At 73.7% G+C, this 56,596-nt stretch carries 51 protein-coding genes and 1 rRNA gene (1 of these 52 cut by a window edge); 17 read left to right on the top strand and 35 right to left on the bottom strand.

The window, feature by feature from the left end; all coding sequences use genetic code 11:
- On the bottom strand, positions 1–623 hold the beginning of the coding sequence (locus ABD774_RS03620) for an ABC transporter ATP-binding protein (protein ID WP_345037779.1). Its footprint begins 1,327 nt before the window's first position; 623 of the gene's 1,950 nt are visible here — the first part of the coding sequence; its start codon is at positions 621–623; the stop codon falls past the left edge of the window.
- Positions 620–2,368, bottom strand: coding sequence for an ABC transporter ATP-binding protein (locus tag ABD774_RS03615; protein WP_345037777.1), 1,749 nt, complete (start codon positions 2,366–2,368; stop codon positions 620–622). Before ABD774_RS03615 ends, ABD774_RS03620 begins: the two co-directional genes overlap by 4 nt.
- 288 nt (positions 2,369–2,656) lie before the next feature.
- On the opposite strand from ABD774_RS03615, the gene ABD774_RS03610 reads away from it, so the two are divergent.
- The 6 genes from ABD774_RS03610 to ABD774_RS03585 all read left to right on the top strand — a co-directional run bounded on the left by ABD774_RS03610 (position 2,657) and on the right by ABD774_RS03585 (position 13,704).
- A complete protein-coding gene (locus tag ABD774_RS03610; protein WP_345037775.1) occupies positions 2,657–3,112 on the top strand; it encodes a hypothetical protein in 456 nt (151 codons plus the stop codon).
- 100 nt (positions 3,113–3,212) lie between these two features.
- Positions 3,213–6,929, top strand: a complete 3,717-nt coding sequence (locus ABD774_RS03605) for a DUF4132 domain-containing protein (protein WP_345037773.1) — start codon at positions 3,213–3,215, stop codon at positions 6,927–6,929.
- A 2-nt stretch (positions 6,930–6,931) separates the two neighbouring features.
- Entirely contained in the window at positions 6,932–8,026 is a 1,095-nt protein-coding gene (locus tag ABD774_RS03600; protein WP_486327266.1) for an ATP-binding protein, read from the top strand.
- Between the two features lie 4 nt (positions 8,027–8,030).
- The gene (locus ABD774_RS03595) at positions 8,031–10,436 is read left to right on the top strand and encodes a DUF5682 family protein (protein ID WP_345037768.1); all 2,406 of its coding nucleotides are present in this window, start codon (positions 8,031–8,033) and stop codon (positions 10,434–10,436) included.
- Positions 10,433–11,566, top strand: a complete 1,134-nt coding sequence (locus ABD774_RS03590; protein WP_345037765.1) for a VWA domain-containing protein — start codon at positions 10,433–10,435, stop codon at positions 11,564–11,566. The genes ABD774_RS03595 and ABD774_RS03590 overlap by 4 nt, the downstream gene beginning before the upstream one ends.
- Positions 11,563–13,704: a hypothetical protein gene (locus ABD774_RS03585; RefSeq protein ID WP_345037763.1), complete on the top strand. Its 2,142-nt coding sequence runs from the start codon at positions 11,563–11,565 to the stop codon at positions 13,702–13,704. The genes ABD774_RS03590 and ABD774_RS03585 overlap by 4 nt, the downstream gene beginning before the upstream one ends.
- A gap of 2 nt (positions 13,705–13,706) precedes the next feature.
- On the opposite strand, the gene ABD774_RS03580 is transcribed toward ABD774_RS03585, so the two are convergent.
- The 3 genes from ABD774_RS03580 to ABD774_RS03570 all read right to left on the bottom strand — a co-directional run bounded on the left by ABD774_RS03580 (position 13,707) and on the right by ABD774_RS03570 (position 16,615).
- The gene (locus tag ABD774_RS03580) at positions 13,707–15,083 is read right to left on the bottom strand and encodes an SPFH domain-containing protein (protein WP_345037761.1); all 1,377 of its coding nucleotides are present in this window, start codon (positions 15,081–15,083) and stop codon (positions 13,707–13,709) included.
- A 33-nt stretch (positions 15,084–15,116) separates the two neighbouring features.
- Positions 15,117–15,569, bottom strand: a complete 453-nt coding sequence (locus ABD774_RS03575) for an NfeD family protein (RefSeq protein ID WP_345037759.1) — start codon at positions 15,567–15,569, stop codon at positions 15,117–15,119.
- 251 nt (positions 15,570–15,820) lie between these two features.
- Positions 15,821–16,615 (bottom strand): ABC transporter ATP-binding protein, encoded by a 795-nt coding sequence (locus ABD774_RS03570; protein WP_345037757.1) that lies wholly within the window; start codon positions 16,613–16,615, stop codon positions 15,821–15,823.
- A 103-nt stretch (positions 16,616–16,718) separates the two neighbouring features.
- On the opposite strand from ABD774_RS03570, the gene ABD774_RS03565 reads away from it, so the two are divergent.
- Positions 16,719–17,525, top strand: a complete 807-nt coding sequence (locus ABD774_RS03565) for a hypothetical protein (RefSeq protein WP_345037754.1) — start codon at positions 16,719–16,721, stop codon at positions 17,523–17,525.
- A gap of 179 nt (positions 17,526–17,704) precedes the next feature.
- Here ABD774_RS03565 and glgA read toward each other — a convergent pair whose 3' ends face one another.
- A complete protein-coding gene (gene glgA / locus ABD774_RS03560; protein ID WP_345037752.1) occupies positions 17,705–18,940 on the bottom strand; it encodes a glycogen synthase in 1,236 nt (411 codons plus the stop codon).
- Positions 18,941–19,092: 152 nt separating this feature from the next.
- On the opposite strand from glgA, the gene glgC reads away from it, so the two are divergent.
- Complete coding sequence (gene glgC / locus ABD774_RS03555) at positions 19,093–20,334, top strand: glucose-1-phosphate adenylyltransferase (protein ID WP_345037750.1); 1,242 nt, start codon at positions 19,093–19,095, stop codon at positions 20,332–20,334.
- Positions 20,335–20,363: 29 nt separating this feature from the next.
- Positions 20,364–21,266 carry a phosphoserine phosphatase SerB gene (gene serB / locus ABD774_RS03550; protein ID WP_345037748.1) on the top strand — a complete coding sequence of 301 codons (903 nt, stop codon included), beginning with the start codon at positions 20,364–20,366 and terminating at the stop codon, positions 21,264–21,266.
- 152 nt (positions 21,267–21,418) lie between these two features.
- Here the strand turns inward: serB and ABD774_RS03545 are convergent, their stop codons facing one another.
- The 5 genes from ABD774_RS03545 to fabG form a co-directional block, all read right to left on the bottom strand.
- A complete protein-coding gene (locus tag ABD774_RS03545; protein WP_345037746.1) occupies positions 21,419–21,607 on the bottom strand; it encodes a hypothetical protein in 189 nt (62 codons plus the stop codon).
- A gap of 86 nt (positions 21,608–21,693) precedes the next feature.
- Positions 21,694–22,299 carry a dihydrofolate reductase family protein gene (locus ABD774_RS03540; protein ID WP_345037743.1) on the bottom strand — a complete coding sequence of 202 codons (606 nt, stop codon included), beginning with the start codon at positions 22,297–22,299 and terminating at the stop codon, positions 21,694–21,696.
- A 138-nt stretch (positions 22,300–22,437) separates the two neighbouring features.
- On the bottom strand, positions 22,438–22,938 hold the full coding sequence (locus tag ABD774_RS03535; RefSeq protein ID WP_345037741.1) for a SixA phosphatase family protein: 501 nt from the start codon (positions 22,936–22,938) through the stop codon (positions 22,438–22,440).
- Positions 22,938–23,705 carry an enoyl-ACP reductase FabI gene (gene fabI, locus ABD774_RS03530; RefSeq protein ID WP_345037739.1) on the bottom strand — a complete coding sequence of 256 codons (768 nt, stop codon included), beginning with the start codon at positions 23,703–23,705 and terminating at the stop codon, positions 22,938–22,940. The genes ABD774_RS03535 and fabI overlap by 1 nt, the downstream gene beginning before the upstream one ends.
- Positions 23,706–23,778: 73 nt before the next feature.
- Positions 23,779–24,501 carry a beta-ketoacyl-ACP reductase gene (fabG, locus tag ABD774_RS03525; protein ID WP_345037737.1) on the bottom strand — a complete coding sequence of 241 codons (723 nt, stop codon included), beginning with the start codon at positions 24,499–24,501 and terminating at the stop codon, positions 23,779–23,781.
- Between the two features lie 163 nt (positions 24,502–24,664).
- Between fabG and ABD774_RS03520 the strand changes: the two genes are divergently transcribed.
- From ABD774_RS03520 to ABD774_RS03510, 3 genes are read left to right on the top strand one after another with little or no spacing between them, the layout of a single operon-like run.
- A complete protein-coding gene (locus tag ABD774_RS03520) occupies positions 24,665–24,988 on the top strand; it encodes a DUF3099 domain-containing protein (RefSeq protein WP_345038256.1) in 324 nt (107 codons plus the stop codon).
- Entirely contained in the window at positions 24,985–25,200 is a 216-nt protein-coding gene (locus tag ABD774_RS03515; protein WP_345037734.1) for a hypothetical protein, read from the top strand. The genes ABD774_RS03520 and ABD774_RS03515 overlap by 4 nt, the downstream gene beginning before the upstream one ends.
- The gene (locus tag ABD774_RS03510; protein ID WP_345037732.1) at positions 25,197–26,273 is read left to right on the top strand and encodes an SURF1 family cytochrome oxidase biogenesis protein; all 1,077 of its coding nucleotides are present in this window, start codon (positions 25,197–25,199) and stop codon (positions 26,271–26,273) included. The genes ABD774_RS03515 and ABD774_RS03510 overlap by 4 nt, the downstream gene beginning before the upstream one ends.
- Before the next feature lie 123 nt (positions 26,274–26,396).
- On the opposite strand, the gene ABD774_RS03505 is transcribed toward ABD774_RS03510, so the two are convergent.
- A complete protein-coding gene (locus ABD774_RS03505; RefSeq protein WP_345037729.1) occupies positions 26,397–28,010 on the bottom strand; it encodes an ABC-F family ATP-binding cassette domain-containing protein in 1,614 nt (537 codons plus the stop codon).
- 157 nt (positions 28,011–28,167) lie between these two features.
- Between ABD774_RS03505 and ypfJ the strand changes: the two genes are divergently transcribed.
- Positions 28,168–29,049: a KPN_02809 family neutral zinc metallopeptidase gene (gene ypfJ / locus ABD774_RS03500; RefSeq protein WP_345037727.1), complete on the top strand. Its 882-nt coding sequence runs from the start codon at positions 28,168–28,170 to the stop codon at positions 29,047–29,049.
- A gap of 137 nt (positions 29,050–29,186) precedes the next feature.
- On the opposite strand, the gene ABD774_RS03495 is transcribed toward ypfJ, so the two are convergent.
- The 9 genes from ABD774_RS03495 to ABD774_RS03455 all read right to left on the bottom strand — a co-directional run bounded on the left by ABD774_RS03495 (position 29,187) and on the right by ABD774_RS03455 (position 37,635).
- Positions 29,187–30,641: a nucleobase:cation symporter-2 family protein gene (locus ABD774_RS03495; RefSeq protein ID WP_345037724.1), complete on the bottom strand. Its 1,455-nt coding sequence runs from the start codon at positions 30,639–30,641 to the stop codon at positions 29,187–29,189.
- Between the two features lie 191 nt (positions 30,642–30,832).
- On the bottom strand, positions 30,833–31,183 hold the full coding sequence (locus ABD774_RS03490) for a metal-sulfur cluster assembly factor (RefSeq protein WP_248258870.1): 351 nt from the start codon (positions 31,181–31,183) through the stop codon (positions 30,833–30,835).
- On the bottom strand, positions 31,180–31,665 hold the full coding sequence (gene sufU, locus ABD774_RS03485; RefSeq protein ID WP_345037719.1) for a Fe-S cluster assembly sulfur transfer protein SufU: 486 nt from the start codon (positions 31,663–31,665) through the stop codon (positions 31,180–31,182). The genes ABD774_RS03490 and sufU overlap by 4 nt, the downstream gene beginning before the upstream one ends.
- Complete coding sequence (locus ABD774_RS03480) at positions 31,658–33,001, bottom strand: SufS family cysteine desulfurase (protein ID WP_345037717.1); 1,344 nt, start codon at positions 32,999–33,001, stop codon at positions 31,658–31,660. Before ABD774_RS03480 ends, sufU begins: the two co-directional genes overlap by 8 nt.
- 11 nt (positions 33,002–33,012) lie before the next feature.
- A complete protein-coding gene (sufC, locus tag ABD774_RS03475; RefSeq protein ID WP_345037715.1) occupies positions 33,013–33,771 on the bottom strand; it encodes a Fe-S cluster assembly ATPase SufC in 759 nt (252 codons plus the stop codon).
- A gap of 45 nt (positions 33,772–33,816) precedes the next feature.
- Entirely contained in the window at positions 33,817–34,164 is a 348-nt protein-coding gene (locus ABD774_RS03470) for a non-heme iron oxygenase ferredoxin subunit (protein ID WP_345037712.1), read from the bottom strand.
- Positions 34,164–35,393: a Fe-S cluster assembly protein SufD gene (gene sufD / locus ABD774_RS03465; RefSeq protein WP_345037710.1), complete on the bottom strand. Its 1,230-nt coding sequence runs from the start codon at positions 35,391–35,393 to the stop codon at positions 34,164–34,166. Before sufD ends, ABD774_RS03470 begins: the two co-directional genes overlap by 1 nt.
- A complete protein-coding gene (gene sufB / locus ABD774_RS03460; protein ID WP_425554466.1) occupies positions 35,393–36,799 on the bottom strand; it encodes a Fe-S cluster assembly protein SufB in 1,407 nt (468 codons plus the stop codon). Before sufB ends, sufD begins: the two co-directional genes overlap by 1 nt.
- Positions 36,800–36,843: 44 nt before the next feature.
- Complete coding sequence (locus ABD774_RS03455) at positions 36,844–37,635, bottom strand: helix-turn-helix transcriptional regulator (protein WP_345037706.1); 792 nt, start codon at positions 37,633–37,635, stop codon at positions 36,844–36,846.
- A 211-nt stretch (positions 37,636–37,846) separates the two neighbouring features.
- Here ABD774_RS03455 and ABD774_RS03450 point away from each other — a divergent pair, with 211 nt between their 5' ends.
- From ABD774_RS03450 to ABD774_RS03440, 3 genes are all read left to right on the top strand, one after another.
- Positions 37,847–38,902: an ABC transporter ATP-binding protein gene (locus ABD774_RS03450; RefSeq protein WP_345037704.1), complete on the top strand. Its 1,056-nt coding sequence runs from the start codon at positions 37,847–37,849 to the stop codon at positions 38,900–38,902.
- Positions 38,899–39,711 (top strand): ABC transporter permease, encoded by an 813-nt coding sequence (locus ABD774_RS03445; protein ID WP_345037702.1) that lies wholly within the window; start codon positions 38,899–38,901, stop codon positions 39,709–39,711. Before ABD774_RS03450 ends, ABD774_RS03445 begins: the two co-directional genes overlap by 4 nt.
- A 67-nt stretch (positions 39,712–39,778) precedes the next feature.
- The gene (locus ABD774_RS03440) at positions 39,779–40,849 is read left to right on the top strand and encodes a COX15/CtaA family protein (protein ID WP_345037700.1); all 1,071 of its coding nucleotides are present in this window, start codon (positions 39,779–39,781) and stop codon (positions 40,847–40,849) included.
- Between the two features lie 134 nt (positions 40,850–40,983).
- Here ABD774_RS03440 and ABD774_RS03435 read toward each other — a convergent pair whose 3' ends face one another.
- The 13 genes from ABD774_RS03435 to ABD774_RS03375 form a co-directional block, all read right to left on the bottom strand.
- Positions 40,984–41,634, bottom strand: coding sequence for an NUDIX domain-containing protein (locus ABD774_RS03435; RefSeq protein ID WP_345037698.1), 651 nt, complete (start codon positions 41,632–41,634; stop codon positions 40,984–40,986).
- On the bottom strand, positions 41,631–43,418 hold the full coding sequence (gene pyrG / locus ABD774_RS03430; RefSeq protein ID WP_345037696.1) for a CTP synthase: 1,788 nt from the start codon (positions 43,416–43,418) through the stop codon (positions 41,631–41,633). The genes ABD774_RS03435 and pyrG overlap by 4 nt, the downstream gene beginning before the upstream one ends.
- Before the next feature lie 87 nt (positions 43,419–43,505).
- Complete coding sequence (locus tag ABD774_RS03425) at positions 43,506–44,669, bottom strand: glycosyltransferase family 4 protein (protein ID WP_345037694.1); 1,164 nt, start codon at positions 44,667–44,669, stop codon at positions 43,506–43,508.
- 91 nt (positions 44,670–44,760) lie between these two features.
- A complete protein-coding gene (murJ, locus tag ABD774_RS03420; protein WP_345037692.1) occupies positions 44,761–46,368 on the bottom strand; it encodes a murein biosynthesis integral membrane protein MurJ in 1,608 nt (535 codons plus the stop codon).
- Between the two features lie 4 nt (positions 46,369–46,372).
- Entirely contained in the window at positions 46,373–47,236 is an 864-nt protein-coding gene (locus ABD774_RS03415) for a hypothetical protein (RefSeq protein WP_345037690.1), read from the bottom strand.
- Positions 47,233–48,267 (bottom strand): copper transporter, encoded by a 1,035-nt coding sequence (locus ABD774_RS03410; RefSeq protein WP_345037688.1) that lies wholly within the window; start codon positions 48,265–48,267, stop codon positions 47,233–47,235. Before ABD774_RS03410 ends, ABD774_RS03415 begins: the two co-directional genes overlap by 4 nt.
- A gap of 22 nt (positions 48,268–48,289) precedes the next feature.
- Positions 48,290–49,495 carry a putative cytokinetic ring protein SteA gene (steA, locus tag ABD774_RS03405; protein ID WP_345037686.1) on the bottom strand — a complete coding sequence of 402 codons (1,206 nt, stop codon included), beginning with the start codon at positions 49,493–49,495 and terminating at the stop codon, positions 48,290–48,292.
- Positions 49,496–49,499: 4 nt separating this feature from the next.
- Positions 49,500–51,221 carry a DNA repair protein RecN gene (gene recN / locus ABD774_RS03400; RefSeq protein WP_345037684.1) on the bottom strand — a complete coding sequence of 574 codons (1,722 nt, stop codon included), beginning with the start codon at positions 51,219–51,221 and terminating at the stop codon, positions 49,500–49,502.
- Positions 51,218–52,057: an NAD kinase gene (locus tag ABD774_RS03395; protein ID WP_345037682.1), complete on the bottom strand. Its 840-nt coding sequence runs from the start codon at positions 52,055–52,057 to the stop codon at positions 51,218–51,220. The genes recN and ABD774_RS03395 overlap by 4 nt, the downstream gene beginning before the upstream one ends.
- On the bottom strand, positions 52,054–52,902 hold the full coding sequence (locus ABD774_RS03390) for a TlyA family RNA methyltransferase (RefSeq protein ID WP_345037679.1): 849 nt from the start codon (positions 52,900–52,902) through the stop codon (positions 52,054–52,056). Before ABD774_RS03390 ends, ABD774_RS03395 begins: the two co-directional genes overlap by 4 nt.
- Positions 52,902–53,045 carry a hypothetical protein gene (locus tag ABD774_RS03385; protein WP_345037677.1) on the bottom strand — a complete coding sequence of 48 codons (144 nt, stop codon included), beginning with the start codon at positions 53,043–53,045 and terminating at the stop codon, positions 52,902–52,904. Before ABD774_RS03385 ends, ABD774_RS03390 begins: the two co-directional genes overlap by 1 nt.
- A gap of 40 nt (positions 53,046–53,085) precedes the next feature.
- Complete coding sequence (locus ABD774_RS03380; RefSeq protein WP_486327265.1) at positions 53,086–54,153, bottom strand: HAD-IIA family hydrolase; 1,068 nt, start codon at positions 54,151–54,153, stop codon at positions 53,086–53,088.
- Positions 54,154–54,158: 5 nt separating this feature from the next.
- Positions 54,159–55,097, bottom strand: coding sequence for a hypothetical protein (locus ABD774_RS03375; protein WP_345037672.1), 939 nt, complete (start codon positions 55,095–55,097; stop codon positions 54,159–54,161).
- Positions 55,098–55,160: 63 nt separating this feature from the next.
- Here ABD774_RS03375 and ABD774_RS03370 point away from each other — a divergent pair, with 63 nt between their 5' ends.
- Positions 55,161–56,312 (top strand): hypothetical protein, encoded by a 1,152-nt coding sequence (locus tag ABD774_RS03370; protein WP_345037670.1) that lies wholly within the window; start codon positions 55,161–55,163, stop codon positions 56,310–56,312.
- Positions 56,313–56,476: 164 nt separating this feature from the next.
- On the opposite strand, the gene rrf is transcribed toward ABD774_RS03370, so the two are convergent.
- Positions 56,477–56,593 (bottom strand): 5S ribosomal RNA (gene rrf, locus ABD774_RS03365).
- Positions 56,594–56,596: the final 3 nt, after the last annotated feature.

Genomic DNA, 56,596 nt, shown 5'->3' with positions numbered 1-56,596 from the left:
GAGACGATCAGCTGGGAGAGCGTCTGCTGCAACGACTGGGTCACGTTGTCGATGTCGTTCGTGACCCGCGAGAGCGTGTCCCCGCGCGCCTGGGAGTCCAGGTGCGAGAGGGAGAGCCGGTCGATCTTCGTCTGGACGTCGCGGCGCAGCCGGTACCCGGTGCGCTGGACGACGTGGGCGAGGATGAAACCCTGGCCCCAGCCGAGCACGGCGGCGACCGCGTAGACGGCCAGCACCACGAGGACGGTGCGGCCGAGCGCGTCGAAGTCGATCCCCTGCCCTGGGACGACGTTCATGCCGGAGACCATCTCGGCCACCTGGTCCTGGCCCGCCGCCCGCAGGCCCGCGATCGCCTGCTCCTTGCTCACCCCGGCCGGCAGCATCTTGCCGACGACGCCGTCGAAGACGATGTTGGTGGCGTCGCCGAGCAGCTTGGGCCCGAGGACCTGGAGGAACACCGACCCGGCCCCGAGGACCACGGTCAGGACCAGCCAGGCCCGCTCGGGCCGCAGCTCACCGATCAGCCGGCGCAGCGAGGCACCGAAGTGCTGCGACTTCTGCACGGGCGCCATCCCGGGCCCCATGCCCGGCCCGCGGCCAGGCCCCGGACCGTGCCCGCTCATGCCGCCTCCTCCACGCTCAGCTGGGACAGCACGATCTCGCGGTACGTCTGCGAGGTCTCCATGAGCTCGTGGTGCCGCCCGACGCCGACCACGCGTCCGTCGTCGAGCACGACGATCTGGTCCGCGTCGCGGATGGAGGCGACCCGCTGGCCGACGACGAGCACGGTCGCCCCGCCGGTCGCCGACGGCAGGGCGGCGCGCAGCCGCGCGTCGGTGGCGAAGTCCAGGGCGGAGAAGGAGTCGTCGAAGAGGTAGATGTCCGCCCGGCGCACCAGGGCGCGGGCGATCGCCAGCCGCTGGCGCTGCCCGCCGGAGAAGTTGGCGCCGCCCTGCTCGACCGGCGCGTCGAGGCCCTCTGGCAGCGCCTCGACGAAGTCGCGCGCCTGGGCGGCCTCGAGGGCCCGCCACAGCTCCGCGTCCGTGGCCGACGGACGCCCGTGCCGCAGGGTGGAGGCGATCGTCCCGGAGAACAGGTAGGCCTTCTGCGGCACCAGGGAGACCCGCTCGCGCAGCGCGCCCGGGTCCAGGTCGCGCACGTCCACGCCGGCCACGCGCACCGCGCCGGCGGTCACGTCCACCAGCCGCGGGATGAGGTTCACCAGCGAGGTCTTGCCCGAGCCGGTCGAGCCGATCACCGCCGTCGTCCGTCCCGGCTCCAGGCGCAGGTCGACCTCGCACAGCACGGGCGACTCGGCCCCGGCGTAGCCGAAGCTCGCGCCGTCGAGCTCGACGACGAGGCCGCGTCCGCCGTCGGGCGGCACGGGGAGCGGGACCGGCGCGGCCGGGACGACGATCTCCGGCTCGACGTCGAGGACCTCCTTGATGCGCTCGGAGCTCACCTCGGCGCGCGGCACCATCACGAACATCATGACCGCCATGAGCACGGACATGAGGATCTGCATGAGGTAGTTGAGGAACGCGACGAGCGAGCCGACCTCCATCGCGCCGGCGTCGATGCGGGCGGCACCGAACCAGATGACCCCGACCGACGACGCACCGATGATCAGCTGCACCGCCGGGAAGACGAGGGCCATGATCTTGCCGACGCCGAGCGCGGTGGCCATCAGCTCCGTGCTGGCGCCGTCGAAGCGGGCGCGCTCGGTGGGCTGGCGGTTGAACGCCCGCACCACGCGCACGCCCGAGATCTGCTCGCGCAGGACCAGGTTGATGCGGTCGATCCGCTTCTGCATCACCTTGAAGAGCGGGGCCATCCGCCAGATGGCCAGTCCCATCACCGCCCCGAGGACCGGGACGACGACGAGGAGCAGCGCGGAGAGCCCGACGTCCTGCCGCATGGCCATGAACACGCCGCCGACCATCATGATCGGCGCCATCACCATGATGGTGAACGTCAGCACCGTGACCATCTGGATCTGCTGGACGTCGTTGGTGCTGCGGGTGATGAGGCTCGGCGCGCCGAACCGGCCCATCTCGGCGGCCGAGAAGCGCTGGACGCGGTGGAAGACGGCGGCGCGCATGTCCCGGCCCGCGGCCATGGCCGTCCGTGCGCCGAGGCGGACGGCGGCGACGGCGCAGATCACCTGCACCGCGCTGATGCCGAGCATCAGCCCGCCGATGCGGAGGATGTACGCGGTGTCGCCCCGGACCACGCCGTCGTTGATGATGTCGGCGTTGAGGGTGGGCAGGGACAGCGCCGCGACGGTCTGCACGACCTGCAGCACCACGATGACAGCGACGTCACGCCGGTACGGGCGCAGGAAGCGCCGGAGGACTCTCAGCAGCATCGGACCTCTTGTCGGACTTCTCGGATGCCGCGCCGCGCTCGGTGGGGCGCGGCCCAGCCTACGTCCGGACGGCCGGACGCTCGGCGCTCCTCGGCCGTGGGCGAACGGACAGCCGCGGTCGGCCCCGCGGGTGTGCGGGGCCTGCGGGGACGGTAGGCCGGACGGCGCTTGCCGACAACCGCTTTTCCACGGTTCTGAAGCTTTCCACGGTTCTGCCGACCGCTCACCGACCTGACGAACCTGCCCAGCTGCCTGCCTCTGGGGACCCCGTGGCTCTAGGTTGGGTGCATGTCGACCGGCCTGCGCGGTGCCGCTGCTGTCCTGGTGCTGGTCCTGTCCGGCTGCAGCGCGGCGTGGCTGTCCGGGGACGATCCCGAGGCACCCGTCATCGAGGTGATCAACGGCGGGTCCCGCTTCGAGCTCGACGCTTGGTCGGGGTGCATCTCGGGGTCTTCCAGCGGTCTCTGCTGGGACGGCACGCCGCCGGAGGACCCCGTCGACGTCGGTGTGGTGACGGGTGAGGTCGAGATCGTCACCGAGCTCACCGGCTGGCACTGGCAGGCCCTCGCGCGCACGCCGTCCTCGAGCCCGGGCACCGGCGACGAGCTGACCGCGGAGCATTCCGACGACGGGCGCCAGCTCCGCCTCGCCGTCCCGCCGGGAGGGCCGTTCGCGGTGGACCTCACGGGCCGGGGCGAGGAGGGCGACGCCTCCTACACCTTCGTCGCCACCGGCCAGGAGTGAGGATCAGGCAGCAAAACCGTCCCCCGCCGTCCGGTCCTCCGTTAGTTTCGGCTCGGCGGGCGCGCACCCGGGCGGCGACCGCACGAAAAAGGGGTGCGACATGGCGCTGTGGCAGATGCTGACCGGTCGGCGCGACCCGGTCGCCACAGTCCCCCGCCGGTGGCGCTCCGCCCTGGAACGCGTGCTCGCGCCGTTCGCCACCGACTACCCCGGCCTCCCCGGCGAGCTACGCGACTACGTCCTCACGGGCGGTCCGGCGAGCGTGCTGACGCACCCGGTGCTGCGGACGAACACGGGTCGCGTCACTCTCGGGGCCGGGAGCGTGGGCTTCGGCGGCGACCGTGACGCGATGCAGGAGCTCTGCGTCGGCCTCGGCGACGTCCCCCCGGAGGTCGTCCTGCGGTGGGCGCGTGTCCTGGAGGTGTCCGCGGGGTCGTGGCCGGTGAGGCTCGACCCGGTGGCGGGCGGCCACTGGGCCGAGGCCCTCGTGGTCCACCTGACCGACTTCCTGGGGGACCGCCGACGCGGCTCCATGACCGTCCCGGTGGAGATCGCCGTGGTCGAGGACGCCCTGGTGGCAGCGGGCGCCGAGCGTCACGACCTCATGGCGGCCGCGTTCCGCGACTCGGGGAAGCCTGACCACTACGGCGGACCCCGGCGGGGTCTTCGCGCCCTGGGCGGCTACGCCGCGGCCGTCGCCCGCGACGCCGACGTGCTCCGTCCTGTTCTAGCAGGCCAGGGCGCGCGCGGCCAGCTCGTCGCTCTCGAGATGCTGGTGCCCCTGCGCGACGACGGCCTTCGTCTCTTCGCGCCGGAGATCGCGAGCATGCTCGCCTCCCCCGGCAAGCAGGTGCGAACCGCGGTGGCCCCGCTCGCGGCCCGCTGCGGGGCCCTGCTGGTGGACCCGCTCAAGGAGCTGGCGGTCTCGGGCACGCCGGAGACCCGTCTGCACGCCCTGCGGGCACTCGGCGCGGCGGACGACGGCGCACGCGCCTGGGCGCTCGAGCGCGCCTCGGCCGACCGGGCGGCGAGCGTCCGGGCGCTCGCCGCGGAGTGGACGGCCGACCTTGCCGACCCGGCCGCCCCGGCGGGGAGCGAGCCCGCGCCCCCCGCCCTGCCCGTCGTCGACTGGCGGGTCCCGGTCACGGCCGAGCTGCGCTCGCAGCTCGAGAACCTCTGGGCTGCGACCGACCGGGAGATCGAGCGCTCGAACCGCCTGGCCGAGGAGGCCGCCGCCCGGATGCGGGCGCAGAACCCCGGCTACGGGGTGCCCGCGTTCCGCACGCCGCCGCTGGACCGCGAGTCCCTCAGGCGGCTGCTCGCCTCGCTCGAGCGCGGCACTCCCCCCGCGACCCCGAACGTCGACGCGCCGCACCACGTGCTGCATCTGTTCGAGCGCCACGCGCACGCCATGCGGCTGGGGCCGGCCGGCATCGTCTCCCTCCTCCATCACCTCGGTCACCTCGTCGAGCACGGCGGCGCGCTCTCGCGTCCCGCGGCGAACCTCCTCGAGATCGAGCACGCCCGCACCGGACGCCCCACGCTGCTCGAGGTCGCCACCATGCTCGACGAGCTCGGCCTCGACGGCGGCCGCTCGGTCTACCGGCGCTTCGCCGCCCCCTGGGGGCCGCACCTCGGCGGCGGGTGGCCGGACGAGCACGTGGCCCCGTTCGTCCTGACCCATCTCGACCTCGTCGTGCGGACCCTGTCCAGCACGGACCGCGACTGGTCGATGGCCGCCGAGGCCCCCTACCGGGCGCTGGCAACCCTGCCGACGCTGCCCCGCCGAGCCGTCGACGCGCTCTTCGACACGGCACTGTCCGGGAACCGGGTGGACCGGCGCCCCGCCCAGGACGCCCTCGACCAGCTTCCGGCCACCCCGGCCCGCGTCGTCGCCGCGCTGCAGGACGGGAAGTACGACGTGCGCACCGAGGCGGCCGGCTGGCTGCGCCGCCTGCGCGCCGAGTCCGCCGTGCCGGCCCTGGAGACGGCCGTCGGCAGGGAGAAGCACGACCTCGCGAAGGGCGCGATGCTCGACGCGCTGGAGGCGATGGGCCGTCCGGTCGAGCGGTACGTCGACCGGGCCGACCTGCGGAGGAAGGCAGTCGCCGCCGTCGCCAAGGGTCTGCCCAAGGAACTGGCGTGGTTCCCCTGGGCGGGCCTGTCCGAGGTGCGCTGGGCCGACACCGGCGAGCCGGTCGGCACCGAGACGCTGCAGTGGCTGCTCGCCCAGGCCGTGCGGGCGAAGAGCCCGGAGCCGGGCGCGATGCTGCGCAAGTACTGCGCCATGATCGCCCCGGAGGACCGGGAAAGACTCGGGCAGTTCGTCCTCGAGACCTGGCTGGCGGAGGACACCCGGCCGATCGACGCCGACGAGGCCCAACGGCGGGCCGCCCAGGAGGCCGGCTGGACGCACCAGTCCATGACCCGGTACCCGCAGGGATACCAGAACAACCCGCTCCTGGGCTCCTCCGTCGAGGAGATCACCGCCGCGTACCTGCCCCGGTTCCTGCGCGAACCGGTCGGCTCGGCCGCCGCGTCCAAGGGGCTGCTCGCCGTCGTCGCCGCCTGCGCGGGCGAGCGTGCCGCCGCGCCCGTCGCCCGGTACCTCAAGGACTGGTACGGCAAGCGCGCCTCCCAGTCTAAGGCGCTCGTGGCCATGCTGGGCTGGATCGAGCACCCGTCCGCCACCCAGCTCATGCTCTCGGTGGGCTCCCGGTTCCGCACGAAGAGCATCCAGGAGGAGGCCACCCGGCAGGCCCTGGCGCTGGCGGAGCGCAAGGGGTGGACCGTGGACGAGCTCGCCGACCGCACCGTCCCCACGGCTGGTCTGGACGGGTCCGGCCGCCTCGAGCTCAGCTACGGCGACCGCTCGTTCTCCGCCGTGCTGCGGCCGGACCTGACCCTCGAGCTGCGCTCGCCGGAGGACACCAAGATCGCCTCGCTGCCGGCCCCGCGCCGCACCGACGACCCGGACCGCGCGGCGGAGGCCAGGAAGGCGCTCGCAGCGGCTCGCAAGGAGCTCAAGGCCGTGGTCCAGCTGCAGACCCAGCGGCTCTACGAGGCGCTCTGCACGGAGCGCACCTGGCCGTCCGAGGACTGGCACCGCTACCTCGCGGGGCACCCGGTGATGCGGCACCTGGTGCGCCGGCTCGTCTGGACCGCGACCACCCCGGAGGGCTCCGTCGTCGTCTTCCGTCCGCTCGAGGACGGCTCGCTGACCGACGTCGACGACGAGCCCGTCACCCTCTCGCCCGGCGCCCGGGTCAGCCTGGCGCACGACACCAACCTCGACCCCCAGACCGCCGCGAGGTGGATCGAGCACCTGGTGGACTACGAGGTCGTCCCGCTCTTCGTCCAGCTCGGGAAGGGCACCTACGTCCTTCCCGACGTCGGCGCCAGCCAGGCGGAGATCACCGACTTCCGCGGGCACGTGCTCGAGGCGTTCGCCCTGCGCGGCCGGGCGGGAAAGCTCGGCTACACCCGTGGCCAGACCGGGGACGGTGGGTGGTTCTACACCTACGAGAAGCGGTTCCCCACGGTGGGCGTGACCAGCGTGGTCGAGTTCTCCGGGAACGGCCTCCCGGAGGAGAACACCACGGTGGCGCTCACGGTCCTGCGGTTCGTGCGGCAGGCGGACGGCGGGAGTCCCGGTACCGGTGGCGGTGGCGGTGGTGAGTGGGGGCACGAGGCGACCAGGCTCCTTCTCGGTGACGTCCCCGCCGTTCTACTCTCGGAGGCCTACGGCGACATGCGCCTCATGGCCGCCGACGGCACCGGGTTCGACCCCGACTGGGAGAAGGTGGTGGGCCGGTGAGCGTGCCCCCGTCCGCGATCCTCCGCGCCCCGGCCGAGCAGGTCCACGCGGCCGAGCTCGCCGCGCTCGCCCGGGCGGACACCGGCCCCCGCCCGGCCGGCTGGCGGCTCTCCCCGCGCGCGGTGCGCGCATTCGTGGTCGGTGACGCGGCGCTCGGCGTCAGCCGGAAGTTCTACGGCGACGACGCCCTGATCGACCGGTGCATCGTCACGCTCATGAGCAACCGCGGGCTCCTGCTGGTCGGCGAGCCGGGCACCGCGAAGTCCATGCTCTCCGAGCTGCTCGCGTCCGCGATCTCCGGGGACTCCACCTGCACCGTGCAGGGCACCTCGGGCACCACCGGCGACCAGATCACCTACTCGTGGAACTACGCCCTGCTGCTCGCCGAGGGGCCCAGCGAGCGGGCCCTCGTCCGGGGCCCGATGTACCAGGCGATGGAGCGCGGTGCGCTGTGCCGGTTCGAGGAGGTCACGCGCGTCCAGCCGGAGATCCAGGACGTGCTCATCGGGCTGCTCTCGGACAAGGTGCTCCACGTCCCCGAGCTCGACGGCGGAGCGGCGACGGTCTTCGCCCGGCCGGGTTTCAACGTCATCGCCACCGCCAACCTGCGCGACCGGGGCGTCCACGAGATGTCCAGCGCGCTGAAGCGCCGGTTCAACTTCGAGACCGTCCGCCCCATCGGCGACCGGCGCCTCGAGGCGCGCCTGGTGCGCGAGCAGACCGACGCCCTGCTGCGGCAGGCGGACGTCTCCACCCGGATCAGCGAGGACGTGGTCGACCTGCTCGTCACCGCCTTCCACGACCTGCGCGACGGCGTGACGGCAGAGGGGACCGTGGTCGAGCGACCCACCGCGGTGATGTCCTCCGCCGAGGCCGTCGCGGTCGGCTACGCCGCAGGCCTCGACGCCCACTACTTCGGCGACGGCGAGGTCGGCGGGGAGCACGTGGTCCGCCAGCTCATCGGCACCGTGCTCAAGGACGAGCCGCAGGACGGCACCAAGCTGCGGCACTACTTCGACGTCGTCGTCAAGGAGCGGGCCCGGCGGGACCGGCGGTGGCGGCGCGCCCTCGACGCGCGGCGCGAGCTGGACCGGTGAGCGGATGCTCAGTACCGCCGGCGTGCGCGAGCTCGCGGCCTCCCTCGTCAGCGACGCGCTGGTGGTCGTGCCGGTCCGGCACCACAGCCCGGCGTGCGCGTGGCAGGTGCGCCGGGCCGTCGAGGAGCACCGCCCGTCGGTGGTCCTGGTGGAGGGCCCGCGCTCGCTGACTCCGCTCGTCCCGCTGCTCACGCACGCCGAGGCACGCATGCCCCTGTCGGTCTACACCTGGGCGGTGCGCGGGAAGGGCGCCGCCGTCGAGCGGTGGAGCGCGCACCTGCCCTTCTGCGACTACTCCCCCGAGCTCGTCGCCCTGCGGGAGGCCGCGTCGCGCGGCATCCCGGCACGATTCATCGACCTCGACCTCGCCGAGCAGTCCCTCGTCGGCACCCGCGAGTTCGCCCCGGACGCCGAAGAGGCGCTGCAGGACGAGCACCACTACCGCACCAGCGCCCGTCTGCAGGCGCTGGCCGAGAAGGTGGGCTGCCGTGACCCCGAGGACCTGTGGGAGCGCCTGATCGAGGCCGACGGGGCCGAGGTCACGTCCGCCGAGCACACGGCCCGCGTCGCGGCGTGGTGCCAGCTCTCCCGGCAGGACCACCCGCGGGCCGAGCTCGACCGGGACGGCACCACCGCGCGCGAGGCGGAGATGGCCTGGCACGTGACCCAGGCCCTGGCGGGACGGGACCCGGACGACGGGCCGGTGCTCGCCGTCGTCGGCGGCTTCCACGCGGTGGCGCTCCCCGCATTGCTCGCCGAGCCGCCCGCCCGGCCCGAGATCCGTCTCGACGGGGTGAGCGACGGGGCCGCGATCGTGCGCTACACCTTCGAGCGGCTGGAGCGCCTGAACGGCTACGCCGCCGGGATGACCTCGCCGGCGTGGCACCAGCGCCTCTGGGAGCTCATGAGCGAGGAAGCCGACGCCCCGCGGGCCCTCGCGGCCCTGTCCGCGATCCTCGACGTCGCCGACGAGCTCCGCCGGCGCCACCAGGCCCCCGTCCCGATGCCCGCCGTCTCCGCCGCGTTCGAGCAGGCGCTGCGCCTGGCGGCGCTGCGGGACCGGCCGGCGCCGCTGCGCAGCGACCTGGTCGACGCGGTCACGAGCTGCTTCGTCAAGGGCGACGCCGACGTCGAGGGAGCCCTGGTCGGCGCGGTCACCCGGCACGTCCTGACGGGCACGGCCGTGGGCACCGTCCCGCCCGGCGCGGGCACACCGCCCCTGGTCGCCGACACCCTCGAGCGGCTCCGCCGCCAGAAGCTGCACGTGGACGGCGAGCCCAGGACGGCCGCCCTCGACCTGTACCGCCGGCCCGCCCACCGCGAGACCAGCCGCCTGCTGCACGGCCTCGCCCTGCTCGGCGTCCCCTTCGCGGCCCGCACGGCCGGGCCCGACTTCGTCCACGGCCACGGCCTGGGCCGGCTGCAGGAGCGCTGGGAGTACCGGTGGAGCCCCGCGACCGAGGGCGCGCTCGCCGAGGTCTCCGTCCACGGGGAGACCCTGCCGTCCGCCGTCGCCACCCGCTTCGGGGCGCTGCTCGACGCCGAACGGGCCGAGGGTGCCCGCAGCGCCCCGGTGGCGACCTCGCTGCTCGTCCGGGCCTGCGTGCTCGGGCTCCACCACCACTCGGCGGAGGCGCTGGGACTTGTCCGGGAGGCCCTCGGCGCCGACGTCGCCTTCGACGCGCTGGCCGCGGCGACGGCGCAGCTGGCGCTGCTGCAGGAGGCGCGCGAGCCGCTGGAGGCCCGCACGCTGGAGCCGCTGCCCGCCCTGCTCCGCACGGCGTACGAGCGCGCGATCTTCCTCGGCCGCGAGCTGTCCGGGCAGGAGTGCGCCCCGGGCGACGCGGTCGCCGCCCTCGTGCAGCTGCGCGAGGTCCTGGTCGGCGAGAGCGGGAGCGGCCTCGACGCCGACCTCTACTGGGAGATGGTCGACCGTCTCGCCGCCACGCACGAGGCGCCGCTGGTGCGTGGCGGCGCCACGGGTCTGCAGTACTCCGCCGGCCGGCTGCAGGCCGAGGGGGTCGCGCGGGCGATCGCCGGGCACCTGTCCGGCACCGTGAGCGCCGGGGACGGCGTCGGCTTCGTCGGCGGGCTGCTCGGGACGGCCCGGGAGGCCGCCTGGCAGGAGCCCGCGCTGCTCGCCGCGCTCGACGGGCGCCTGCGCGCGTGGGAGCGAGAGACCTTCGTCGAGCACCTGCCCGAGCTGCGCCTCGCGTTCGCCCGGATGACGCCCCGGGAGACCGACCGGATCGCCGAGGCCGTCGCCGGGCTGCACGGCGCGACGGACCTCGGGGGGCTCCGGCGGCCGGAGGTGGACGAGGGCGCGGTCCGCCGGCACCTGGAGGTCTCCCGGGTCACCGCCGGGCTGCTCGCGCGGGACGGCCTGGCCGCGTGGGGAGACCGGGCATGAGCGGCGACGCGCTGGAACGGTGGCGGCTCGTCCTCGGCCGGTACGCCTCCAGCTCCCTCGGCGGGTGCAGCGGGACCTCGGCCCGCCTCGACGCCGCGCTCGACTTTCTCTACGGGCGCGAGTACCACGGGCGTGACCTGCGGCCCGAGGAACGGCCCGCGGCGGAGACGGCCCCCGGGTCCCTGGAGGAGTCCGCCCCGGGCCTCGTGACCTGGCTCGGCGAGGTCCGTGAGCTGTTTCCCCGCGAGACGGCCGAGGTGGTGGAGGGGCACGCGCTCGAGCGCTACGGGCTCACCGCGCTCGTCACCGACCCCCGAACCCTCGAACGGCTCGAGCCGAGCGAGCAGCTGCTCCGGACGCTCCTCGCCCTCAAGGGACACCTCGGCCAGGAGGCCCTCGTCGTGGCGCGCCGGATCATCCGCCAGGTGGTCGAGGAGCTGACCCGCCGGCTCCGGACGGACGTCCGCCGCGCCATGACCGGCAGGCTCAGCCGCGACCGCCACTCCCCCGTGCAGATCGCCGCCAACTTCGACGCGGCCGGGACGATCCGGCGCAACCTTAAGCACTTCGACCCCGCCCGTGGCCAGCTCGTGCTGCAGGAGGTGCTCTTCTTCGAGCGCAACACGCGCCGGCTGCCGTGGGACGTCATCGTGTGCGTCGACCAGAGCGGCTCCATGGTGGGCTCGGTCATCCACAGCGCCGTCATGGCGGGGATCCTCTCCGGGCTGCCAGCGTTCCGCGTGCGGCTGGTGGTCTTCGACACCGCCGTCGTCGACCTCACGGACCAGGTGGAGGACCCGGTCGAGGTCCTCATGCGGGTCCAGCTCGGTGGCGGGACCGACATCGCCCAGGCGGTCCGCTACTGCACCCAGCTGGTGGAGAACCCGCAGCGCACCGTGCTCGTGCTGGTCACCGACTTCTGCGAGGGCGGTCCGCCGGGCGACCTCGTCCGTGCGGTGCGGGGGCTGGCGGAGTCGCGCGTGACGCTCATCGGCCTGGCCGCCCTCGACGGCGAGGCCCACCCGCACTACGACCGGGACATCGCCCGGCGTCTCGCCGACTGCGGGATGAGCATCGCCGCGCTGACACCGGGCAAGCTCGCCGAGTGGCTGGTCCAGGTGACCTCGTGAGCGTGCGTGCCGCCGTCGTCGCCCAGCTCGAGCGGTACGACGACGACGCCTGGGCGGCGCTCGCCAGCCGCGGGCTGCTGCGCCGGGCCCGGAAGGATCTCGCGGGTGCCGAGGTCGGCGTCGTCGCCGACGAGGGCCAGGTGCTGCGTCTGCGGGTCGGGCAGCACGAGGTGACCTTCGACGCGCGTGGTCCCGCCCACGCGGCATGCTCCTGCCCGAGCGGGACGACGTGCCAGCACGTGGTCGCCGCCGGGCTCTGGCTGGTGCAGGTCGCATCCGGTGCCGGCCATGGTCCGGCCCCCACCTCTGGACTCGACCTCGGCCCGGCGCAGCGCGGCGGCTCGGCGCCCGACGTGCTGCACCGGGAGCTCATGGACCTCGACACCGGCGCGCTCCTCGCCCACGCGGGCCGGCCCGGCTACCGCTGGGCACGGCAGCTGGTCGACGATCTCGAGCCCGCCGACGTGCGGATCGAGGCCGGCCGGAACGTGGCGGTGACGTTCTCCCACCCGTTCCTGACCTTCCGGTACATGGGCGGCGGGGCGGCCGGCCTCGTCCCCGACACACGACTCTCCGCCGTCGAGAAGTACCAGGTCGCGGCGGTGCTGGCGTACCAGCGCGCGCACGGCGCCGACCTCCCCGGCGTCCAGCCGCGTCGACCCGGGAGGACCGGCGACGACGTCGACGAGACCCGTGCGCGCCTGCGGGCGGCCACCGCCCGCCTGCTCACCGACACCGTGGCGCTCGGCCTGTCCCACCTCTCACCCGGCGTCCACCAGCGGTACGAGACGGTGGCGGTGTGGGCGCAGGGGGCGGAGTACCACCGCCTGGCGCTGCTGCTGCGCCGTCTCGCCGACCACGTGGAGCTGTTGCTCGAGCGGTCCGCCCGGGCCGACGAGCACCGGCTCCTCGACGAGGCCGCGATCGCCTACGCGCTCGTGTCCGCACTCGATGCTGCGGCCGCCTCCGGGAGCGCCCCGGCCCGGCTGGTCGGGCGGGCCAGGAACCGCTACGACACGGCGGGCACGATGGAGCTCGTCGGGCTCGGCGCCGTGCCCTGGCGCGCGGCCTCCGGCTACCGGGGGCTGACCACGCTCTTCTGGTGGCCGGGGCAGGCCCGGTTCGTCTCCCTCACCGACGCTCGGCCCGAGACGCTGGCCTTCGACCCCCGCGCGCGCTACACCACTAGTGGCCCGTGGAGCGGGCTGTCGTCCCCCTCCGCCACGACCGGGGCCCGGGTGGTGCTCACCGAGGCGCAGCTGAGCGCCGGGGGCCGCCTCTCCGGCGTCGACCGGACCCGGGCGGCTGTGCAGCCGCTCCCGGGGGGAGAGCTCGCCGATCTGCTGCCCGTCGTCGACTCGTGGGACGCGCTCCGCCGCGACGCCGCCGGCCTGCTGGACGAGCCGGACCCGCTGCGCGACTGGGCCGTGCTCCGCCCCGCACGGTACGGGCCGGCCTTCTTCGACCCGACGTCCCAGAACCTGACCTGGGTGGCGCTCGACCGCGCCGGCACACCGCTGCCGCTCGTGGTGGCCTACACCCCCGAGGCGGCGCACCTCGTCGAGAGGGTGGAGGTGATCGCGCGGGACGGTTCGGCCGAGGGCGCGCTGCTCGTCTGCCGCCTGCGCACCGGGTCAGCCGGGGTCACCGGCGAGCCGCTCAGCCTCGTGCGTCCCGACCGACCGGCCGGGGAGGCCGTCGAGGCGCTGCACTTCGCGAGCGCCGGGGCGCCCGCACCGCGCCGCCGCGTCCGGGGCGGCGAGGACGCCACCGGGGGCAGCGTCGGCGGGACGGCAGGCCACGGTCGAGGCCGCGACGTCGCGCCCGACAGCGGCCGTCTCGCCGGCGTGCCTGCCGCGCTGCTCGACCTGCGCGCCTGGGTCGTCCGCCAGGCCGAGCGGGGCACCGGCGCCGCCTCGGAGGCCGCCCTGACAGGGCAGCTTCTCGAGCACCACCGCCGCGTCCGCGGCATCGGCCTCGACGTCTTTCCGGCCAAGCTCCCGCCGGACGGGGGAGCCGCGCAGCTGCTGCGCTCGCACTTCGTCGTCCTGCAGACCACCGCCCTGCTGACCGGGGAGACGGGCGAGAGCAGCGACGTCGGCGGGCCGCTCGAGCTCGCCGACGCCGGTGGCCAGTAGCCTCAGCGCTGCCCGGGCTCGCCGCCCTGGTCGTCCTGCGGCCGCGGCGGCGGGGCGAAGCGGGAGGTGTCGTCCTGCTGAGCCTCGTCCCACTCCTGGGGGCCCGGCCCGGCAGGACTGGTCCGCGTGCGCTCGCTGAGCTCCTCGGCCTGGCGCTGAGCCTCGCGGCGGGCACGGTCACCGCCGGCCTCCAGCGCCTCCTCGATGCGCGCCTCGGAGGCCGCCCGGCGCTGGGCGCGGGTCTGCGTCGACTCGGCGGGCTGCTGCCCGGCCTCGGCGGCCCGGGAGAACGGCATGCCCGAGCCCTCACCCGCGTACGACGCCTCCGACGTCGCCCGCTGGGCCTCCCCGCGGGCCTGGGCGAGCGCCTCGTCCGGGTCCTGCAGCGTGGTCTCCTGGAGGTTCTTGGACAGACCCTGGCCGTAGTCGCCGAAGTCGACCTGGGGGTGCTCGCCCGCGTCGAGGTCCGGCCCACCGCCGTCGCCCGAGGCCCCGAGACCGCCGAAGCCCTTGGAGATGCCGTTGAGGGCGGTGGTGAACTCCGTGGGGATCACCCAGAGCTTGGAGGAGCTGCCGTTCGCGATCTCCGGCAGCATCTGCAGGTACTGGTACGCGAGCAGGCGGCTGTCGGGCTTGCCGCGGTGGATGGCGTCGAAGACCTGCAGGATCGCGCGGGACTCACCCTGGGCCTTGAGGATCGCGGACTGCGCCTGGCCCTCCGCGCGCAGGATGGCGGCCTGCTTCTCACCCTCGGCCGTGAGGATCTGCGACTGCTTGACACCCTCGGCCGTCAGGATCGCGGCGCGACGGTCACGCTCGGCGCGCATCTGCTGCTCCATGGAGCCCTGCACCGAGGCCGGCGGGTCGATCGCCTTGAGCTCGACGCGGTTGACGCGGATGCCCCAGCGGCCGGTGGCCTCGTCGAGCACGCCGCGCAGCTGGCCGTTGATCTGGTCGCGGCTGGTCAGCGTCTGCTCGAGGTCCATCGAGCCGATGACGTTGCGCAGCGTGGTGACGGTGAGCTGCTCGATGCCGGTGATGTAGTTGGCGATCTCGTAGGTCGCGGACTTCGGGTCGGTCACCTGGAAGTAGATGACGGTGTCGATGCTGACCACGAGGTTGTCCGAGGTGATGACCGGCTGCGGCGGGAAGGAGACCACCTGCTCGCGCAGGTCGACGCCGGCACGCACCTTGTCCACGAACGGGATGAGGAAGTGCAGCCCGGCGTACATGGTGGTCTGGTACTTGCCCAGGCGCTCCACGATCAGGGCGACGGCCTGGGGGACGATCCGCACCGCGCGCGTGATCGCGACGACGACGAAGATGCCGACCAGGATCAGGACGATGATCAGGATGATGCCGCCGACGCTCTCGGCCATGCTGCTCCTCGGGTTGTGTTGCGCTGCGGTGGTTCAGAACTGGTACAGCTGGTCGTCGGCGGTGGCGTCGACGACGGCGGTCGCGCCGTCGATGCGCACCACGCGCACGGTGGTGCCGGTGGGCAGCACGCTGCCGTGCCGGGCGGCGCGGGCGGTCCAGACCTCGCCCGCGAGCTTGACCCGGCCGGCGTGCTCGGTGACGTCGATGAGCACGGTCGCCTCACGCCCGACGTGCGCCGCGATGTTCGTGGCGGTGTCCGGCGTCGAGCGGTCGAGGAACCTCTTGGCCCACGGCCGCACCACGAAGAGCAGGGCGGCAGAGACGATCGCGAAGACGAGGATCTGCACCCAGAACGGGGCACCCACCAGCGCGACGAGCATGGCCGCGAGCGCGCCGCCGGCGAACATGAGGAAGATCAGGTCCACGGTGAGCATCTCGACGACACCCAGGACGAGCGCCGCCCCCAGCCACCAGAGCCAGCCCATGTCCCCTCGTTCCCCAGGCTGACGCGCACCCTCGCGCGGCTGACCTGCGTCGATGATGCCGTCGTGTGAGGGAGATCCTATCGGGAGCCACCGACACCGCGGCCCACCAACGCGCGGGGCCGTTCCGACGCAGGCGCGGCCGGCGAGGATGGGCGCCACGCGCGCCACGCGCGCCACGAGCTCCACGCGCGCCGCGAGCGCCGCGGGCGCCGCGGGCGTCAGCGCGACATGCAGTCAGCCCGCCACGCGCGTCAGCGCGCGGTGCCGGCCGCCCGGGCGCTGTAGCGGTCCCGGTGCCGCTCCACCTCGAGCTCGAGCCCGAACGCGGCCGAGAGGTGCTGAGGGGTCAGGACGTCCTCGATCGGGCCAGCGGCCTCGACGACGCCCTCGCGCAGCAGGAGGGCGTGGGTGAAGCCGGACGGGATCTCCTCCACATGGTGCGTGACCAGCACCATGACCGGGGAACGGCCGTCACCGGCGAGCTCCGACAGGGCCGCCAGGAGCTCCTCGCGCCCGCCCAGGTCGAGACCGGCCGCCGGCTCGTCGAGGAGAAGCACCTCCGGGTCGGGCATGAGGGCGCGGGCGATCTGGACGCGCTTGCGCTCGCCCGAGCTGAGCGTGCCGTAGGTGCGCTCCGCGAGGTGGCCGACCCCGAAGACGTCGAGGAGGGTCTGGGCCCGGTCGAGGTCGAGCGTGTCGTACTCCTCGCGCCAGCGCCCGGTGATGCCGTAGGACGCGGTGACGACGACGTCGATGGCCCGCTCTCCCGCCGGGAGCCGCTGGTCCAGCGCGGCCGAGGCGAGCCCGACCAGGGGCCGCAGCTCCGCCAGGTCGGTCTTGCCGACCTCCTCGCCGATGATCGTCACGGTGCCGCTGGTCGGGTGCAGCCGTCCGGAGACGAGCTGGATGACCGTCGTCTTGCCCGCCCCGTTCGGCCCGAGCACCACCCAGCGCTCGCCCTCGTTCACGGACCAGTCCACGCCGTCGAGGATCATCCTGCTCCCGCGGCGGACGGAGACGTCGTTCAGCTCCAGCACATCACCCATGACCCCGACCCTAGAACACCTCGGACCCCTGACCGTGCGCGCGCGCCGAGGCGTGGACGGCGGCGCTACGGGGCACACAGCCCGCAGAACTAGGCTGGTCCCCATGTCCGGTCCGGCGATCCTCACCCTGCCCGCGTCCGTGGTCCTGGCGCTGTGGCTGCCGGTCGTCGACGGCCCGGAGACCGCCCGGCGCGCCGCCCGTGCGGTGACCGGGCAGGACGAGGTCCACCACGTGCGCGAGCGCGGCGCCCTCCTGACCGGGACGACGTCCCTCGCCGACCTGCTGCTCCAGCTGGTTCCCGCCGGCGAGGTCGCCGCGATCCTGCCGCGCCCGGGCGACCCCATGGGCGCGCCCGCGGTGCGCTCGGCGGACCTCCTCGACGCCGGGGAGGGCCTGCTGCTGCGCCGCCCGGGCAACCCCACCGAGCGCTGCGCCGTCATCGTGCCCGAGCGGGAGGTCTACGGCAGCGTCCTGGAGCGGGGTGAGCTCGTCACGTGGGTCGTCGACCATGATCTGAGCGAGCACCTGCCCGCTCCGAGCCTGCTGCTCGCGGGCGTCGAGCCGCTCTCGCAGGCGCGCCGGGACATCCAGCTCGCCCTCTCCGACGCGGTCGACGCGCTCGAGGCGCTGGACGTCGCCCGCGACCGGCCCGACCTCGCGGACGAGCTGCTCGACCTCTCCCTCGCCACTCTTCCGGACGAGCTGCTGCCGCCACGCCTGGACCCGCGCCGCCTCGACGTGCTCGAGCGGGCGGCGAGGCTGACGGCCATCCTGGACCTCGCCACGGGCGACGACGGTGCGGCGGTCACCGCGGGCCAGGCCGGCGCCCGGGCGGCCGCCCTCGCGCACGTGGCCCGATCGGCACGCCACGCGCTCGCCGCCGCGAGCGCGACCCGCCGGGCGAGCTGACCCGGTGAACGAGCTGACCCGCCGGGCGAGCTCAGCAGTCGAGCGAGCTGACCCGCCGGGCGAGCTGAGCAGTCGAGCTCAGCCGCGCTCGCCCGTGAGGACCGCCAATCGTGCTGGGGACCGATGTCCAGACGGTGGTCCCCGGCGCAGACGGAGGTCCTCACGAAGGCGTCGGCGGACTACCGGCGGCGCAGCACCTGCTCGTAGACCTCGATCGTGCGGTCGGCGATGGCCTCCCACGCGAAGTGGTCCTCGACGCGGCGCCGGGCCGCGGCACCCATGCGGCCGGCTGCCTCGGGGTCGGTGACCAGCGCGGTGAGCGCCTCTGCCAGGTCGCTCTCGAACCGGGCGGGGTCGATCGGCGTGCCGGTCCCGTCGTCGGCCTGCTCGATCGGGACGAGGGTGCCCGTGACGCCGTCGTCGATGACCTCGGGAATCCCGCCGGTGGCCGAGCCGACCACCGGCAGCCCGACCGCCATGGCCTCGAGGTTGACGATGCCGAGCGGCTCGTACACCGAGGGGCACACGAAGACGGTGCCGGCGGCCAGGACGGCGACGAGCTCGGGCCGCGGGAGCATCTCCTCGATCCAGATCACGCCCTGGCGCCGGTCCTGGAGGTTCTCCACGAGGGCCGTGACCTCGGCGGCGATCTCCGGGGTGTCCGGCGCCCCCGCGCAGAGCACGAGCTGGACCTCGGCGGGCAGCTGCTCGACGGCGCGGAGCAGGTACGGCAGGCCCTTCTGGCGGGTGATGCGGCCGACGAAGACGACGGTGGGGCGCCCGGGGTCGATGCCCAGCCGCGCGAGCGTCGCCGCAGCCGCCGCCTCCTCCTCCGGGGTGGACGGCCGGCGCCAGCCCTCCAGGTCGATGCCGTTGTGGACCACGTGGACCTTCTCGGGGTCGATCTGCGGGTAGGCGCGCAGGATGTCCGCGCGCATGCCGCCGGAGACGGCGATGACGGCGTCCGCCCCCTCGTACGCGGTGCGCTCGGCCCAGCTCGACAGCGCGTACCCGCCGCCGAGCTGCTCGGCCTTCCACGGGCGCAGCGGCTCGAGGGAGTGCGCCGTCAGCACGTGGGGGACGTCGTTGAGCAGCGCGCCCAGGGTCCCCGCGAGGTTGGCGTACCAGGTGTGGGAGTGCACGAGGTCGGTGCCGACGAGGTTCGCCGCGATCGTCAGGTCCGTGCCGAACGTGCGCAGCGCGGCGTTGGCGTGCTGGAGCTCCGGGAGGTCGTCGTAGCCGGTGACCGGCACCTCGACGTCGTTCTCGGTGTCCCCCGCCAGGCGCGGGCCGTCGAAGGCGTGGACGCGGACGTCGACGCTGCGGCGCAGGACCCGCGCCAGCTCGGTGACGTGGACCCCGGCCCCGCCGTAGACGTGGGGCGGGTACTCGCGGGTAAGGAGGTCGACCCTCATGTTCTATCGCTTCCTTCGTCGGACGGGCCTCCGGCGGCCCCGAGCACGATGCGGCCAGCACAGCATGCCCGTAACCAGGGTGATCCACGCAACACGGTGCAAGTTGTTGCCATGTCGCGACGGGTGACGGCTCTCGGCAATATGGTCGGGGCATGGCAGCCCCACGCGTACTTGCGATCGTCCTGGCCGGTGGTGAGGGTAAGCGGCTGATGCCGCTCACCGTGGACCGGGCGAAGCCCGCGGTGCCGTTCGGGGGGATCTACCGGCTCATCGACTTCGCCCTGTCCAACATCGTCAACTCCGGCTACTTGCGGATCGTCGTGCTGACGCAGTACAAGTCGCACAGCCTGGACCGGCACATCGCCAAGACGTGGCGGATGTCGAACCTGCTCGGCAACTACGTCGCCCCGGTCCCCGCCCAGCAGCGAGTGGGCAAGCACTGGTTCCTCGGCAGCGCCGACGCGGTGTACCAGTCGCTCAACCTCATCGACGACGAGCGGCCCGACATCGTCGTGATCGTGGGCGCCGACAACATCTACCGCATGGACTTCTCCCAGATGGTGGAGCAGCACATCGACTCCGGCTTCCCCCTGACGGTGGCCGGCATCCGGCAGCCGCTATCGATGGCGGACCAGTTCGGCGTCATCCAGGCCGACCGGGACAACCCCCACAAGATCGGCGAGTTCCTGGAGAAGCCGACGGACGCCGTCGGGCTCGCGGACTCCCCCGACGAGATTCTCGCCTCCATGGGCAACTACGTCTTCGACGCCGACGCCCTCGTCGAGGCCGTCACCTCGGACGCGAAGGACGACTCCTCCAAGCACGACATGGGCGGCTCGATCGTCCCGGCGTTCGTGGCCGACGGCGCCGCCGGCCTGTACGACTTCACGTTCAACGACGTCCCGGGCTCGACCGACCGGGACCGCAACTACTGGCGCGACGTCGGCACGGTGGACGCCTACTACGAGGCCAACCAGGACCTCATCTCGGTCTACCCGGTGTTCAACCTCTACAACGACGACTGGCCGCTGTTCACCGGCTACACCGGGCTGCCGCCCGCGAAGTTCGTCTACGCGCACCGGGAGCGGCTCGGGCACGCCCTGGACTCGCTGGTCTCCCCCGGGGTGATCGTCTCCGGCGGTGAGGTCATCGGCTCCGTCCTCTCCCCAGGCACGCGGGTGAACTCCTGGTCCTCGGTCCGTGACTCCGTCCTCTTCGACGGCGTGGACGTGGGACGCAACGCCACCGTGAACCGCACGATCCTGGACAAGAACGTCAAGGTGGCGCCCGGCGCCCGCGTGGGCCTGGACCACGAGCACGACCGCGCCCGTGGCTTCACCGTCACCGAGTCCGGCATCACGGTGGTGCCGAAGGGGTGGACGGTCGAGCGCTGAGGGGTGCGCCCGCCCGTAGGCTGCCGCCCGTGAGCGATCCCGTCCCCTCCACGGTCCGCGCCGGCCTGGTCTCCCCCCGCCCCGTTCCCGAGTCCCTGGTGACCCACGCGGCCGCCGTCCTCGCCCGGGTGGCCGACGGCGTGACGGTCGTCGACACCTCCCGCGACGGGTGGTTCGGCCTCGCCCTCGCCGGGGCGCTGCGCCCCGGGACGAGCGCGGAGGGCACGGCCGCCGAGCTGCGCGGCCCGGCGACGGCGCTGGGCGTGGACGTCGCCGTGACCGCCGGCCCCCTCGCCGCCGACGGGGTCGGGCTGCTGGTCACCGACGTGGACTCCACGCTGATCACGGCCGAGGTCATCGAGCTGCTCGCCGAGCACGCGGGCACGCGCGAGCAGGTGGCCGCGGTGACCGAGCGCGCGATGCGCGGGGAGCTCGACTTCGCCGCGAGCCTGCGCGAGCGCGTGGCCACGCTGGCCGGCCTGGACGTCGGTGTGCTCGAGGAGGTGCGCGCGCGGGTCTCGCTCACGCCGGGCGCCCGCGAGCTGGTCGAGGCCGTGCACGAGGCCGGCGGGACCGTCGGGCTCGTCTCCGGCGGTTTCGGGGAGATCGTCGCCCCGCTGGCCGCGTCGCTCGGCATCGAGCACGTGGTGGCGAACACGCTCGAGGTGGCCGACGGCCGCCTCACCGGCCGCACCAGCGGCCCGGTGGTGGACCGCGCCGCCAAGGAGCGTCACCTGCGCGCGTGGGCCGAGGCCGACGGCGTGCCGCTGGAGCGGGTGGTGGCGGTCGGTGACGGCGCCAACGACCTCGACATGCTCGGTGCCGCAGGCCTGGGGGTCGCGTTCTGCGCGAAGCCTGTCGTGCAGGAGCAGGCGGACGCGGCCGTCGGCTTCCCCCGGCTCGACGCGGTGCTCGGCCTGCTCGGCCGCTGACCAGGTTGCGGATGTGGTCGTCCGCAGCGACCACATCGGCAACCCCGCTGGCGCGCGGTGTCACCGGCCCGGACGTGGAACGCCGGCCAGCAGCCTGCCCGGACGTGGAACGCCGGACCGGTCAGCGGCCGGTCCGGCGTCGGTGGCGCTTCTCAGCGCGTCTTCTCGAGCTGCTCCTCGACCATCTCGGTCGGGACCTCGGACGGAACCTCGGTGGTTCCCTCCGCCGGCCTCTCGGCCGGTCCGCTCTCACGGGCGCGGCGTTCCCGCTCCCTCTCTGCCCAGCGTTCGGTGTAGTACCGGTCGTAGCACATCGCGGACTCCTTCCTGCTGCGGGGCACCTTCGATTGTGCCCCCGTGGTGCGAGGTGCACCAGGGCAGCGGCGCACGCCGGCAGCGGCGGTCGCAGCGGCGGTGGCGATCGCCGTCAGCGCACGACGTCGTAGGTCAGGTGCGCGAACTGCCCGAACCGCTCCGCCCGGCGCAGCCGAAGCGCGTCCGGCCCGATACGCCGCGGGAGCAGCGGGGCACCGCCGGGCAGCGTCGCCGGGGCGATCGACACCTGGATTTCGTCCAGCGCCCCCGCCTCCCAGAACTGACCGGCCAGGTCCCCGCCGCCGAGCAGCCAGACGTCCCTGCCGCCCGCGGCCGCGGCGATCTCCGGCAGCGCGGCGGCCACCGGACCGCGGAGGAACCGCACGTCGGCGCCGTCGGGCCGCGGGAGGTCGCGCGAGGTGAACACGAATGTCGGCCGGTCGCCGAGGTACTCGAGCTCCTGCCAGCGGCCGGGCTGCTCGAGGAGCCGCTCCTCCCGCAGCACCCACTCGTAGGTGGTCGAGCCCATGACGTCGGCCCCCACGTCGCCGAGCTGCGTCGACAGCTCCGGCGTCCCGTCGCTCTCGACGGCGAAGAGCCACGCCAGCGAGTTCTCCTCGTCGGCGAGGAACCCGTTCAGGGTCGACGCGGTGTAGTACACGACCCGGGGTCGCCCCCCGGGCCGTCGGAGGGACGACGGCGACGGCTGGTTCTCCATGCCGCCCAGCGTGCCGGGCCGGGACGCCGTCGTCCATGCCTTTGCCGACGACGGTGCCGGCTCGCCGCCGAGGGGGAATGCCGGCTCGCCGCCGACGGCGGCACCGGCCGGCGCGGCGGGCGCCGGCCCGGGTGGACCTCAGTCCTGCGGACGCACCAGCTGGGACAGGTGGGCCGTCGACCGGTCCAGCTCCGCCCACGGCGTGGTGACGTCGATGACGCACGCGGCCGCCGTCGGAATGCCGAGGCTGACCTGCTGGGCGAGGTCGTCACGGGTGTCGTGCAGCAGGTACGCCAGACCTGACATGGTCGGCTCGTGACCGACGACGAGCACCGTGGCCGCGTCGGCGTCGACCTCCCGCAGCATGCCGAGGAGCTGGCGCGGGCCCGCCTTGTACAGCTCCTCGCTGACCCGGTGCTCGCGCACGCTCAGGTGCTGGCTGACAAGCTTGAACGTCTCGGTGGTGCGCAGCGCTGTGGAGACCAGCGCCAGGTCGACGGCGCCCGTCACCTCGGCCAGCCGCGGCCCCAGCTTCCCGGCCTGCTTCCGCCCCTTGGCCGCAAGCGGCCGCAGGGCGTCACCGAGGTCACCCTCCGGCTCGGCCTTGGCGTGCCGCAGCAGGACGAGCGTCCGGGACATCACACCCCCATCGCGTGGACACCGCCGTCGACGTGGACGATCTCCCCCGTCGTCTTCGGGAACCACTCGGAGCACAGGCCGATCACGGTGCGCGCGGTGGGCTCGGCGTCGGAGACGTCCCAGCCCAGCGGGGCGCGCTCGTCCCAGCCGCCCTCGACCTGGTCGAAGCCCGGGATCGACGTCGCCGCGGTGGTGCGCACCGGGCCCGCCGAGACGAGGTTGACCCGGATGCCGGAGGGCCCGAGGTCGCGGGCCAGATAGCGCGCGGTGGACTCGAACGCGGCCTTGGCCACGCCCATCCAGTCGTAGACCGGCCAGGCGAAGCTGGCGTCGAAGGTCAGGCCGACCAGCGCCGAGCCCGGGACCATGAGCGGCTGGGCCGCCACGGCGAGCGCCTTGAGCGAGAACGCGGAGACGTGCACGGCGGTGGCGACGTCCTCCCACTGCCCGGCGAGGAAGTTCCCGCCCATGACCGACTGCGGGGCGAACCCGATGGAGTGGACGACGGCGTCGAGGTGGTCCACGTGCTCGCGCACGGCATCGGCGAGGTTGTCGAGATCCTCCTGGTTCTGCACGTCCAGCTGGACGACCGGAGCGGGCGCGGGCAGGCGCCGGGCGGTGATCTCGGTGAGGCGGAACTGGCGGCCGAAGGAGGTCAGGACGACCTTCGCGCCCTGCTCCTGAGCCAGCCGGGCCACGTGGAAGGCGATCGAGTTGTCCTTCAGCACCCCGGTCACCAGGATCGTCTTGCCCTCGAGCAGTCCCATGGGTCTCCTTTCGGTGGCGCCGCGAGCGCCGGTGGTTGACATCAGATCGACGTCGGCGTTGTCGGTGCGGTGGTCAGTGGCCCATGCCCAGACCGCCGTCGACGGGGATCACGGCCCCGGAGATGTAGGCGGCCTCGGGCGAGGCGAGGAACTGGACGGCCGCGGCGACGTCGTCGACCTGGCCGAACCTGCCGGCCGGGATGGCGCCGAGGTAGGCCTGCTGCTGCTTCTCGGGCAGCGCCTGCGTCATGGCCGTGTCGATGAAGCCGGGGGCGACGACGTTGGCCGTGATGCCCCGCCCGCCCAGCTCGCGGGTGATGGAGCGGGCCATCCCGACGAGCCCGGCCTTGGAGGCGGAGTAGTTCACCTGGCCCGGGCCGCCGTAGAGGGCGACGACGGAGGAGATGAGCACGATCCGGCCGGATCGGGCGCGGATCATGGCCTTGGAGGCGCGGCGCGCCACCCGGAAGGCTCCGGCGAGGTTGGTGTCGAGGACCGTGTCGAAGTCCTCGTCGCTCATGCGCATGAGCAGCTGGTCGCGCGTGACGCCGGCGTTGGCGACGACGACCTCGACCGGCCCGTGCTCCTCCTCCACGCGGGTGAAGGCCGCGTCGACCGAGGCGGTGTCGCGCACGTCGCCGACGACGCCGAGCACGCCCGCGGGCAGGTCCCCGGAGCGGTAGATCGTGGCGACCCTGTCGCCCGCGGCGACGAACCGCTCGGCGATGGCGCGGCCGATGCCCCGGTTCGCCCCGGTCACCAGCACACTGCGTCCGACGTTCTCCGCCACGGACATCTCCTCTTCATCCACCGGTCGCTGCGGGGAAACCGTAGCCGACGCGCGCCCGCGGGGGCGAAGGCCGTCCGCGGCGGGCGGGGTGGGGCATCCCACAGGCCCCGTCGACGGGCCACCGGGCAGAGCCGCCCGCCGCCGCGCGGCGTAGCCTTGAGAGGTGAGGATGCCCGGTCGTCGTCGGCAGGGGTCGCAGGTGCAGGCGATCACCTCGGCACCGCGCGCCCTGGCCGACGACGTGCACGACCGCACCGTGCGGTACCTGATCTCGATGGGCATCCGCACCGGTTGCTTCCTGCTCCTGCTGGTGGTGCCGGGGCCGTGGAAGTGGGTCTGCGTGGCGGGGGCCGTGCTCCTGCCGGCCGTGGCGGTCCTCTTCGCGAACGCCGGCCGGGAACGCCCGCAGGCCCCGACCACGCTCATCGGCCCGCCGGGGGCACCGCCCCCGCGCCAGCTGCCCTACGACCCCACGACGGAGTACCTGCGATGACCGAGGAGGTTCTGCGCTGCAGCGCCAAGGGCTGCGGCGCCGAGGCCGCCCACGCCCTGCTGTGGAACAACCCGCGCCTGCACACCACCGGCCGCCGGAAGGTGTGGCTGGCCTGCGACGCGCACCGTGAGCACCTGAGCCGGTTCCTCGCCGACCGGTCGTTCCTGCGCGACGTCGTCGGCGTGGGCGAGCTGGACGAGTCGCACGGGTGAGCGCCGTGGGCGACGCGGCCGGCCGGCGCGGGCGGTACGCGTTCCTGCGGACGCGGCGCTGGGTGGGTCTCATCGCGCTGCTGGTCGCCGCCTCGGTCGCGTGCGCCCTGCTGGGCGTGTGGCAGTGGGGCCGGTACGCGGTCCGCCACGCCGAGGCCGAGCAGGTCTCCGCCGTCTACGACGCCGCTCCGGTGCCGCTCGAGGAGGCGCTGCGCTCCGTCACCGGCCCCGTCCGGCCCGACGAGGAGTGGCAGCCGGTGGAGCTGCGCGGTCGCTACCTCGACGGCGGCACGGTGCTGCTGCGCAACCGCCCGGTCGAGGGCACCCCGGCGGTGCACGTGGTGGCCCCGTTCGTCGCCCGGACCGGCGATGGCGAGGTGCTCGTCGTCGTCGACCGCGGGTGGGTGCCGGCCGAGGTGGCCGACGGCGGGGGCGCCGTCCCGCAGCCCCCGCCCGGCGACGTGACGCTCACGGCCCGGCTCCGCGACGCCGAGGCCGCGCACGAGCGCGTCCCGCCCGCCGGGCAGGTCTACACTCTCGCCCCGTCCCAGGTGCTCGACGCCGTCGGGGGCGTGAGCGACCTCGGCGCCGTCGCGGACGTGCCCGTGCTCGACGGGTACGTGGTCGCCGCGGCCGAGAGCCCTGAGGCCGCAGAGGCGGTGGGCCGCTACGGACGCCCGGGCTCCAAGCACGCCATGAACATCTCCTACGCGTTCCAGTGGTGGGTCTTCTCGGCCGGGATGCTGGTGGCGCTGGTGGTCCTCGCCCGACGTGAGGCCGCCGAGCGGTCCGGTCACGGCCCGGTGCGCCGCGTCAGCCGGGCCGAGTTCGACGAGGACCTCGAGGTCTACACCCAGCTGCAGGCCCGTGCCCAGCTGCCGACCGGCACCCATGGTGCGGCGGGCCTCGAGACGGACGCACGCGACGACGCATCCCGTGGGCCGCGCGTCATCGAGGCCCTCAACCCCGGCTCCGGGGCAGTCAGCCCCGGCTTCGGGGCCGATCCCGGCGCCGAGGATCGTGCCACCCGGTCTCCGCAGGCTCCGCCGTCGTCCCGGCACCTCGAGCGCTGACCGGGCAGCGAGCCCCCGGCACCGCCGTCGTCCCGGTCCGGTCTGCACGGACAACGGTGAGGATCCGACGCCTCCGGGGCACCGGATCCTCACCGTTGACAGATCGGCGGGGCCGCCCGCGACTCAGGCGAGCGTGACGAGCTCGAGGTACTGATCGCTCCACAGGTCCTCGTCCGCGTCGGGCAGCAGGAGCACCCGCTCGGGGTTGAGCGCCTCGACGGCCCCCTCGTCGTGGGTGACGAGGACGACGGCGCCGGTGAAGGAGCGCAGCGCCCCGAGGATCTCCTCGCGGCTGGCGGGGTCGAGGTTGTTCGTCGGCTCGTCCAGGAGCAGGACGTTGGCCGAGGAGACCACCAGGACCGCGAGGGCGAGGCGGGTCTTCTCCCCGCCGGAGAGCACCTTGGCCGGCTTGTCGGCGTCCTCGCCGGAGAAGAGGAACGAGCCGAGCACGCTGCGCACGCCGGTGTCGTCGAGGTCCGGGGCGGCCGAACGGAGGTTCTCCACCACGGTGCGCTCGACGTCCAGGGTCTCGTGCTCCTGCGCGTAGTAGCCCACCTTCAGGCCGTGGCCGGGGATCACCTCGCCGGTGTCCGGCTCCTCGACCCCGCCGAGGATGCGCAGCAGCGTCGTCTTGCCCGCGCCGTTCAGGCCGAGGATGACGACCTTGGAGCCACGGTCGATGGCGAGGTTGACGTCGGTGAAGACCTCGAGGGAGCCGTAGGACTTGCTCAGCCCCTCGGCGGTGAGCGGGGTCTTGCCGCACGGGGCTGGGTCGGGGAAGCGCAGGTGCGCGACCTTGTCGGCACGGCGCACGTCGTCCAGCCCGGAGAGCAGCCGCTCGGCGCGGCGCGCCATGTTCTGCGCGGCGACGGTCTTGGTGGCCTTGGCCCGCATCTTGTCCGCCTGGGCCATGAGCTGGCCGGCCTTCTTCTCGGCGTTGGCGCGCTCGCGGTGGCGGCGGCGCTCGTCGGCCTCGCGCTGCTTGACGTAGGCGTCCCAGCCCATGTTGTACACGTCCAGCACGCCGCGGTTGGCGTCGAGGTACCAGACGTGGTTGACCGTCTCGCGGAGCAGCTCGACGTCGTGGGAGATGACGACGAAGCCGCCGGTGTAGCTCTTCAGGTAGTCCCGTAGCCAGACGATGGAGTCGTGGTCGAGGTGGTTCGTCGGCTCGTCGAGGAGCAGGGTGTCGACGCCGGAGAAGAGGATGCGGGCGAGCTCGACCCGGCGGCGCTGGCCGCCGGAGAGCGTCTCGAGCGGCTGCTCCAGGACGCGGGTGGGCAGACCGAGGTTGGACGTGATCCGGGCCGCCTCGGACTCGGCGGCCCAGCCGCCCTGCGCGGCGAACTCGGCATCCAGCCGGACGTACTTCTCCATGGCCTTCTGCTGGGCGGCGCCCTCGGCGGTGCTCATGGTGTGCTCGGCGCGGCGGATGCGCCGGACGATCTCGTCCAGCCCGCGGGCGGAGAGCACGCGGTCGCGGGCGAGGACCTGCATGTCGCCGGTGCGTGGGTCCTGAGGCAGGTAGCCGATCTCGCCGGTACGCACGATCTGGCCGGTGTGCTGGACCACCGAGGCCGTCTCGTCCTGGCCCGAGAGCAGCTTGGTCAGCGTGGTCTTTCCCGCGCCGTTGCGGCCGACGAGCCCGATGCGCATGCCGGCGTCGACGCGAAAGCTCGCCTCGTGGAGCAGCTCGCGGGCGCCGATGCGCATGGAGACGTCGTGGGCGGTGATCACAGGGGCAGACCTCTAGACACAGACTGGGGTGGGAGCACCGACGTGGTGCGCTGCCCAGTCTACGTGGGACTCCCGGCGGCACCGAGAGAATTTGCTCACCGCCACACCCGCCCCGGCCCGACGCGCCGTCGCGACGCTGCCGCACTACTTTGTGCCCATGACTTTCAACGAGGGTGGCCGGATCGACTCGGGCCGCGTGCGTTCGTCCCGCGGTGGCAAGGGGGCCGCGATCGGCGGCGGTGCCGGCATCCTCGTCCTGCTCGTCTACCTGTTCACCGGGCAGGACCTCTCCGGCATGTTCGGCGGCGGTGAGCCGTCGCAGCAGGAGAGCGGGATCAGCCTGGAGCACTGCCAGACCGGCGCCGACGCCAACGAGTACGTGGAGTGCCGCATGGTGGCGGGCGCCGAGTCGCTCGACGCGTTCTGGCAGGCGGCGCTGCCGGAGCAGGCGGACATCGAGTACCGGCAGCCCGGCTTCGAGGTGTTCGAGGGCTCCGTGGCGACGGGGTGCGGCGACGCCACCTCCGCCGTCGGCCCGTTCTACTGCCCGCCGGACGAGAGCGTCTACCTCGACACCGGCTTCTTCGACCAGCTCGAGACCCAGCTCGGCGCGGAGAACGCACCGCTGGCGCAGCTGTACATCGTGGGCCACGAGTGGGGGCACCACATCTCCAACCAGCAGGGGATCATGGACCAGATGGACCGGCAGGACACCGGCCCGGAGTCCGACGGCGTGCGCCTGGAGCTGCAGGCCGACTGCTACGCCGGCATGTGGCTCTCCCACGCGGCCAACACGCCGGACCCCAACTCGCCGGACAACGCCCCGCTCCTGAAGGCCCCCACGCAGGAGGAGCTCACCGACGCCCTCGACGCCGCCGCCGCCGTCGGCGACGACCGCATTCAGAAGGGGGCGGGCCAGGAGGTCAACCCGGAGGCATGGACCCACGGCTCCGCCGAGCAGCGCATGCGCTGGTTCACCACCGGCTACGAGCAGGGCACCATGGCCGCCTGCGACACCTTCTCCGCAGGTCAGCTGTAGGCCGGCTGCCACCCGCGGCGGCAGGCGGACCCACCGCCGCACGAGAACGCCGACCGCAACCGGAGTCCCGGTAGCGGTCGGCGTGTCGTGGGGCGGTCGCGCGGTGCGCGCGACAGGAGTGCGGCGGGAGGGCGCTGTCAGCGCCGGGGGTCGCCCTCCGTGCTCTCGGCAGAACTACCGTGGGCCAGCTCCGCCTCCCGGCTGGCCTCCCTGGCCTCCGCCTGGCGCACCACGTCGGGGCGGTTGAGGCTCTTGGGGATCGCGCGGGTCTCGTGCGCGGCCGCCACGTGGTCCTCGTTCATCTGGTCGCGGTTGAGCAGCAGGTTCAGCAGGATGGCGGCCAGCGCGCCGGCGCTGATGCCCGAGTGGAAGATGAGCTGGAACCAGCTCGGGAAGTTGGCGTAGATCTCGGGCTGCACCGTCGGCAGGAGCGCAATACCGACCGAGATCGCGACGACGAGGACGTTGGTGTTGGTGAAGTGCACCTTCACCAGCGTCCGCACGCCCGCGGCGACGACCATGCCGAAGAGGGCGATGCCCGCTCCCCCGAGCACGGCGCGCGGCACGCCCTCGACGATGGCGGCGACCTTGGGTACCAGGCCCAGGGCGATGAGGATGAGGCCGGACATGGCGGTGACCCACCGTGACTTCACCTGGGTCAGGCTCACCAGGCCGACGTTCTGCGCGAACGCGGTGTAGGGGAAGGTGTTGAAGAGGCCGCCGAGCACGGTGGACAGTCCGTCGGCGCGCAGACCGTCACCGAGCTGGCGCCTGCCGACGGGCTTGTCGACGATCTCGCCCACCGCGAGCATGTCGCCCGTCGTCTCGGTCATGATGACCAGCCCCACGACGAGCATCGAGATGACGGCGGCGATCGGGAAGGTGGGGAACCCGAAGTGCAGGGGCGTGATGACCGCGAACCATCCGGCCTCGCCCACGCCGGACCAGTCGACCATGTCGAAGGGGATCGCGACGATCGTGCCGACGACCAGGCCGAGCAGCACCGAGACACGGGCTACGGACGGCGGCGCGAACTTCTCGAGCAGGATGATGAAGATGAGCGTCCCCGCGGCGAACGCGAGGTCGCGCGGCTGCGCCGAGGGCTCGTTGTTGGTGATCCAGCCGGCCGCGACCCCCATGAGCGAGAGCCCGATGATCATGATGACCGTACCCGTGACGAGCGGCGGGAAGAAGCGCAGGATCGAGCTGAACACCGGTGCCAGCGCGATCATGAAGAGGCCGCACGCGATCGTGGCGCCGAAGATGGCGGTGATGTCGTACTGGTTGCCGATGGCGATCATGGGGCCGACGGCGGCGAACGTCACGCCCTGCATCAGAGGCAGGCGCACGCCGAAGCGCCAGAACCCGATGGACTGGATCAGGGTGGCGACGCCGGCCACGAACAGGTCGGCGCTGATGAGGAAGGCGATGTCGGCGGAGGAGTAGCCCAGCGCGCCGCCGACGATGAGCGGGACTGCGATGGCGCCGGCGTACATCGCCAGCACGTGCTGCAGCCCCAGGGGGAAGAGCTTGTCGAGCCGTGGGATCTCGTCGACCGGGTGCTTTGCCGACGCCGTGACGGTGCGGGACACGTGACCTCCTGTTGAGTCCGTCGTTGGACCGTTCGGCACAGGCTAGGGCACGAAAGAGCCGGACGTAACCCCTACGTGGATATTTGTTTTCGGATCCCGGAAGAATTTTCGGATGGTGAAAGTCGGTCGTGGACGACGACGGCCCGGTCGCCTCCGCAGGGGGCGACCGGGCCGAGCGTGCTGTGCGTGGGTCAGACGTTGAAGCCGATGGCGCGAAGCTGCTCGCGGCCGATGGGCGTGATCTTCTCCGGGCCCCACGGCGGCATCCAGACCCAGTTGATGCGCTGTCCGGCGACGAGGCCCTCGAGCGCCTGGGCGGCCTGGTCCTCGATGACGTCGGTCAGCGGGCAGGCGGCCGAGGTCAGCGTCATGTCGATGACGGCCTGGTTGTTCTGGTCCACCGTGATGCCGTAGACCAGACCGAGGTCGACGACGTTGATCCCGAGCTCGGGGTCGATGACGTCGCGCATGGCCTCCTCGACGTCGGCCGCCGTGGTCGGCGAGGGGTTGGTCGCGGTGGCCGGGTTGGTGGTCTCGCTCATGAATCCTCCTTCTGGGACGGCTCTGCCGTCAGGGCGTGGGCGAGGGCGTCGCGCAGGGCCATCCAGCCGAGCAGGGCGCACTTGATGCGGGCAGGGTAGCGGGCGACGCCGACGAACGCGGCGGCGTCCTCCAGTGACTCCTGCTTGGGGGCGTCGAGGTCGTGGCCCCGGTTGTGCATGAGCTCGCGGAACGTCTCGTTGAGCCGGTCCACGGCCTGGATGTCCTGGCCGGTGACCAGGTCGTTGAGCACCGACAGCGACGCCTGGGAGATCGAGCACCCCTGGCCCACCCAGCCGATCGCGGCGATCCGGGGCGGGCCGTCGGCGTGGTCGAGGCGGACGCGGAGCCGCACCTCGTCCCCGCACGTGGGGTTGACCTGGAAGGACTCCCCGTCGAAGGGGTCGATCTCCCCCGCGCCGTGCCGCTCGCGCGAGTGGTCCAGGATGACCTGCTGGTACAGCTGCTCCATCGCGTCAGCCATGGTCCACCCCGAAGAAGTGGCGCACGCGGCCGAGCTGGTCGACGAACGCCTCGATCTCCTCCGCCGTCGTGTACACGCCCGCCGAGGCGCGTGCGGAGGCGTTGACGCCGAGGTGACGGTGGACGGGCTGCGCGCAGTGGTGGCCGACGCGCACGGCGATGCCGGCGTCGTCCAGCACCTGGCCGACGTCGTGCGGGTGCACCCCGTCGACCTCGAAGGCGACGACGGCGAGGCGGTCCGCCGGGTCGGTGGGCCCGAGCACGCGCACCCCGGGCACCGAGGCGACGCCGTCGAGCAGCAGCCGGGTCAGCTCGGCCTCGTGGGCGGCCAGGGCGTCCATCCCCAGCTCGGCGAGGTAGCCGACGGCGGCGTGCAGCCCGACGGTCTGGGCGACCATCTGCGTGCCGGCCTCGAACCGGGCCGGCGGGTCGGCGTAGGTGGTCGCCGTCATGGTGACCACCTGCACCATGGAGCCGCCCGTGAGGAACGGTGGCATCTCGGCGAGCAGCTCGCGCCGCCCGTAGAGGACGCCGACGCCGGTGGGGCCGAGCATCTTGTGGCCGGAGAACACCGCGAAGTCGACGTCGAGCGCCTTGAGGTCCACCGGCAGGTGCGGCACGGACTGGCAGGCGTCCAGCACGACCAGCGCACCGGCGCGGCGCGCCAGCGCGACGACGTCCGCCACGGGGCTGACCGCGCCGGTGACGTTGGACGCGTGGGTCAGGGACACGACCTTCGTCCGCTCCGTGATGACGCCGAAGCTCTCCGGGTCCAGGCGCCCGTCCTCCGTCAGCGAGATCCAGCGCAACGTGGCGCCGGTGCGCGCCCACAGCTCCTGCCACGGCACCAGGTTGGCGTGGTGCTCGGCCTCGGTGACGACGATCTCGTCGCCGGGGCCGACGCCGAACAGCCCCCGCGCCCGGTCCCCGCCGCGCCCGAGCGAGGCGTTGGACATCGCGTACGCGACGAGGTTGATGCCCTCGGTCGCGTTCTTGGTCCAGACGATCTCGTCGATGCTCACGCCCACGAAGGCGGCGACGGCGGCACGGGCAGCCTCGTAGGCCTCGGTCGCCTCCTCCGCCAGCTGGTGGGCGCCGCGGTGCACGGCGGCGTTGCGCCGCTCGTAGAAGTCCTGCTCGGCGTCGAGGACGCACTGCGGCTTCTGGGAGGTGGCGGCGGAGTCGAGGTAGACCAGCGGCCGGCCGTCGCGCACGGTCCGCCCCAGCAGGGGAAAGTCCGCGCGCACGGCCGCCAGCTCCTCCGCGCTCAGCGAGCGGGAGGGGCTGACGGCCGGCACGGCAAGCTGGCCGGCCACCGGGCTTCCGGCAGCGTTCATGCGGGTGCCTCTCAGACCGTGGTGGTCAGGTACTTGTCGTAGCCCTCGTTCTCGAGCTGGTCCGCGAGCTCGGGGCCACCCTGCTCGGCGACCTTGCCCTCGACGAAGACGTGGACGAAGTCGGGCTTGATGTAGTTGAGGATGCGCGTGTAGTGGGTGATGAGCATGACGCCGAGGCCGGTGGACTCGTGCACGCGGTTGACGCCCTCGGAGACGATGCGCAGGGCGTCGACGTCGAGGCCGGAGTCGGTCTCGTCGAGCACCGCGAACTTCGGCTGCAGGAGCTCCATCTGGAGGATCTCGTGCCGCTTCTTCTCGCCGCCGGAGAAGCCGTGGTTGACGTCGCGCTGGGCGAAGTCGGTGTCCATGCGCAGCTTGGTCATGGCGTCCTTGACGTCACCGACCCACTGGCGCAGGGCGGGGGCCTCGCCGGTGATGGCGGTCTTGGCCGTGCGCAGGAAGTTCGACACGGTCACGCCGGGGACCTCGACCGGGTACTGCATGGCGAGGAAGACGCCGGCGCGGGCGCGCTCGTCGACGCTCATCTCCAGGACGTTCTCGCCGTCGAGGAGCACCTCGCCGTCGGTGACGGTGTACTTGGGGTGCCCGGCGATGGAGTACGCCAGCGTCGACTTGCCGGAGCCGTTCGGGCCCATGATGGCGTGGATCTCGCCGGAGCGGATGGTCAGGTCGACGCCGCGCAGGATCTGCTTCGGGCCGTCGTTGGTCTCGACCGAGACGTGGAGGTTCTTGATCTCAAGGGTGGACATCTGTGGGTTTCTTCTCTTCCTGGGGTCTGGGGGCGGGGGCGGCGGTCAGCCGACGACGTCGGCGGTGGCGTCGACGTCGATCAGGACGCGCTCGCCGTCCACCGTCACGAGGTAGACGGGTACGGGCTGGGTGGCGGGCAGGCTGAGCGGTCGGCCGGTGCGCAGGTCGAAGGTCGACCCGTGCAGCCAGCACTCGATGGTCGAGCCCTCGACCTCGCCGTCGGAGAGGTTCACCTGCCCGTGCGAGCAGATGTCCGACAGGGCGTGGAACTCCCCCGCCTCGTCGCGCACCAGCGCGACGGGCAGCGGCGAGCCGTCCGGACCGTCCAGCTCGAGGCGCATGGCCTCCCCGGGCTCGAGGTCCGTGACGTCGGCGACGTGCTCGGCGGTCATCAGCGAGCGGCCTCCATGGTGCGGTCCAGCTCGGCCTCGATGGCCGCCATGAGCCGCTCCTGGACCAGCGGGACGCCGATCTGGTTGATGAGCTCGGCGAAGAAGCCGCGGACCACCAGGCGGCGGGCGTCGGCCTCCGGGATGCCGCGCGAGCGCAGGTAGAACAGCTGCTCGTCGTCGAACCGGCCGGTGGCCGAGGCGTGCCCGGCCCCCTCGATCTCGCCGGTCTCGATCTCCAGGTTCGGCACGGAGTCCGCCCGGGCGCCCTCGGTGAGCACGAGGTTGCGGTTGAGCTCGTAGGTGTCGGTGCCCTCGGCCTCCTTGCGGATCAGCACGTCGCCGACCCAGACCGAGTGCGCGCCCTCGCCCTGCAGCGCGCCCTTGTAGGTGGCGCGGGACTTGCACTTCTCGACCGCGTGGTCCACGAAGAGGCGGTGCTCCTGGTGCTGGCCGGCGTCGGTGAAGTACAGGCCGAGCAGCTCGACGTCCCCGCCAGGCGCGGTGAAGGCCGCGTCGGGGGTGATGCGCACGACGTCGCCGCCGAAGGTGACCACGATGTGCTTGAGGCGCGCGTCGCGGCCCACCTTGGCCCGGTGGGAGGACAGGTGCACGGCACCGTCCGCCCAGTCCTGGACCGAGACCACGGTGAGGCTGGCGCCGTCGCGCACGTCGATCTCGACGGTCTGCGAGAGCTGCGCGGCGCCCCGGTGGTCGAGGACCACGAGGGACTCGCTGAACTGCTCGGCGACGAGGAGGATGTGCTGCGCCGAAGGCTCCTCCGCGGCGGCCGCGTCCCCGTTGACCGAGATCATCGTGTGACGGACGTCGACGTGGTTCTTCGGCGCGGTGACGACGAGGGCCTCGCCGAACGACTCCCAGGCAGCGGCCGCCGCGCGGTCGCCGGGCGCCCCGACCTTGCCGAGCCGCTCGTCGTCGCGGCCCACCCGCTCGACGCGCACGTCGTCGTCGGCCTCGACGGTCACGACCGGGCCGGTCCCGTGGAGCTCGCCGGCGAAGATCTTCTGCAGGCGGTCGACCGGGGAGAAGCGCCAGTCCTCCTCGCGCCCGGTGGGCACGGGGAAGTCGGCCAGCACGAAGGACGTCGCACGGTCGGCGCGCGAGGCCTCGGGGGCGGTGCCTCCGCCGTGGCTGTCGCCGTGGGTGTGGGCGGCGTCCGCGGTGGCGCGGGAGTGGTCGGTGGACAGGTTCTGTGTGGTGGCGGCGGTCATCAGCCGACGGCCCCTTCCATCTGCAGCTCGATCAGGCGGTTGAGCTCGAGGGCGTACTCCATCGGCAGCTCACGGGCGATGGGCTCGACGAAGCCACGGACGATCATCGCCATGGCCTCCGTCTCCGCCATGCCCCGGGACATGAGGTAGAACAGCTGGTCCTCGCTCACCTTGGAGACGGTGGCCTCGTGGCCCATCTCGACGTCGTCGACGCGGACGTCGACGTACGGGTAGGTGTCGGAGCGGGAGATCTGGTCCACGAGCAGCGCGTCGCACAGCACGTTGGACTTGGAGTGCGTGGCGCCCTCGAGGACCTGCACGAGGCCGCGGTAGGAGGCGCGGCCGCCGCCGCGGGCGACGGACTTGGACACGATCGAGGAGGACGTGTTCGGCGCGAGGTGGACCATCTTCGAGCCGGTGTCCTGGTGCTGGCCCTCGCCGGCGAAGGCGATGGACAGCGTCTCCCCGCGGGCGTGCTCACCCATGAGGTAGACGGCCGGGTACTTCATGGTCACCTTGGAGCCGATGTTGCCGTCGATCCACTCCATCGTGCCGCCGGCCTCGACCGTGGCGCGCTTGGTGACGAGGTTGTACACGTTGTTCGACCAGTTCTGGATCGTCGTGTACCGGACGCGGGCGTCCTTCTTCACGATGATCTCCACGACCGCCGAGTGCAGCGAGTCGGACTGGTAGATCGGGGCGGTGCAGCCCTCGACGTAGTGCACGTAGGAGCCCTCGTCGGCGATGATCAGCGTCCGCTCGAACTGACCCATGTTCTCGGTGTTGATCCGGAAGTAGGCCTGCAGCGGGATCTCCACGTGGACGCCCTTGGGGACGTACACGAACGAGCCGCCGGACCACACGGCGGTGTTGAGCGAGGCGAACTTGTTGTCACCGGCCGGGATGACGGAGCCGAAGTACTCCTCGAAGATCTCCGGGTGCTCCTTCAGACCCGTGTCGGTGTCGAGGAAGATGACGCCCTGCGCCTCGAGGTCCTCGCGGATCTGGTGGTAGACCACCTCGGACTCGTACTGGGCGGCGACGCCCGCGACGAGGCGCTGCTTCTCGGCCTCCGGGATGCCCAGGCGGTCGTAGGTGTTCTTGATGTCCTCGGGCAGGTCCTCCCAGCTGGTGGCCTGCTTCTCCGTGGACCGCACGAAGTACTTGATGTTGTCGAAGTCGATGTCCGACAGGTCCGCGCCCCAGCTGGGCATGGGCTTCTTGTCGAAGAGGTTCAGGCCCTTGAGCCGACGCTTGAGCATCCACTCGGGCTCGTTCTTCAGGGCCGAGATGTTGCGCACCACGTCGGCGTCGACACCACGACGGGCGTTGGCGCCGGCGTCGTCGGCGTCGTGCCAGCCGTAGTTGTAGTTGCCGATCGAGGCGATCGTCTCGTCCTGGGTCATCGGCGCGTCGGGCGCCTTGACCTCCTGCTGGGTGGGACTTGTCATCAGTTTCCTTCCGTGACGCCGCCGGCCGGCGACGTGGTGGTCTGGGAAGAGTCGGACGGGGTGAGGGGGCCGGTGCCGGCGGCGTGCGAGCCGCTGCGCACGGGGATCCGGGCGGGGGCGACGGCGAGCGGGACGTGCGTGGTGCAGACGTGGCCGCCGGCCGCGAGGGTCGCGAGCCGCTGGACGTGGACGCCGAGCAGCCGGGAGAACGCCTGCGTCTCGGCCTCGCACAGCTGGGGGAAGCCCTCCGCCACGTCCTGGACGGGGCAGTGCCCCTGGCACAGCTGCAGCGCCAGGCCCTGGGCACCCACGGTCCGGGTGGTCGCCGCGTAGCCGTCGGCGGTGAGCGCGCCGGCGAGGGCGTGGACGCGGTCCGGGAGGGACCTGCCCGCCTGCTCGACCAGCGGGCGGTACCGGCGCTCGAGCTCGGTCACGCGGGCCTCGGCGAAGGCGTCGAGGGCGTCCGGGCCGGCCACCTGCACGAGGAAGTCCAGGGCGTGCGTGGCCAGGTCCGAGTAGGCGTCGCTGAGCACGGCGCGGCCGGCGTCGGTGGCCACGTAGTGCCGCGCGGGGCGTCCCCGACGGCGCACGCCGGGCCCGCTCGGCTCGTGCACGACGATCTGGCCGGCGTCCTCGAGGTGGCCGATGTGGCGGCGGACGGCGGCCGGGGTGAGCTCGAGGACGTGCGCCAGGGTCGCGGCGGACACCGGGCCCTGCTCGACGACGAGCTCGAGGACCCGCTCGCGCGTGGAGGCCTCGGTCTCCGGGACGTGGCGCTCGGCCGTGCTCATGGCGTGGTCCTCCCCTCGTTCCCCTGGTCGTGCTGCGCGGCCCGCCGACCGGCGGTCCACCGGGGCGTACACACCCCTGACACTTTAGGTAACAGTCTCCTTCCTTAAATCGTTCCCCGCAAGGAAGGTCAACCTCACCCGCGCTGTGAGGCTCCGCACCCGGCCGTCCGGCGCGGCGTCCGACCGCCGGGCGCCGCCTACGCTTGGCCGCGTGCCACTCCCGCTCGACGCTCCCACGGGCGCACGCCCGGACGCCCCGACCGCCCCCGCGCTGCGCGTGACCGGGCTGCGCAAGACCTACGGCTCCCGCGAGGTGGTGCGGGGCCTGACCTTCACCGCGGGACGCGGCGAGCTCACGGCCGTCCTGGGGCCCAACGGGGCGGGGAAGACGACGACCGTGGAGTGCTGCGAGGGACTGCGCCGTCCCGACGGCGGCTCCATCGAGGTCCTCGGGCTCGACCGCGCGTCCCGCGCCTCCGACGCGGCGCTGCGCGCGCGGGTCGGCGTCATGCTGCAGGACGGCGGCCTGCCGCTGGCGCCGCGGGCCCGGGCCGTGCTGGCGCACGTCGCCCGCCTCCACGACCACCCGCTCGACCCCGACCGGCTCCTCACGCGGCTCGGCCTGACCGACGTCGCCGCGACGCCCGTCCGGCGGCTCTCCGGCGGACAGCGCCAGCGCCTGGCCCTCGCCGTCGCGCTGGTGGGCCGCCCCGAGCTGGTCTTCCTCGACGAGCCCTCGGCGGGCCTGGACCCCCAGTCGCGCCTGGCGGTGTGGGACCTGCTGCGCGAGCTCCGCGACGGCGGCACCTCGCTCGTGCTGACGACGCACCTGATGACCGAGGCCGAGGAGCTCGCCGACCACGTCGTCATCATCGACGCCGGACAGGTGGTCGCCGCGGGCACCCCGGCCGAGCTCACCGGCCCGCCCGAGGTGCGGGTCGCTCCCCCGCCCGGCACCCCGCCGGGCGTCGTCGCCGACGTCCTGACGTCCGCCCTGTCCGGCGACGACCACCTGAGCGTGCGGTCCGGCGAGAGCTGGGTCGTGGTCTCAGCCGCCCGCATGGACGCGGCGGGCCCGGCCGGCCCGGGCGACGCCGGCGCTGCGGCACGTGGCGCCGTCGACGCCGGCACGCTGGCGCGCGTCGCCACCGCCCTCGCCGCCGCCGGGCTCGCGGACGCCGGTGTGGCCCCGCACCGGCGCACCCTGGAGGACACGTTCCTGGACCTGACCGGCCGCGAGCTGCGCGGCGAGGAGGAGCAGCGATGACCACCCCCGCGACCACCAGCGGCCCCGGCGCCGCCGCACCCGGCGGCCCGGCCTCCGGCGCCTCCACCTCCGGCGGCGCCGCGCGCCGGGTGCTGGCCCAGACGCGGTTCGAGACCGCCGCGATCCTGCGCAACGGCGAGCAGCTGCTGCTCACGTTCGTGCTGCCGGTCATCGCCCTCGTGGTCCTCGTGCGCACCGACGTCGTCCCGCTGCCCGGCGGGGAGCGCACGACCCCCGCGCTCGCCGGGGTGCTGGCTCTCGCCGTCGCCTCCACCTTCACCTCGCAGGCCATCGCCGTCGCGTTCGACCGGCGCTGGGGCGTGCTGCGGATGCTCGCCACCACCCCGCTCGGCCGCGGCGGGCTGCTCGCCGGTCGGCTAGGAGCGGTGCTGTGCGTGGTGGTGGTCCAGACTGCGGTCCTGGCGGCCGTCGCCGCGCTGCTGGGCTGGCGGGCGCAGGGCCTGGGCGTCGGGTCGTTCCTCGGTGCGGCGGCCCTGATGCTGCTCGGCACGGCCGCGTTCGTGGGCCTCGCGATGATCGTCGGCGGGACCCTCCGGCCGGAGGCGGTGCTCGCCGTCGCCAACCTGCTGTGGGTGCTCATGGCCGCCGGGGGCGGCCTGCTCGTGCCGGTGGACTCGCTGCCCGGCCCCCTCGCCGCCGTGGTGCGGCTGCTCCCGTCGGGCGCCCTCGGCGAGGGGCTGCGCACCCTGGCGACGGCCGGCACGTTCGACGTCGGGGCCGCCGTCGTGCTGGCGCTGTGGGCGGCCGTGGCCGCCTGGGTGGCCATCCGCACCTTCCGCTGGGAGTGAGCGCCGGGTGGCGCGGACCACGCCGCCGCGCCCCGTACGCCCGCGGGTGCCCACGTACCCTGGTGCGGTGAGCACCGCGACCGATCCCACCCGCCGCACCGGGCGGCCCGCCGACCCGACCGCACCGGTCGACCGGTCCACGGTCGACCGGTCCAGGGTCGACCGCCTCACCTGGGTGCTGGCGGTCGCGAACCTGGTCGCGCAGATCGGCATCATCGTCACCGGCGGCGCCGTGCGCCTGACCGGGTCCGGGCTCGGCTGCTCGCAGTGGCCGATGTGCGAGCCCGGCTCCTTCACCCCCGTCTTCCACGAGGCGACGTCGATCCACCCGTACATCGAGTTCGGCAACCGCACCCTGACCGGCGTGCTGAGCGTCATCGCCGTCGCGCTGCTCTGGGCGGTCTACCGCCGGGAGCCGACGGCGTCGCGGCCGGCCTCGCTGCGCCGCCTCGCGTGGCTGCCGCTGGCGGGTATCGCCCTGCAGGCCGTCATCGGCGGCATCACCGTCTGGTACGACCTGCACCCGGCGATCGTCGGCTCGCACATGCTCATCTCGCTGGCCCTGGTGGCGATCTCGGCCTACCTGCTGGTGCGGCTGCGGTCGGCGGACTGCCCCGCGGCGGCGGTGACGCCGTCGTCCTGGCGGCCGCTCCCCTGGGTGCTCGCGGCGGCCGCCGCGGCCGTCGTGGTCCTCGGCACCGTGGTGACCGGGACCGGCCCGCACTCCGGCGACGAGGACGAGGCCTTCCGCTACGCCCTCGACCCGCTGCTGGTAACGCGCGCCCACTCCGCGTCGGTGTGGCTGTTCGTCGGGGTCATCGCCGTCGGCGCCGTGCTGCTGGTGCGCCGCCGCGACGACGTCGCCCTCGCGCCCGCCCGCCGGGCCTGGCGGGGACTGCTCGCCGTGACCGTCCTCGAGGCCGTGATCGGCTACACCCAGTACTTCAACGGCCTCCCCGAGCTGCTCGTGGGGCTGCACATGCTCGGCGCCGCCCTCGTGGTCGTGGCCGCCACGTTCGCGTGCAGCGCGCTGTACTCCAGGCGCGAGGTCGCCACCTCAGAGCTCGGCACCTCAGCACTCGGCCCCTCAGAGCTCGGCACCGGCGAGCCGCCCGCGACCGCTCCTTCCGTGGGCTGACTCCTCCGAGCTCACCGTCGGCACCACGTTGCCGATGTGGGCGCACGAGATTGCCGTTCTGGCCGCGAATCACGACCAGATCTGCAACTTCGTCCCGCTCCGGCGTCGGTGCGGGCACGTCGCCAAGCAGGCGCTCAGCGCATCCAGGGCGCGTCGGCGGGCCGGAGGGCGGCCCAGCCCTGGGCGCGAGCGCTGGCCGTGGCGAGGATCCCGACGACGGCGCTCGGGTTGTGCACCCGGCCCGAGTGGACCGCCGCGACGGCGTCGTCGAGGGACACCCACCGCGTGGGCATGTCCCGCTCCTCGTCCTCCCGAGCGTGCCGGTCGTCCTCGTGGACCTCGGTGAGGTCGCGGGCGAGGTACACGCGCAGCGACTCGTCCGAGCCGCCCGGGGAGGTGAAGTAGTCCACCAGGACGTCCCACCGCTCGGCGCGCAGGTCCGCCTCCTCGTGGAGCTCCCGCGCGGCGGCGACGACGTAGTCCTCGCCGTCGACGTCGAGCAGCCCGGCCGGGATCTCCCACAGCAGCGCGCGCACCGGGTGCCGGTACTGCTGGATGAGCAGGACCTCCTCGGCGCCGGGCTCGCCGCGCAGCGCGACGATCGCGACGGCGCCGGGGTGGTCGAGGTACTCGCGCACCACCGGGTCGCCGTCGTCCGGGTCGAGCCGGACCTCGTCGGCGACCAGGTCGAAGACCTTGCCCTCGTGCAGCCGGGTGCGCCCGACGACCTCCCGCCCCTCGTCCTTGACGTCCGCGAGGTGGTCCTCGCCGTCGGGACGGCTCACGCCTCGTCCCGCTCGGCGGCGACGGCGAGGGCGGCCTCGTGCTCCTGGCCGACCCGCTCGTGCTCCTGGCCGATCACCTCGGGCTCGTCGACCTCGAGCAGGCGGCCGGCGCGCTGGCGCTCCAGGGCCGCGCCGACCAGCCCGGCGAAGAGCGGGTGGGCGCGCGTCGGGCGGGACTTGAACTCCGGGTGGGCCTGGGTGGCGATGTAGTACGGGTGCAGCGAGCGGTCCAGCTCCACGAACTCCACGAGGGAGGAGTCGGGCGAACGGCCGGAGATCTTCAGGCCCACGCCGTCGAGGGCGTCGCGGTAGGTGTTGTTGACCTCGTAGCGGTGCCGGTGCCGCTCGGTGACCCGCTCGGAGCCGTAGACCTCCGCCGCCAGCGAGCCGGGCTCGAGGACGGCCTCGTAGCGGCCCAGGCGCATGGTGCCGCCCAGGTCGCCCTCGCCGCCGACGATGGCCAGCTGCTCCTCCATCGTCGCGACGACCGGGTCCGGGGTGCCCGGGTCGAACTCGGTCGAGCTGGCCTCGGGCAGGCCCAGCAGGTTGCGGGCCGCCTCGATGACCATGCACTGCAGGCCGAGGCAGATGCCGAGCGTGGGGATCTGGTTCTCGCGGGCGTGGCGCAGCGCCCCGAGCTTGCCCTCGATGCCGCGCACGCCGAACCCGCCGGGCACGAGGACGCCGTCGACGCCCTCGAGCGCCTTGCGGGCGCCCTCCGGGGTGTCGCACGTGTCGGAGGCGACCCAGCGCAGGTTCACCCGCGCCCGGTGGTGGAAGCCACCGGCGCGCAGGGCCTCGGTGACGGAGAGGTAGGCGTCGGGCAGGTCGATGTACTTGCCGACCAGGGCGATCTCGACCTCGTCCTTGGGGTGGCGCACCCGCTCGAGGAGCAGGTCCCACACGGACCAGTCGACGTCGCGGAAGCTCATGCCCAGGCGGCGCACCACGTAGGCGTCCAGGCCCTCGCGGTGCAGCACGGCGGGGATCTCGTAGATGCTCGGCGCGTCCGGGCAGGTGACGACGGCCTCGCGGTCGACGTCGCACATCGCCGCGATCTTCGTCTTGACGCCCTCGGGCAGGTCCCGGTCCGAGCGGCAGACGACGGCGTCGGGCTGGATGCCGATCGAGCGCAGCTCGGCCACGGAGTGCTGGGTCGGCTTGGTCTTCAGCTCGCCGGACGCGGCGAGGTAGGGCACCAGCGAGACGTGGAGGAAGAAGACGTTGTCGCGGCCGATGTCCTGACGCACCTGGCGGGCGGCCTCGAGGAACGGCAGGGACTCGATGTCGCCGACCGTGCCGCCGATCTCGGTGATGATGACGTCCGGGGGCTCCTCGCCGTCGGCCGGCTCGGCCTGGGCGCGCATGCGGGCCTTGATCTCGTCGGTGATGTGCGGGATCACCTGCACGGTGTCGCCGAGGTACTCCCCGCGCCGCTCCTTGGCGATGACGGTGGAGTACACCTGGCCGGTGGTGGCGTTGGCCTTGCCGGAGAGCTCGACGTCGAGGAAGCGCTCGTAGTGGCCGATGTCCAGGTCGGTCTCGGTGCCGTCGTCGGTGACGAACACCTCGCCGTGCTGGAACGGGTTCATCGTCCCGGGGTCGACGTTGATGTACGGGTCGAGCTTCTGCATCACCACCCGCAGCCCTCGGGCGCGGAGCAGGTGACCGAGGCTGGAGGCCGTCAGTCCCTTCCCCAGCGAGCTGGCGACCCCACCCGTCACGAAGATCTGGCGGGGGATGCTGGCCTGGTTCCCGGGGAGCCGGGTGGAATGGTTGACCACGGACTTCAACGCTAGCATCCGGCCCGGCGACACGCCCGCCTCCGCCGCGCGCCGCGGTGTGGACTCGCCCACTCGGGAGGGCGGCGGCTACGCCCGGTACACCTGCCGCAGCTGCGCGAGGACGTCGGCGGGGCCCGGCAGCTGCTCCGCCCGGGCAGTCGCCCGCTCCCTCAGCTCCTGCTGCCGCGCCGGGTCCGCGAGCACGGCGCGCACCGCGTCCGCCAGCGCCGCCGCGTCGCCGCCGGGGACGAGGACCGCGGCGTCCCCGGTCACCTCGCGAGTGCCGCCGACGTCCGTGGCCACGACCGCGGCCCCGCCGCGCAGCGCCTCCTGGACGGCGATCGGCTGCCCCTCCCAGGTGGCCGTGGACACGACGACGTCCGCGGCACCGAGCAGGTCGGGGACGTCGTCGCGCCGCCCGACGAGCAGGACGGGAAGGTCCTCGGCCCGGACGCGCTTCGCCAGCTCCGCGCGCAGCGGCCCGTCCCCCGCGACCACCCACCGCCAGCCCGGCGAGGCCGCGGCGTGACGGCCCGGCCGGCCGCTCTCCCCCGGGCCGTCCACCAGGGCGGCGGCGTCGAGCAGCAGGTCCAGGCCCTTCTGCGGGGCCAGGCGGGCGACCGTCAGGACGAGCTGCTCGCCGTCCGCCAGGCCGAGCGACGTGCGCACCTCCGACGGGTCGGCGCCGGTGGGGCGGCGCACGGGCGCGGGCACGAGCGCCCGGTCCACCGTGCGGGCGCCCCGCCGGCGCATGCGCACGACGATGTCGCCGCTGACCCCGAGCACGACGTCCGCGCCGCGGGCGACGATGCGTTCGAGCACCGCCGCGACCGCCTTCACGCGTGGCCCGCCGACCGGGAGGTTGTGCAGGGTGACCACCAGCCTCGGGCGGCGGCGGAGGGTGGCGAGGGCCATGACGGTCAGGGCGCCGGCGCGGAGCCCGTGGGCGTGGACGACGTCGGCGCCGGAGGCGAGGTCCCGCAGGCGGGCGACGGCGACCGCGTCCCGCGGGCGGGGACGGTCCGCGATGTCGACGACGGCGGTGCGCACCCGGTCCGCGCCGCGGAACGGCTCTCCGGCGAGCGGCTCGACGACGTCGGCCGGGCCGGCGAGCACCACGGTGTCCGGACTCTCGCCCGGGTCCGGGAGGGCGCCCAGCGGCCGCTCCCCCGCCGCGAGCAGGGCGCTGATCTCGCGGGCGTGCCGGCCCACCCCGCCGGCGCTCGACCCGGTCACCTGCAGCACCCGCATGCTCGTCCTCTTCTCCTCGCTCGGCCTCCCAGTATCGCCCAGCGCCCCGCGCGCACCGGGAGGTCGCGGCGTCGAGGCCCGGCGGATCGCCTCAGGAGGGCCGGGCCCAGCGCCCCACCCGCAGCGCGCCGCGGTCGAGGGCCACGATCGCGCCGGCGGGCACCGCCGCGGCGACGACGGCACCGGCCACGGCGGCGAGCACCGCACCGACCAGGCCCTCACCGGCCGCGCCGAGCACCGCGTCGACGACCAGACGGCCCGCCACGGCACCGGCCGCGGCCCCTCCGGCGCCCACGAGCAGTGTCCGGCCGAGCCCGGCGAGCACCCCGGGGCCGGCGGCCCGGCGCAGCGCCGCCAGCAGCAGGGCACCCGCCACCGTCATCCCCAGGCTCGACCCCGAGGCCAGCGCGACGAGGGTGGCGGGACCGTCGTCGCCGCCGGGGGCGAGCGCGCGCACCAGCGCCCAGGACGCGAGGGAGACGACGACCCACCCGGTGGCTGTCGCCACGACGGCGGCGCGGCCGCGGTCCAGCGCGTACAGCGCGCGGGAGACGTGGAAGATCAGGGCGTACCCGAGCAGGCCCGGCGCGAACCACGTGATCGCCGCCGTCATGCCGGCCATGTCGTCCCGCAGCGAGAACACCGCCGTCGCCGCCGGCGCCACGGCCACCAGCAGGGCGAGGCCCGTGAGCGAGGCGGCCACCACGAGCCGTGTGGACCCGCCGGCCAGCGTGGCGAAGCCCTCGCGGTCCCCCGTGCCCGCACGCTCGGAGAGGCGGGGGAAGACCGCGGTGGACAGGGGCACCGCCAGCACCGCGTAGGGCAGGAAGTAGACCGCCTGGGCGTACCCGTACACGTTGATCGTGCCCGTCTCGCCGTGGGTGTTCGCCAGGTAGAGCACCACGAGCACGCTGACCTGCTGGGCGAGGAGCGCGCCGAGCCCCGCCGCGGCCAGGTGGCGGGCGCGCCGCCCCACGCCGGGCGGGAACCGCAGCGCCGGCCGGAACCGCACGCCGGTGCGCAGGACGGGGACGAGCTGGCACAGGCTCATCGCCGCCACCCCGGCGGTGGTGCCCCAGGCGAGCCAGGCGACGGCGGAGCCGGGCAGGGCGGCGGGGTCGTCCTGGCGGCCGGCCGAGAGCGCCCCGAAGACGACGTAGGTGGTGATCACGACCACCGAGGACAGCAGGGGGGCGAACGCGGGCCAGAAGAACCGTTTCTGGGCCTGCAGCACCCCCGACAGGACGACCCCGATCCCGTACAGGGGGATCTGGATCGCGAAGATTCGCAGGAAGGTGACGGTGAGGTCCTCGGTCCCCGCTCCGGCGCCGTCCCCCAGGAGCAGGCCGGCGACCGGCCGGGCCAGGAGGGCGACGACCACGGCCAGCGGCACGAGTGCGGTCAGCGTCCAGCCGAGCAGCGCGGAGGCGGTGCGATCGACCTCCGCGCGCAGGTGCTTCACGAGCGGGACGGCCAGCAGCGGCACGACGGCGCCGGCCAGCGCCCCGCCGGCGGCGACCTCGAACAGCACGTTGGGGATGCGGTTCGCGGTCTCGTAGGCCTGCGCCGTGGCGGAGGAGCCGAGCGTCCAGGACTGCACCAGCCACCGGACGAAGCCGACCGCCCGGGAGAGCAGCGTCAGGACGGTGATCAGCCCGGCGGCGCCGAGGACACCGCCGGCCAGCCTGCGGGAGGTCATCGCGTCAGCGGGCCCGGCGGCCCAGCGCGTCGAGGCGGCGCAGCGGGGCGGTGCTCTCGATCACGCTGGAGAAGCTGACCCGCTCGCTGAGCAGCGTCAGCGCGACGGCGACGGCGAGCGCGCCACCGCGCACCGTGCGGGACGGGTGGGCGGCGAGGGCGACGCCGACCAGCCCGCCCAGCGCGTTCGCGCCGGTGTCGCCGAGCATGGTGGTCTCGTGCAGGTCGTCCGCCATCGCGGCGCCGGCGACGCCCAGGGCGCCGGCGGCCAGCGCGCCGCGGGGCGTGCCGGGCGCGGCCACCGCAAGCGGCGCCGACAGGAGCGCCGCGACCTTGAGGGTGCGGCCGGGGCGCAGGTCGAAGAGGTTGTGAAGGTTGGCGGTCGCGGCGACCAGGGCGGCGCCGCCGAGCGTCTCCGCGGCGCGGACGGCCGGGGTGCCGCGTCGGGGCGTGACCAGCACGGACGCGGCCAGCGCGCCCGCACCGATCCCCGCGATCTTCAGGGCGCCCGTGGTCACGCGGCCGCGGGCGAGCGCGCCGAGGTGGCCGCGCAGGCCCTTGGCCGGCTCCGCGGTGTCCTCCCGCAGGTCGTCGACCAGCCCCATCGCGGCCCCGGCGCCGGCCGCCACGGCACCGGCGACGGCGGCGCGAGCGGCGCCCGGCGCGGTCGCCGTCGTCGCGAGGGACGCGACCGTCGTGCCCGCCGCGACGGCGGCACCGCCGAGCAGGCTGACGGTGCGGCCGGCGTAGTTGGTCCGCTCCCACCGGCCCCGGCCACCGGGCGGGCGGGCCTCCAGGGCAGCGGTCGCCACGGTCGTGGCGGCCGCGCCCAGCGCGGCCGGGAGGGCGAGGTCGACGAGCCGGCTCATGCGTCCGTCGACTCCTCGGTGGGCTGCCCCGCCGGGGCGCTCGGGGCGGGCGACGGTTCCGCGGCGGGCAGCTCCACGCGCGGCGGGACGGGCTGCTCGGCGCCGTTCTGGTAGCCGTAGGCGTCGGTGCTGCCGGCGATGGAGACGGCCAGGGCGAGCGGGGTGGAGATGTTGGCGGTGACCTCGCCGATCGAGTCGACCGTGGTGACCGTCCCGGCGGCCGCGTCGTCGCCGCGCACCGCCGCGACGAGGTCGAGGTCGCTCGCGGCGGACCCCACCGTGACGGACCCGCGGCCGGAGCCGGCGAGCCCCTCGGCGAGGTCGACGTGGGCGGCGAGGACCTGGGCGGCGGCGTCGGCGGCCTCCGGGTCGGCGTCGGCGGCGGGCGGCTCGGCGGCGCGGGGGCCCACGAGCACGGTGGCGTCGGCGGGGTCGGTCAGGTCGCCCCGGACGGCCACGAGCGGGGCGTCCGCGGAGGTGAGGAGGTCCATCAGCGTGGTGGCGTCCTCGCTGAACGCCTCGCCGTCGGCGCCGGTGAGCGCGGTGCCGAGGGCGAGCCCCATCACCGTCTCGGTGGAGGCGTCGTCCGCCGGGGCCGGGTCCAGGTAGCCAGCGAGCTGTCCCGCGAAGGTCTGCCGGAAGGACTGGGTGTCCGGGTCGGTCCAGGCCTCCGTCACGGCGACCTGGCTCACCACCTGGGCGCCCGCCTGGGTGAGCCGCTCACGCACGGCCTCCACGTCGTCGTCCTGGGTGCCCGGGACGGTGACGACGGCGACCCGCTGGTCCCTCAGCGCGTCCGCGAGGAGGACGGGGGCCGACTCCTCGAGGTAGACGTTGCGCTCGTTGACGTCCGTCTGCGCGGTCTCGAGGTCGGCGCGGAGCCGCTCGCGGTCCTCTCGCAGGTCCTGGACCTGGCCGGTGAGGGTCTCGCCGATGGTGTCGCGCAACGGCCCGGCGCCCAGCACGATGCCCACGGCCAGCGCCAGGAACACCGCGATCAGGGAGACCAGGTGGTAGCGGAAGTCGATCATGAAAGCTCTTCTCTCCAGCTGCTCAGGTCGTCGGCGCCGACGGGGCCAGCCCCACCAGCGACCGGAAGAAGTTCACGAGGTCGTCGAGCCACGCGCCGGAGAGCCCGAAGATCGTCTGCCCCACGTTCGTCGCGGCGAGGGCGACGAACAGCGCGAGCAGGCCCGCCAGGGCCAGCAGCACCAGCTGCCAGGTGGAGATCCGGGTCCGGTACAGCTGCGAGACGCCCTTGGCGTCGATGAGCTTGCTGCCCACGCGAAGCCGGGTGAGGAAGGTCGAGGCCATGCCCGAGCGGCCCTTGTCGAGGAACTCGATGAGGGTGTTGTGGGTGCCCACCGCGACGATCAGCTCGGCGCCGGAGTCGTCGGCGATCAGCATCGCCACGTCCTCGCTGGTGCCGGTGGCGGGGAAGACGACGTGCTCGACGCCGAGGTCCTCGACCCGCTTCTGCCCGGGGGCACGGCCGTTGCGGTAGGCGTGGACCACGATCTCGGCGCCCGAGCGCAGGGTCTGGTCCGAGACGGAGTCCATGTCCCCGACGATGAGGTCCGGCTTGTAGCCGGCCTCGACGATCGCGTCCGCGCCGCCGTCGACGCCGAGCAGGAGCGGGCGGTACTCGCGGATGTAGGACCTCAGCATGGCGAGGTCCTCCTTGTAGTGGTAGCCGCGGACCACCACCAGGACGTGGCGGCCCTCGAGCTTCGTGCGCAGCTTGGGGGCGCCGATGCCGTCGAGGAGGACGTCCTTCTCGCGCTGGACGTAGTCCATGGTGTTCGCCGCGAACGCCTCGAGCTGGGCCGAGAGGCCCTCGCGGGCGGCGGCCATGTTCGCCTCGATCGTGGCGGCGTCCTGCACGGTGCCCTCGGCCACCAGGGCGTCGGAGACGCGCACCTCGGCTCCCTCGACGATCACCGGCTGGCCGTCGCGCAGCGACATCACGGCGGGCCCGAGGTCGTCGACGAGCGGGATGCCGGCCTCGAGGAGGATCTCCGGGCCGAGGTTCGGGTAGCGGCCCGACGTCGAGCGGGCGGCGTTGAGCACCGCGGCCGGCCGGCACGCGACGAGGGCCTCGGCAGAGACCCGGTCGATGTCCTCGTGGTCGATGACGGCGACGTCGCCCGGCTGGAGGCGCTTGGTCAGGTTCTTCGTGCGTGCGTCGACGCGAGCCGGCCCGGTCGCCCCGGAGCCGTTGACGACGGCATCACGACGACGCCGGAAGAGAGCACTCACCGCCTCATCGTTGCACGGTCGCCCGCTCCAGAAGCTCAGCGGCATGCCGGAGGGCGGTCTCCGACTCCTCCTGCCCGGAGAGCATCCGGGCGAGCTCTCGCAGGCGATCCTCGCCCTCGACGCTGGTCACGTCGGTGGCCGTGATGGCGCCGTCGGACCCCGGTGTGTGCTTGCTCACCACGAGGTGGCGGTCGGCGAAGGCGGCGACCTGGGCGAGGTGGGTGACGACCACCACCTGGGCGCCGTGGGCCAGCCGGGCGAGGCGCCGCCCGACCTCGACGGCGGCCTTGCCGCCCACGCCGGCGTCGACCTCGTCGAAGACGAACGTGCGCGACTCCGGCTCGGCGCCCGGGGCCGCGGCGAGGGCAACCTCGATCGCGAGCATCACCCGGGAGAGCTCGCCGCCGGAGGCGCCCTGGCCGAGGGGACGCGCCGGGGCCCCCGGGTGGGCGGCGAGCAGCAGCTCGACGGTCTCCGCACCGAACGGCCCGGGAGCGTCGAGCGGGGTGAGCCGGGCGGTGAGGTGGGCCCCGGCCATGGCCAGGCCCGCCAGCTCGGCGTCGACGGCGGAGGCGAGGCGCTCCCCCACCTCCCCGCGCGAGGCGGTCAGGGCGGCGGCGGCCTGGCCGAGCTCCTCCTCCGCGGCGGCCAGCCGCTCACGCAGCCGCTCGGCAGTGTCCTCGGGGCCGTCGAGGTAGGCCAGCCGCTCCCGGGCGGTCTCGGCCCAGGCGAGGGCGCCGTCGACGTCGGGGCCGTGGACGCGGGTGAGCTCGGTGAGCGCGGCGCGGCGCTCGTGGACCCACGCGAGCCGCTCGGGGTCGGCGTCGAGGCCGGAGAGGTAGGACGCGAGCTCGGTGCCGACGTCGGAGACCAGGTAGGACGCTTCCGCGAGGCGTTCCGCCCAACCGCCCAGGGTCGGGTCGTCGTGCGCTACCTGCTCGAGGCTGCGCCGGGCGTCCTCGAGGAGCGTGGTGGCGTCGACGCCGTCCGGGGCGCCCGCGTCGTCGCCGCCGAGGAGCACCTGGTGGGCCCGTCCGGCGGCGGCGCGCAGCCCCTCGACGTTGCCGAGGCGGCCGGCCTCCTCGCGCAGGGCGTGGTCCTCGCCGGGCTGCGGGTCGAGCTGGTCGATCTGCTCGAGGCCCGCGCGGAGGAGGGCGATCTCCTGCTCGCGCACGCCCGCGGCCTCCTCCCAGGCGGCCAGCTCCTCCCGGGCGGCGACGGCGCCGGCCCAGGCCCGCCGGTACGCGGCGAGCAGGGCGGCGTGCTCCTCGCCCCCGAAGGCGTCGAGCGCGGCCCGTTGCTGGGCGGGCGCGCGCAGCCGCAGCTGCTCGGACTGTCCGTGCACGGTGACCAGCTGCTCGCCGATCTCGGCGAGCACGGCGTTGGGGACGGTGCGCCCGCCGAGGTGCGCACGGGAGCGCCCGGCGGCGAGGACCGTGCGGGCGGCGATGAGCTCGCCGTCCTCCACCGCGGCGCCGGCCTCCTCCGCGCGGGCGGCGGCGGGCCCGTCCGGGGCGACGGCGAACGCGCCCTCGACGACGGCACGCTCGGCGCCGCGGCGCACCAGCACCGGGTCCGCCTTGCCGCCGAGGAGCAGCGCGAGGCTGGTGAGCACCATCGTCTTGCCCGCACCGGTCTCGCCGGTGATGACGGTGAAGGTGGGCGCGAGGTCCAGCTCGGCGCCGGCGATGACTCCGAGGTTCTCGATCCTGACCTGTTCGATCACGGCCGCGTGCGCACCCCCCGCCAGCCCTGCACCGGAAGGTTGAACTTCGCGACGAGCCGGCCGGAGAAGGGAACCTCCGTCAGCCGGGCGAGCCGCACGGGCTGGGCGCCGCGGCACACGGTGATGCGCGTGCCCGCCACGACGTCCATCCGGCGGCGTCCGTCGCACCAGACCACGGCGTTCTTGTCCTCGTAGGGCATGATCTCGACCTCGAGCACCGAGCGTGGCCCGACCACCATGGGACGGGCGAAGAGGGCGTGGGCGGCGATGGGCACCACCAGCAGCGCCTCGACGTCGGGCCAGACGACCGGGCCGCCGCCGGAGAAGGCGTAGGCGGTCGAGCCGGTGGGGGTGGCGAGCACGATGCCGTCGCAGCCGAAGCTGGACAGGCCGCGCCCGTCCACGCCGATGGTCGCCTCCACCATCCGGGCCCGCTCGCCCTTCTCCACGGCGGCCTCGTTGATGGCCCACCCGTGCTGCTGGCTGCCGTCGGGCGCGGTGGCGACGACGTCGATCGTCATGCGCTCCTCGACGTGGTAGTCCTTTGCGACCGCGCGGTCCATCACGTCCGGGAGAGCCTCGGGCTCGGCCTCGGCGAGGAAGCCGACGTGGCCGAGGTTGATGCCCAGCAGGGGCACGTCGTGCTCGCGGGCGACCTCGGCCGCCCGCAGGATCGTCCCGTCGCCGCCGAGCACCATGGCGAGCTCGGCGCCCTCGGCGCTGCCGTCGCGCACGACGTCGATGCCTCGGCTCTGCAGCCCCTCGCACACCCGGTCCGCCGCACGGACGGCCTCGGGCCTGCCCTCGTGCGTCACGACGAGGATGCGGCGGGTCATGTTGCCTCCTGCGATGTCTGCGGTTCGCCGGCCGGGCCGGTGCGCACGGCGCGCTCGGCCGCGGCGGTCAGCGCCTCGCCGCGCAGCGCCCGGGGGTGCGCGCGGCGCAGGGCGACGAAGTACTCCACGTTGCCCGAGGGCCCCGGCAGCGGGCTCGGCACCACGGCCCAGGTGTCGAGCCCGAGCTCCGCAGCCGCGGCGGCGACCTTGAGCACGGACTCGACGTGCTGGGCGGTGTCCCGCACGACGCCGCCGTGGCCGAGCCGTTCCTTGCCGACCTCGAACTGCGGCTTGACCATCAGCAGCAGGTCGGCGTCGGGCGCGGCGGCGCGCGCGAGCGCCGGCAGCACCAGCGTCAGCGAGATGAAGGACATGTCGCCCACCACCAGCTCCGGCGCCGGCGCGACCTGCTCGGGCGTGAGCGTGCGGACGTTCGTGCGGTCCAGGACGGTCACGCGGGGGTCCGACTGGAGCGACCAGGCCAGCTGGCCGTACCCGACGTCGACGGCGACCACGTGGGCGGCTCCCCGGCGCAGGAGCACGTCGGTGAACCCGCCCGTGGAGGCTCCGGCGTCGAGGCAGCGGCGGCCGGCAACGACCGGCGCGTCGGCGCCCAGGGCGTCGAGGGCGCCCGCGAGCTTGTGCGCGCCGCGGGAGACGTACTCGTCGCCGGCGGGAACGTCCACGCGGACCGCCTGGGCCGGGTTCACCTGGCGCGCCGGCTTGGTGACGACCTGGCCGTCGAGCAGCACCTGCCCCGCCGCGATGAGTTCTGCGGCGTGCTGGCGCGACCGGGCCAGCCCCCGGCGGACCAGCTCGGCGTCGATGCGGACCAGACGCGCCATCAGTTCTCGGCGCTCGTCAGCCGCGCGGACAGGTGGGCGTGGATGGCGTCGAACACGGCGACCTGCTCGGCCAGCGGGACGTCCTGGATGTCCTCCAGCCGGGCCAGCGGGTCAGTCTCCTGACCGGCGGGTGTCTCGCCCATCCGCTCCTCCTGCCTCGCTGTGGCCCTGGCTCAGGGAAGGTTATCGCGGCGCGACGACCTCGAGCACAGGCACCTGCTCGTCTGTGAGTACCGTGCCGCTGTCCACCGCAGACCAGGCGGCCGCCGTCAGGCACCGCCACCCGTCGAGCGAGACGGCGACCGGTGCGTCGTCGACGTCCAGGTCGACGGTCCGGTTCCCCACCCGCAGCTCGAAGGAGGGCTGCGGACCCACGACGCGTGCGGCCGCGGCGCCGCAGCGCCACCAGCCCTCCGCGGCCGGGGACGGCGCCGGGTGCGGCTCGCTGAGGCCGCGCAGGTCCACCGCGAGGTAGCTGGGCCGCTCCTCAGGCACCGCGAGGATGACGTCCCGGGCGTCGCTGACCCCGGTGAGGACGTGGAGGCCTGGGATGCCCGCCGCGCGCGCCCCGGCCAGGTCGGTGTTGAGCCGGTCGCCGACGGCGAGCGGTCGCGTCCCGCCCGCCTTGGCGGTGGCCTGCCGGAAGATCTCCGGCTGCGGCTTGCCTGCCGAGACGGGGACGACGCCCGTGGCGTTCGTGACGGCCGCGACGAGGGAGCCGTTGCCGACCGCCATTCCTCGTTCGGTCGGGAGCGTCGCGTCGAGGTTCGTGGCCACGAACCTCGCTCCGGCACTGATGGCGAATGCCGCCTCGGTCAGCTCGCGCCATCCCAGGTCCGGCGAGAACCCCTGGACGACGGCGACGGGCCCCTCCGCTGCGCTCCCGGCGAGCCGGAACCCCCGCTCGAGCAGAGCAGCCCGCAGGCCCGCGCCGCCGACGGGCAGCACGAGGGAGCCCTCCGGCAGCTCGGCGGCGAGGATGGCCGCGGCCGCCTGCGAGGAGGTCATGATCTCGTGCGCGAGCGTGGGGATGCCGAGGCTCGTGAGCTGGTCGGCGACCGTCTGCGGCTCCCGGGCAGCGTTGTTCGTCACGAACATCATCCGCTGGCCGAGCGCCCGAGCGCTCGCCACGCCCTCGTCCGCGTGGTCGACCGGCTCCGCACCGCGGTAGCACACGCCGTCCAGGTCCATCAGCGCCACGTCGTAGACGCTCGCCAGCGGCTGCACGCTCTCCAGCAGCCCCGCAGACACCGCCGTCACTCTCGCTCCTTGTCGCTCACGTCGAGGTCGAGCTCCGCCTGCTCGAACTCCTCCGAGTCCTCCTCGCTGGCCACGTCGGCCGATGCGGTGCTGGGGTCGCGAACGTCCACGACCTCGTCCGCCGAGCCTGCCTCGTCGATGGCGCTGTCAGTCTGCGCAACGGCCTCGGCCCCCTCAGCGCCATCTGCCTGCTCGGGAGACTCTGCATCGGCGTCCGGCTCGGCGACCTGCTCGGCGACCTGCTCGGTATCCGCGGAAGAGTCCTCTCCCTCAGGGCTGTACTCAGCTTCGACCGGGCGGCGCTCGCCCTGCGGGAAGTCGTCGGCGAGGTCCAGGACGACGATTTCCTCAGCAGGTTCGGGCTCAGGCCCGGCCGCATCCCGCAGGACGCGCGCTTCCTCAGATTTGCCAAGCTCCTCGAGTCGCTCTGCCTTGACGAGGTCGAGCCGTCGCCTCAGCTCAGGCCGGGTCACCTTGCCGACGAGCGCGGACTCGAGAACGAGCAGCCCCGCTTCTGTCTCGCCAAGGTCGGCACGCGCCCCGCTCGCCACGATCGCCAGCTCGACCCGGTCGTGCTCCGACAACGATGCAGGATCAGTCTCGGCGACGACCGTGAGGGCGCGTTCCGGCCGGCCGAGCCCACGCTCGCAGTCAGCCTCCATCGGACGGTGCGCGTCAATACCCGAGAGACGGCGAACCGTCCGCAGCTCACGAAGCGCCTCGGCGTAGTTGCCCGTCGCATAGGCGGTGACAGCCAGAGCCTCGCGAACGACGTCCACGCGACCCGCTCGACGCATCGCCGCCTGGGCGTGCTCGTACGCAGTAGCAGGGTCGCCGTCTATGAGGCGACCTGCCATCACAAGGTGGCGGGCGACCAGATCGGCGTTGTTCTTGCTGAGCGTTCGCAGACGCGCGCGGGCCGTGCGGTCGAGCATCTGCGGCTCGACGTCGTCCGGGATGTGTGGTTCCTGCACCCGCTCGAAGCGGTCGGGGCGTGCTTGGCGCTGGTCGTCGTCCCGTCGCGAGCCGGCGCCGTAGCCGCCGTCACGGCGAGGTCCGCCCTGATTCCCGCCCACACGGCGAGGTCCACGGTCAAACCCGCCCTGACGGCGCTCGCCCTCACGAGGACCGCCGCCCTGGTACCCACCCTGACGACGGGCACCGCCCTGGAAGCCACCTTCCCGGCGCTCGCCCTCACGACGGGCACCACGGTCAAACCCGCCCTGACGACGCTCACCCTCACCACGGGGACCGCCCTGGTACCCACCCTCACGACGGGCACCGCCCTGGAAGCCACCTTCCCGGCGCTCCCCCTCACGACGGGCACCACGGTCGAACCCGCCCTCACGACGGGGACCACGGTCAAACCCGCCCTCACGACGGGGACCACGGTCAAACCCGCCCTGACGACGCTCACCCTCACCACGGGGACCGCCCTGGTACCCACCCTCACGACGGGCACCACGGTCGAACCCGCCCTCACGACGGGGACCACGGTCAAACCCGCCCTGACGACGCTCACCCTCACCACGGGGACCGCCCTGGTACCCACCCTCACGACGGGCACCGCCCTGGAAGCCACCTTCCCGGCGCTCGCCCTCACGACGAGGACCGCCCTGGTAACCGCCCTCACGCCCAGGACTCCGGTCAAAGCCGCCTTCACGACGAGGGCCGTCACGGCGAGGCCCGCGGTCGAAGCCGCCCTCACGACGGTCACCCTCACGACGAGGACCGCCCTGGTAACCGCCTTCACGACGAGGACCGCCCTGGTAACCGCCCTCACGACGAGGACCGCCCTGGTAACCGCCCTCACGACGGGGACCACGATCGAACCCGCCCTCACGACGGGCACCGCCCTGGAAGCCACCTTCCCGGCGCTCACCTTCACGACGAGGCCCGCCCTGGAAGCCACCTTCCCGGCGCTCGCCCTCACGACGAGGCCCGCCCTGGAAGCCACCTTCCCGGCGCTCGCCCTCACGACGCGCACCACCCTGGTAACCCTCACCGCCACGCCGGTTGCCACGCGGACCGCCGCGCTTCTGCGAACGCTCGCGGAACGCAGCCGCAGCCGGCTGGTCGTTGCTAGCGCGGCCGGCTCCCCCCGGACGCGACGTACCAGAGCGACGCTGCTCCGAAGAGTCACGCCCTGAGCTAGGCCCGTTTCGACGAGGAGGCTTCGCGTCGTCCCTGTTGTTATCTGAAGTCGACATGAATTCCCTCGTCTGCGCTCGAAACTACAAATGAATTGACGCAGCAACCTGCGCACAACGCAAGAAGGCCGCAACTATGAAGTTGCGGCCTCCTTGGAATGGGTGTTCGGCGGTGTCCTACTCTCCCACACAGTCTCCCGTGCAGTACCATCGGCGCTGAGGGGCTTAGCTTCCGGGTTCGGAATGGGACCGGGCGTTTCCCCCTCGCTATGACCGCCGTAACT

The sequence above is a fragment of the Georgenia daeguensis genome (assembly GCF_039537705.1).
Taxonomy (GTDB): Bacteria; Actinomycetota; Actinomycetes; order Actinomycetales; family Actinomycetaceae; genus Georgenia; species Georgenia daeguensis.
Note: the sequence above shows the minus strand (reverse complement) of the source record. Positions and strands in the feature narration are given on the sequence as shown.

Excerpts from the sequence above, each read along its gene's own strand:
- ABD774_RS03490 (WP_248258870.1), bottom strand. The coding sequence starts at position 31,183 with ATGAGCGAGACCACCAACCCGGCCACCGCGACCAACCCCTCGCCGACC.
- ABD774_RS03480 (WP_345037717.1), bottom strand. The coding sequence starts at position 33,001 with ATGAACGCTGCCGGAAGCCCGGTGGCCGGCCAGCTTGCCGTGCCGGCC.
- glgA (WP_345037752.1), bottom strand. The coding sequence starts at position 18,940 with ATGAGGGTCGACCTCCTTACCCGCGAGTACCCGCCCCACGTCTACGGC.
- ABD774_RS03425 (WP_345037694.1), bottom strand. The coding sequence starts at position 44,669 with ATGCGGGTGCTGCAGGTGACCGGGTCGAGCGCCGGCGGGGTGGGCCGG.
- ABD774_RS03580 (WP_345037761.1), bottom strand. The coding sequence starts at position 15,083 with ATGGCCGAGAGCGTCGGCGGCATCATCCTGATCATCGTCCTGATCCTG.
- sufU (WP_345037719.1), bottom strand. The coding sequence starts at position 31,665 with ATGGCTGACGCGATGGAGCAGCTGTACCAGCAGGTCATCCTGGACCAC.
- ABD774_RS03540 (WP_345037743.1), bottom strand. The coding sequence starts at position 22,299 with ATGGAGAACCAGCCGTCGCCGTCGTCCCTCCGACGGCCCGGGGGGCGA.
- murJ (WP_345037692.1), bottom strand. The coding sequence starts at position 46,368 with ATGACCTCCCGCAGGCTGGCCGGCGGTGTCCTCGGCGCCGCCGGGCTG.
- ABD774_RS03615 (WP_345037777.1), bottom strand. The coding sequence starts at position 2,368 with ATGCTGCTGAGAGTCCTCCGGCGCTTCCTGCGCCCGTACCGGCGTGAC.
- ABD774_RS03520 (WP_345038256.1), top strand. The coding sequence starts at position 24,665 with ATGCCCGGTCGTCGTCGGCAGGGGTCGCAGGTGCAGGCGATCACCTCG.
- ABD774_RS03375 (WP_345037672.1), bottom strand. The coding sequence starts at position 55,097 with ATGCTCGACCGCACGGCCCGCGCGCGTCTGCGAACGCTCAGCAAGAAC.
- fabI (WP_345037739.1), bottom strand. The coding sequence starts at position 23,705 with ATGGGACTGCTCGAGGGCAAGACGATCCTGGTGACCGGGGTGCTGAAG.
- ABD774_RS03590 (WP_345037765.1), top strand. The coding sequence starts at position 10,433 with ATGAGCGGCGACGCGCTGGAACGGTGGCGGCTCGTCCTCGGCCGGTAC.
- ABD774_RS03610 (WP_345037775.1), top strand. The coding sequence starts at position 2,657 with ATGTCGACCGGCCTGCGCGGTGCCGCTGCTGTCCTGGTGCTGGTCCTG.
- ABD774_RS03385 (WP_345037677.1), bottom strand. The coding sequence starts at position 53,045 with ATGGGCGAGACACCCGCCGGTCAGGAGACTGACCCGCTGGCCCGGCTG.
- ABD774_RS03605 (WP_345037773.1), top strand. The coding sequence starts at position 3,213 with ATGGCGCTGTGGCAGATGCTGACCGGTCGGCGCGACCCGGTCGCCACA.
- glgC (WP_345037750.1), top strand. The coding sequence starts at position 19,093 with ATGGCAGCCCCACGCGTACTTGCGATCGTCCTGGCCGGTGGTGAGGGT.
- ABD774_RS03395 (WP_345037682.1), bottom strand. The coding sequence starts at position 52,057 with ATGACCCGCCGCATCCTCGTCGTGACGCACGAGGGCAGGCCCGAGGCC.
- ABD774_RS03445 (WP_345037702.1), top strand. The coding sequence starts at position 38,899 with ATGACCACCCCCGCGACCACCAGCGGCCCCGGCGCCGCCGCACCCGGC.
- ABD774_RS03515 (WP_345037734.1), top strand. The coding sequence starts at position 24,985 with ATGACCGAGGAGGTTCTGCGCTGCAGCGCCAAGGGCTGCGGCGCCGAG.
- sufB (WP_425554466.1), bottom strand. The coding sequence starts at position 36,799 with ATGACCCAGGACGAGACGATCGCCTCGATCGGCAACTACAACTACGGC.
- ypfJ (WP_345037727.1), top strand. The coding sequence starts at position 28,168 with ATGACTTTCAACGAGGGTGGCCGGATCGACTCGGGCCGCGTGCGTTCG.
- ABD774_RS03455 (WP_345037706.1), bottom strand. The coding sequence starts at position 37,635 with ATGAGCACGGCCGAGCGCCACGTCCCGGAGACCGAGGCCTCCACGCGC.
- ABD774_RS03415 (WP_345037690.1), bottom strand. The coding sequence starts at position 47,236 with ATGAGCCGGCTCGTCGACCTCGCCCTCCCGGCCGCGCTGGGCGCGGCC.
- ABD774_RS03595 (WP_345037768.1), top strand. The coding sequence starts at position 8,031 with ATGCTCAGTACCGCCGGCGTGCGCGAGCTCGCGGCCTCCCTCGTCAGC.
- sufC (WP_345037715.1), bottom strand. The coding sequence starts at position 33,771 with ATGTCCACCCTTGAGATCAAGAACCTCCACGTCTCGGTCGAGACCAAC.
- ABD774_RS03470 (WP_345037712.1), bottom strand. The coding sequence starts at position 34,164 with ATGACCGCCGAGCACGTCGCCGACGTCACGGACCTCGAGCCCGGGGAG.
- fabG (WP_345037737.1), bottom strand. The coding sequence starts at position 24,501 with ATGTCCGTGGCGGAGAACGTCGGACGCAGTGTGCTGGTGACCGGGGCG.
- ABD774_RS03575 (WP_345037759.1), bottom strand. The coding sequence starts at position 15,569 with ATGGGCTGGCTCTGGTGGCTGGGGGCGGCGCTCGTCCTGGGTGTCGTC.
- ABD774_RS03565 (WP_345037754.1), top strand. The coding sequence starts at position 16,719 with ATGTCCGGTCCGGCGATCCTCACCCTGCCCGCGTCCGTGGTCCTGGCG.
- ABD774_RS03390 (WP_345037679.1), bottom strand. The coding sequence starts at position 52,902 with ATGGCGCGTCTGGTCCGCATCGACGCCGAGCTGGTCCGCCGGGGGCTG.
- ABD774_RS03535 (WP_345037741.1), bottom strand. The coding sequence starts at position 22,938 with ATGTCCCGGACGCTCGTCCTGCTGCGGCACGCCAAGGCCGAGCCGGAG.
- ABD774_RS03410 (WP_345037688.1), bottom strand. The coding sequence starts at position 48,267 with ATGATCGACTTCCGCTACCACCTGGTCTCCCTGATCGCGGTGTTCCTG.
- sufD (WP_345037710.1), bottom strand. The coding sequence starts at position 35,393 with ATGACCGCCGCCACCACACAGAACCTGTCCACCGACCACTCCCGCGCC.
- ABD774_RS03570 (WP_345037757.1), bottom strand. The coding sequence starts at position 16,615 with ATGGGTGATGTGCTGGAGCTGAACGACGTCTCCGTCCGCCGCGGGAGC.